The sequence below is a fragment of the Micromonospora sp. NPDC005324 genome (assembly GCF_040607155.1).
GTDB classification, from domain to species: Bacteria; Actinomycetota; Actinomycetes; order Mycobacteriales; family Micromonosporaceae; genus Micromonospora; species Micromonospora trifolii.
Genome location: NZ_JBEXGE010000010.1, coordinates 111,753 through 167,931, shown reverse-complemented (window position 1 = coordinate 167,931; position 56,179 = coordinate 111,753). Strand labels below are relative to the sequence as shown.

At 71.3% G+C, this 56,179-nt stretch carries 55 protein-coding genes and 1 pseudogene (2 of these 56 only partly in view); 27 read left to right on the top strand and 29 right to left on the bottom strand.

Translation table 11 applies throughout. The features are described 5' to 3' along the window. Both ABZS40_RS13635 and ABZS40_RS13630 read left to right on the top strand, forming a co-directional pair. Positions 1–278: the 3' portion of a hypothetical protein gene (locus ABZS40_RS13635; protein ID WP_354943591.1), read on the top strand. Its footprint begins 253 nt before the window's first position; 278 of the gene's 531 nt are visible here — the last part of the coding sequence; its start codon lies beyond the left edge, outside the window; the stop codon is at positions 276–278. Between the two features lie 129 nt (positions 279–407). Further along, positions 408–1,280, top strand: a complete 873-nt coding sequence (locus ABZS40_RS13630) for a DUF4231 domain-containing protein (RefSeq protein ID WP_354943590.1) — start codon at positions 408–410, stop codon at positions 1,278–1,280. Positions 1,281–1,340: 60 nt separating this feature from the next. Here the strand turns inward: ABZS40_RS13630 and ABZS40_RS13625 are convergent, their stop codons facing one another. Next, on the bottom strand, positions 1,341–1,880 hold the full coding sequence (locus ABZS40_RS13625) for a helix-turn-helix transcriptional regulator (RefSeq protein WP_354943589.1): 540 nt from the start codon (positions 1,878–1,880) through the stop codon (positions 1,341–1,343). A 76-nt stretch (positions 1,881–1,956) separates the two neighbouring features. Between ABZS40_RS13625 and ABZS40_RS13620 the strand changes: the two genes are divergently transcribed. Beyond that, positions 1,957–3,099 carry a serine hydrolase domain-containing protein gene (locus ABZS40_RS13620; protein ID WP_354943588.1) on the top strand — a complete coding sequence of 381 codons (1,143 nt, stop codon included), beginning with the start codon at positions 1,957–1,959 and terminating at the stop codon, positions 3,097–3,099. Between the two features lie 86 nt (positions 3,100–3,185). On the opposite strand, the gene ABZS40_RS13615 is transcribed toward ABZS40_RS13620, so the two are convergent. After that, positions 3,186–4,571 (bottom strand): cation:dicarboxylase symporter family transporter, encoded by a 1,386-nt coding sequence (locus ABZS40_RS13615; protein ID WP_354943587.1) that lies wholly within the window; start codon positions 4,569–4,571, stop codon positions 3,186–3,188. A 98-nt stretch (positions 4,572–4,669) separates the two neighbouring features. Between ABZS40_RS13615 and ABZS40_RS13610 the strand changes: the two genes are divergently transcribed. The 5 genes from ABZS40_RS13610 to abc-f all read left to right on the top strand — a co-directional run bounded on the left by ABZS40_RS13610 (position 4,670) and on the right by abc-f (position 9,568). Next, entirely contained in the window at positions 4,670–6,256 is a 1,587-nt protein-coding gene (locus ABZS40_RS13610; RefSeq protein WP_354943586.1) for a sensor histidine kinase, read from the top strand. Further along, positions 6,253–6,948: a response regulator gene (locus ABZS40_RS13605; RefSeq protein ID WP_354943585.1), complete on the top strand. Its 696-nt coding sequence runs from the start codon at positions 6,253–6,255 to the stop codon at positions 6,946–6,948. The genes ABZS40_RS13610 and ABZS40_RS13605 overlap by 4 nt, the downstream gene beginning before the upstream one ends. A 98-nt stretch (positions 6,949–7,046) precedes the next feature. After that, on the top strand, positions 7,047–7,247 hold the full coding sequence (locus ABZS40_RS13600) for a hypothetical protein (protein ID WP_354943584.1): 201 nt from the start codon (positions 7,047–7,049) through the stop codon (positions 7,245–7,247). Next, positions 7,244–7,648, top strand: a complete 405-nt coding sequence (locus tag ABZS40_RS13595; RefSeq protein WP_354943583.1) for a type II toxin-antitoxin system VapC family toxin — start codon at positions 7,244–7,246, stop codon at positions 7,646–7,648. Before ABZS40_RS13600 ends, ABZS40_RS13595 begins: the two co-directional genes overlap by 4 nt. Positions 7,649–7,930: 282 nt before the next feature. Continuing rightward, positions 7,931–9,568 (top strand): ribosomal protection-like ABC-F family protein, encoded by a 1,638-nt coding sequence (gene abc-f / locus ABZS40_RS13590; protein WP_354943582.1) that lies wholly within the window; start codon positions 7,931–7,933, stop codon positions 9,566–9,568. 44 nt (positions 9,569–9,612) lie between these two features. On the opposite strand, the gene dnaE is transcribed toward abc-f, so the two are convergent. Further along, a complete protein-coding gene (gene dnaE / locus ABZS40_RS13585; protein ID WP_354943581.1) occupies positions 9,613–13,143 on the bottom strand; it encodes a DNA polymerase III subunit alpha in 3,531 nt (1,176 codons plus the stop codon). 144 nt (positions 13,144–13,287) lie between these two features. On the opposite strand from dnaE, the gene ABZS40_RS13580 reads away from it, so the two are divergent. The 3 genes from ABZS40_RS13580 to ABZS40_RS13570 all read left to right on the top strand — a co-directional run bounded on the left by ABZS40_RS13580 (position 13,288) and on the right by ABZS40_RS13570 (position 15,154). Further along, positions 13,288–13,908: an L-threonylcarbamoyladenylate synthase gene (locus tag ABZS40_RS13580; protein WP_354943580.1), complete on the top strand. Its 621-nt coding sequence runs from the start codon at positions 13,288–13,290 to the stop codon at positions 13,906–13,908. Between the two features lie 99 nt (positions 13,909–14,007). Continuing rightward, positions 14,008–14,553 (top strand): RNA polymerase sigma factor, encoded by a 546-nt coding sequence (locus ABZS40_RS13575; protein ID WP_354943579.1) that lies wholly within the window; start codon positions 14,008–14,010, stop codon positions 14,551–14,553. A gap of 46 nt (positions 14,554–14,599) precedes the next feature. Beyond that, entirely contained in the window at positions 14,600–15,154 is a 555-nt protein-coding gene (locus tag ABZS40_RS13570; RefSeq protein WP_354943578.1) for a hypothetical protein, read from the top strand. Positions 15,155–15,300: 146 nt separating this feature from the next. Here the strand turns inward: ABZS40_RS13570 and ABZS40_RS13565 are convergent, their stop codons facing one another. From ABZS40_RS13565 to ABZS40_RS13545, 5 genes and pseudogenes are all read right to left on the bottom strand, one after another. After that, positions 15,301–15,987, bottom strand: coding sequence for an SDR family NAD(P)-dependent oxidoreductase (locus ABZS40_RS13565; RefSeq protein WP_354943577.1), 687 nt, complete (start codon positions 15,985–15,987; stop codon positions 15,301–15,303). A 350-nt stretch (positions 15,988–16,337) separates the two neighbouring features. Continuing rightward, positions 16,338–16,943 (bottom strand): TetR/AcrR family transcriptional regulator, encoded by a 606-nt coding sequence (locus tag ABZS40_RS13560; RefSeq protein ID WP_354943576.1) that lies wholly within the window; start codon positions 16,941–16,943, stop codon positions 16,338–16,340. Between the two features lie 65 nt (positions 16,944–17,008). Beyond that, on the bottom strand, positions 17,009–18,205 hold the full coding sequence (locus tag ABZS40_RS13555; protein ID WP_354943575.1) for an MFS transporter: 1,197 nt from the start codon (positions 18,203–18,205) through the stop codon (positions 17,009–17,011). A gap of 293 nt (positions 18,206–18,498) precedes the next feature. Beyond that, positions 18,499–19,391, bottom strand: a pseudogene (locus ABZS40_RS13550) (low temperature requirement protein A). A 93-nt stretch (positions 19,392–19,484) separates the two neighbouring features. Next, positions 19,485–20,903 (bottom strand): serine/threonine-protein kinase, encoded by a 1,419-nt coding sequence (locus ABZS40_RS13545; protein WP_354943574.1) that lies wholly within the window; start codon positions 20,901–20,903, stop codon positions 19,485–19,487. Between the two features lie 130 nt (positions 20,904–21,033). Here ABZS40_RS13545 and ABZS40_RS13540 point away from each other — a divergent pair, with 130 nt between their 5' ends. From ABZS40_RS13540 to ABZS40_RS13510, 7 genes are all read left to right on the top strand, one after another. After that, positions 21,034–21,633: a hypothetical protein gene (locus ABZS40_RS13540; protein ID WP_354943573.1), complete on the top strand. Its 600-nt coding sequence runs from the start codon at positions 21,034–21,036 to the stop codon at positions 21,631–21,633. Positions 21,634–21,763: 130 nt separating this feature from the next. Further along, positions 21,764–22,105 carry a PadR family transcriptional regulator gene (locus ABZS40_RS13535; protein ID WP_091401756.1) on the top strand — a complete coding sequence of 114 codons (342 nt, stop codon included), beginning with the start codon at positions 21,764–21,766 and terminating at the stop codon, positions 22,103–22,105. Then, a complete protein-coding gene (locus tag ABZS40_RS13530) occupies positions 22,102–23,049 on the top strand; it encodes a permease prefix domain 1-containing protein (RefSeq protein ID WP_354943572.1) in 948 nt (315 codons plus the stop codon). The genes ABZS40_RS13535 and ABZS40_RS13530 overlap by 4 nt, the downstream gene beginning before the upstream one ends. Positions 23,050–23,171: 122 nt before the next feature. Next, entirely contained in the window at positions 23,172–24,509 is a 1,338-nt protein-coding gene (locus ABZS40_RS13525; protein ID WP_354943639.1) for a sensor histidine kinase, read from the top strand. Beyond that, on the top strand, positions 24,506–25,222 hold the full coding sequence (locus ABZS40_RS13520; protein ID WP_354943571.1) for a response regulator transcription factor: 717 nt from the start codon (positions 24,506–24,508) through the stop codon (positions 25,220–25,222). Before ABZS40_RS13525 ends, ABZS40_RS13520 begins: the two co-directional genes overlap by 4 nt. 80 nt (positions 25,223–25,302) lie before the next feature. After that, positions 25,303–26,196 carry an ATP-binding cassette domain-containing protein gene (locus tag ABZS40_RS13515; protein ID WP_354943570.1) on the top strand — a complete coding sequence of 298 codons (894 nt, stop codon included), beginning with the start codon at positions 25,303–25,305 and terminating at the stop codon, positions 26,194–26,196. Beyond that, complete coding sequence (locus ABZS40_RS13510; RefSeq protein ID WP_354943569.1) at positions 26,193–27,254, top strand: ABC transporter permease; 1,062 nt, start codon at positions 26,193–26,195, stop codon at positions 27,252–27,254. The genes ABZS40_RS13515 and ABZS40_RS13510 overlap by 4 nt, the downstream gene beginning before the upstream one ends. Before the next feature lie 56 nt (positions 27,255–27,310). Here ABZS40_RS13510 and ABZS40_RS13505 read toward each other — a convergent pair whose 3' ends face one another. Further along, on the bottom strand, positions 27,311–28,498 hold the full coding sequence (locus ABZS40_RS13505; protein WP_354943568.1) for a peptidoglycan-binding protein: 1,188 nt from the start codon (positions 28,496–28,498) through the stop codon (positions 27,311–27,313). 264 nt (positions 28,499–28,762) lie between these two features. On the opposite strand from ABZS40_RS13505, the gene ABZS40_RS13500 reads away from it, so the two are divergent. Then, entirely contained in the window at positions 28,763–29,827 is a 1,065-nt protein-coding gene (locus tag ABZS40_RS13500; RefSeq protein ID WP_354943567.1) for a helix-turn-helix domain-containing protein, read from the top strand. Between the two features lie 36 nt (positions 29,828–29,863). On the opposite strand, the gene ABZS40_RS13495 is transcribed toward ABZS40_RS13500, so the two are convergent. The 8 genes from ABZS40_RS13495 to pgsA all read right to left on the bottom strand — a co-directional run bounded on the left by ABZS40_RS13495 (position 29,864) and on the right by pgsA (position 36,927). After that, positions 29,864–30,478 (bottom strand): DUF402 domain-containing protein, encoded by a 615-nt coding sequence (locus ABZS40_RS13495; RefSeq protein ID WP_354943566.1) that lies wholly within the window; start codon positions 30,476–30,478, stop codon positions 29,864–29,866. A 147-nt stretch (positions 30,479–30,625) separates the two neighbouring features. After that, complete coding sequence (locus ABZS40_RS13490) at positions 30,626–31,378, bottom strand: YebC/PmpR family DNA-binding transcriptional regulator (RefSeq protein ID WP_112583375.1); 753 nt, start codon at positions 31,376–31,378, stop codon at positions 30,626–30,628. Positions 31,379–31,661: 283 nt separating this feature from the next. Then, a complete protein-coding gene (gene pdxT / locus ABZS40_RS13485) occupies positions 31,662–32,267 on the bottom strand; it encodes a pyridoxal 5'-phosphate synthase glutaminase subunit PdxT (RefSeq protein ID WP_354943565.1) in 606 nt (201 codons plus the stop codon). A gap of 224 nt (positions 32,268–32,491) precedes the next feature. After that, entirely contained in the window at positions 32,492–33,409 is a 918-nt protein-coding gene (gene pdxS, locus ABZS40_RS13480) for a pyridoxal 5'-phosphate synthase lyase subunit PdxS (protein WP_354943564.1), read from the bottom strand. 147 nt (positions 33,410–33,556) lie between these two features. After that, positions 33,557–34,060 (bottom strand): hypothetical protein, encoded by a 504-nt coding sequence (locus ABZS40_RS13475; protein ID WP_354943563.1) that lies wholly within the window; start codon positions 34,058–34,060, stop codon positions 33,557–33,559. A gap of 81 nt (positions 34,061–34,141) precedes the next feature. Continuing rightward, positions 34,142–35,302: a glycosyltransferase family 4 protein gene (locus tag ABZS40_RS13470; protein WP_354943562.1), complete on the bottom strand. Its 1,161-nt coding sequence runs from the start codon at positions 35,300–35,302 to the stop codon at positions 34,142–34,144. 16 nt (positions 35,303–35,318) lie between these two features. After that, positions 35,319–36,251: a phosphatidylinositol mannoside acyltransferase gene (locus tag ABZS40_RS13465; protein ID WP_354943561.1), complete on the bottom strand. Its 933-nt coding sequence runs from the start codon at positions 36,249–36,251 to the stop codon at positions 35,319–35,321. 46 nt (positions 36,252–36,297) lie between these two features. Beyond that, complete coding sequence (gene pgsA / locus ABZS40_RS13460) at positions 36,298–36,927, bottom strand: phosphatidylinositol phosphate synthase (RefSeq protein ID WP_354943560.1); 630 nt, start codon at positions 36,925–36,927, stop codon at positions 36,298–36,300. Positions 36,928–37,176: 249 nt separating this feature from the next. Between pgsA and ABZS40_RS13455 the strand changes: the two genes are divergently transcribed. Beyond that, positions 37,177–39,333 carry an elongation factor G-like protein EF-G2 gene (locus tag ABZS40_RS13455; RefSeq protein WP_354943559.1) on the top strand — a complete coding sequence of 719 codons (2,157 nt, stop codon included), beginning with the start codon at positions 37,177–37,179 and terminating at the stop codon, positions 39,331–39,333. Between the two features lie 455 nt (positions 39,334–39,788). Here ABZS40_RS13455 and ABZS40_RS13450 read toward each other — a convergent pair whose 3' ends face one another. Next, positions 39,789–40,847: an aldo/keto reductase gene (locus tag ABZS40_RS13450; RefSeq protein WP_354943558.1), complete on the bottom strand. Its 1,059-nt coding sequence runs from the start codon at positions 40,845–40,847 to the stop codon at positions 39,789–39,791. Positions 40,848–40,933: 86 nt separating this feature from the next. On the opposite strand from ABZS40_RS13450, the gene ABZS40_RS13445 reads away from it, so the two are divergent. After that, complete coding sequence (locus tag ABZS40_RS13445; protein ID WP_354943557.1) at positions 40,934–41,428, top strand: hypothetical protein; 495 nt, start codon at positions 40,934–40,936, stop codon at positions 41,426–41,428. 45 nt (positions 41,429–41,473) lie between these two features. On the opposite strand, the gene ABZS40_RS13440 is transcribed toward ABZS40_RS13445, so the two are convergent. Beyond that, positions 41,474–41,986 (bottom strand): HIT domain-containing protein, encoded by a 513-nt coding sequence (locus ABZS40_RS13440; RefSeq protein WP_354943638.1) that lies wholly within the window; start codon positions 41,984–41,986, stop codon positions 41,474–41,476. 177 nt (positions 41,987–42,163) lie between these two features. Between ABZS40_RS13440 and ABZS40_RS13435 the strand changes: the two genes are divergently transcribed. Then, a complete protein-coding gene (locus tag ABZS40_RS13435; RefSeq protein WP_354943556.1) occupies positions 42,164–42,892 on the top strand; it encodes a D-Ala-D-Ala carboxypeptidase family metallohydrolase in 729 nt (242 codons plus the stop codon). Positions 42,893–42,939: 47 nt separating this feature from the next. Here ABZS40_RS13435 and thrS read toward each other — a convergent pair whose 3' ends face one another. Further along, a complete protein-coding gene (thrS, locus tag ABZS40_RS13430; RefSeq protein WP_354943555.1) occupies positions 42,940–44,949 on the bottom strand; it encodes a threonine--tRNA ligase in 2,010 nt (669 codons plus the stop codon). Positions 44,950–45,137: 188 nt separating this feature from the next. Between thrS and ABZS40_RS13425 the strand changes: the two genes are divergently transcribed. Continuing rightward, positions 45,138–46,103: a DUF1775 domain-containing protein gene (locus ABZS40_RS13425; protein WP_354943554.1), complete on the top strand. Its 966-nt coding sequence runs from the start codon at positions 45,138–45,140 to the stop codon at positions 46,101–46,103. Positions 46,104–46,281: 178 nt separating this feature from the next. Here the strand turns inward: ABZS40_RS13425 and ABZS40_RS13420 are convergent, their stop codons facing one another. Continuing rightward, on the bottom strand, positions 46,282–47,202 hold the full coding sequence (locus ABZS40_RS13420) for an ADP-ribosylglycohydrolase family protein (RefSeq protein ID WP_354943553.1): 921 nt from the start codon (positions 47,200–47,202) through the stop codon (positions 46,282–46,284). A gap of 73 nt (positions 47,203–47,275) precedes the next feature. On the opposite strand from ABZS40_RS13420, the gene ABZS40_RS13415 reads away from it, so the two are divergent. Together ABZS40_RS13415 and ABZS40_RS13410 are read left to right on the top strand one after the other, a co-directional pair. Further along, the gene (locus ABZS40_RS13415; RefSeq protein WP_091401712.1) at positions 47,276–47,965 is read left to right on the top strand and encodes a response regulator transcription factor; all 690 of its coding nucleotides are present in this window, start codon (positions 47,276–47,278) and stop codon (positions 47,963–47,965) included. Positions 47,966–47,994: 29 nt separating this feature from the next. Further along, a complete protein-coding gene (locus ABZS40_RS13410) occupies positions 47,995–49,398 on the top strand; it encodes a HAMP domain-containing sensor histidine kinase (RefSeq protein ID WP_181539338.1) in 1,404 nt (467 codons plus the stop codon). Between the two features lie 240 nt (positions 49,399–49,638). Here ABZS40_RS13410 and ABZS40_RS13405 read toward each other — a convergent pair whose 3' ends face one another. Then, positions 49,639–50,661 carry an adenosine deaminase gene (locus ABZS40_RS13405; protein ID WP_354943552.1) on the bottom strand — a complete coding sequence of 341 codons (1,023 nt, stop codon included), beginning with the start codon at positions 50,659–50,661 and terminating at the stop codon, positions 49,639–49,641. Then, the gene (locus tag ABZS40_RS13400; RefSeq protein WP_354943551.1) at positions 50,658–51,452 is read right to left on the bottom strand and encodes a trans-aconitate 2-methyltransferase; all 795 of its coding nucleotides are present in this window, start codon (positions 51,450–51,452) and stop codon (positions 50,658–50,660) included. Before ABZS40_RS13400 ends, ABZS40_RS13405 begins: the two co-directional genes overlap by 4 nt. Positions 51,453–51,535: 83 nt before the next feature. Between ABZS40_RS13400 and ABZS40_RS13395 the strand changes: the two genes are divergently transcribed. Then, complete coding sequence (locus ABZS40_RS13395) at positions 51,536–52,519, top strand: aldo/keto reductase (RefSeq protein WP_354943550.1); 984 nt, start codon at positions 51,536–51,538, stop codon at positions 52,517–52,519. Positions 52,520–52,607: 88 nt separating this feature from the next. Further along, positions 52,608–52,799 carry a hypothetical protein gene (locus ABZS40_RS13390; protein WP_124777641.1) on the top strand — a complete coding sequence of 64 codons (192 nt, stop codon included), beginning with the start codon at positions 52,608–52,610 and terminating at the stop codon, positions 52,797–52,799. 121 nt (positions 52,800–52,920) lie between these two features. Here the strand turns inward: ABZS40_RS13390 and ABZS40_RS13385 are convergent, their stop codons facing one another. From ABZS40_RS13385 to ABZS40_RS13360, 6 genes are all read right to left on the bottom strand, one after another. Further along, positions 52,921–53,124, bottom strand: coding sequence for a cold-shock protein (locus ABZS40_RS13385; RefSeq protein ID WP_088962828.1), 204 nt, complete (start codon positions 53,122–53,124; stop codon positions 52,921–52,923). A gap of 288 nt (positions 53,125–53,412) precedes the next feature. After that, positions 53,413–53,685, bottom strand: a complete 273-nt coding sequence (locus ABZS40_RS13380; RefSeq protein ID WP_091401703.1) for a DUF4235 domain-containing protein — start codon at positions 53,683–53,685, stop codon at positions 53,413–53,415. Then, a complete protein-coding gene (locus ABZS40_RS13375; protein ID WP_354943549.1) occupies positions 53,682–54,056 on the bottom strand; it encodes a DUF3618 domain-containing protein in 375 nt (124 codons plus the stop codon). The genes ABZS40_RS13380 and ABZS40_RS13375 overlap by 4 nt, the downstream gene beginning before the upstream one ends. Beyond that, positions 54,053–54,487: a phage holin family protein gene (locus tag ABZS40_RS13370; protein ID WP_354943548.1), complete on the bottom strand. Its 435-nt coding sequence runs from the start codon at positions 54,485–54,487 to the stop codon at positions 54,053–54,055. The genes ABZS40_RS13375 and ABZS40_RS13370 overlap by 4 nt, the downstream gene beginning before the upstream one ends. A gap of 287 nt (positions 54,488–54,774) precedes the next feature. Further along, the gene (locus ABZS40_RS13365; protein ID WP_354943547.1) at positions 54,775–55,962 is read right to left on the bottom strand and encodes a mechanosensitive ion channel domain-containing protein; all 1,188 of its coding nucleotides are present in this window, start codon (positions 55,960–55,962) and stop codon (positions 54,775–54,777) included. Between the two features lie 83 nt (positions 55,963–56,045). After that, positions 56,046–56,179 carry the final stretch of a DUF1206 domain-containing protein gene (locus ABZS40_RS13360; RefSeq protein ID WP_354943546.1) on the bottom strand. It continues 688 nt past the right edge of the window, so only the last 134 of its 822 coding nucleotides appear in the window; the start codon falls outside the window, past its right edge — the gene reads right to left on this strand; its stop codon occupies positions 56,046–56,048.

The window sequence follows — 56,179 nt, the reverse complement described above, 5'->3', positions numbered from 1 at the left end:
GGCTCGTCGTCCGCGCCGGCGCAGTCGTCGACCTGCGGGTGGCCCCGGGCTGGCAGGACAGGGCCCGGCTCGGCTGGGGCGGCACCGGCACGCCCGCGGCGACCGTCACGGTGCACGCCTGCGCGCCCGAGGGTGGGCAGGCCCAGTGGATGGCCTTCGTCGGCGGCACCTGGCTCGCGCAGGCTGCCTGCGTACCGCTCATCGTGACGTCGAACGGCCAGGACGACCCCGTAGACCTCGGCATCGGCGTCCCCTGCGACAAGACCACCACGCCCTAGCCCCGCGCGCTCAGGCCGGCCGGGTGGACGGCGGGGTCTACTGTCTACACAGCCTGCGTACCGACTGTTCGCCGGGATCGCTGTTCACCCCCGTCGACGCCCTGGACGTTCTGTCGAGAGGTCAACGACATGCTGAAGGCCGAGGATCTTCCCCCGTTTCAGCGTGCCGTCTCCTACGAGTCGCAGCGCGGCCAACGCGTGTACGCGACAGTGATCGCGCTGCGGCTGTCCCTGCTCCTGGTGGCCGCGATCGCGGGAGTCGCCACGTGGAAGCTCGATGATTTCGCAGTGGGTCCGGCGCTCGCGGCCGGCGCCTTCGCCGCCACCTCGATCGTCGAGGTCTTTCTCCTCACCAATCGCCCCAATGAACGCTGGTACGTCGGCAGAGCCCTCTCCGAATCGATCAAGTCGCTCACGTGGCGATTCACCATCGCGGCTGACCCTTTTCCCCGAGCGCAGAGCGACTCGGACAGCGCCGCGGAATTCACCAACCGACTGTTGGGCCTGACCCGAGACATGGCGGCCGCCGGGTTGGCGGCCCCAGCGGTGGCTGGGCAACAGATCACGGAAGGAATGCGGACACTGCGGGCCGCCTCCCTCGAGGAGCGCCGCGCCGCGTACCTGACCGGCCGTCTCGAGTCCCAACGAGCCTGGTACGCCGAACGATCACTGTCGAATCGGGCGCGGGCGACCCGCTGGTCGGTCAGCATGCTCGTGCTGGAGATAGCCGGCGTGACCCTGGCCGTGTCGCGGGCTGCCGGGCTGACCGACCTCGACCTGCTCGGCGTGGCCGCCGCGGCGGTCGCGGCCGGCGCGGCCTGGACGCAGACACGGCAACACGGCGCGGTGGCCACCGCCTATGCCCTGGCCAGTCAGGAGCTTGCCGCCATCGGGTCCCTCGCTACCCGGATCGGCTCGGAGGCCGAACTGTCGCGGTTCGTGAACGACACGGAGACGGCGATCTCCCGGGAGCACACGATGTGGCGAGCGCGCCGACGCTGAAGCACGCCGCGCACCTGACCGCACGGCTCCGACCGGCCAGAGCCGATCGTCGGTGTGGCGTTACTGGCTCGGCGGCTCGTGCTGAGCGATGCGACCACGGAACCAGTCCAGGGTGAAGCGGTGTGCGGCGATGCCGTAGTCGAGTGTCGCGCGCTGGTGGATGGCAAGATCGCGGTGCTCCTCAGGGACCTCCAGGGCCCCGAGGTGCCGGTCGAGGGCCGAGAGCCGGGCGAGGTCGGTCTCGACGCGGGTCGTGATGCGGCGCAGCACCGGTACGCGTTCGGCCGGCGGCAGCAGCCCGAGGAAGTAGTGCCTGGACAGCGCTGCCGTCTCCAGATCGGGCCCGGTCAGCTCGGCTGTCATCCACGCGTGGAACTCCTGCCGACCGGCTTCGGTGACGCGGTACACCTTCCGTCCTCGACCGCCGGCTTCGGCGCTGGCGACCTCGATGGACCCGCGGGCGAGGAGGGTGTCCAGCGCGCGTTTGATGCTGCCGGAGCTGGCGCTGTAGAAGAGCGCGACGCCGGCCTCGAACCCTCTGATGAGGTCGTAGAAGCTCTGCGGGGTGATCAGGAGCAGACCGAGGATCACGTGGGCCATCAGCCGAGTCTAGACCGTTGTCTCTCATAGACATGTCTAGTAGACATATGGAGTCGCCACCGCGAGGAGCATCCCTGTGACACCGCCGCTCAGCACCACCCCCGCCCAGGACAACAACGTTCCCGCCGACGTCGACGCGCGGCTGACGAGCCTGTTAAAGAAGCTGGTCGCGCGACGCGGGATGCATCACGCCAATCTCGTCGTCACCAACGGCGTCGGGGACCGGCGTTGGTCCGCGGCCTGCGGCCCGACCGGCGCCGACGTCCAGCCGTGGCGCCCCGACACCCCGTTCTTCATCGCCAGCGTCACCAAGCGGTTCATCATCACCCTGGTGCTACAGGCGCAGGAACGCGGCGAGCTCGACCTGGCCGCGCCGATCAACAGTTACCTACCAGCGGAGACGACCGATGCGCTGCACGTCCTGAAGGGAGTCGACCGGACGTCAGCGATCACCGTGCGCCACCTCGCGAGTCACACGTCCGGGTTGCCGGACCAGTTCGAGAAGCGTGCTGGCGGCCCCAGCCTGTACGAGCACCTCGCCGCCGGCCGGGACGTCGCGTGGACCTTCGAGGACACGATGCGCACCACGCGCGAGCAGCAGCGTCCGCACTTCGCGCCGCAGGATCTCACCGCCCGCCGGCAGCAGGCCCGCTACTCCGACACCGGCTTCCAACTGCTCATCCGCATCCTGGAGACGGTGACCGATCGATCGATCGCCGACCTGCTGACCGAGCGGATCCTCGGCCCGCTCGGCCTGACGCGGACCTGGCTCCCCGGGCATCGTCCGCCGGAGCCGGCGACCGCGGCGCCCTCGCCGCTCTACGCGAAGCAGCGTCGCGTGGAGGTGACGGCGCTGGTCGAGTCCTGCAACGACCTGTTCAGCACCACCGACGACCTGCTCACCTTTCAGCGAGCGCTGCTCGCCGGTGAACTCTTCCGTGACGCCCGCTCAGTGGAGCTTCTGACCGAACGGCGCAACCGGCTGCGCAACATCCCCATCCTCCGGTACGGACTGGGCACCATGGTCTTCACGGCCGGTCGGCTCGTCTCGCCGGGGCGCCGCCCTGTCACGCTCGTCGGCCACTCGGGCGCCACCGGGACGTGGCTCTTCCACTGCCCGGAGCTCGACCTGCACCTGGCCGGCACCGTCGACCAGACGGAGGGGCAGGCCATTCCCTTCCGGGTGATGGCGCGGTGCCTGAACGCCTGGCGAGCCTGACGGGCGGTGGCTCGGGATTGTTGTCCCACTGCCGGGCCGGGGTCGCGGCGGCGCCGCGCCGCCGCGACCCCGGTCCACGCCGTGACTCAGGCCGGGGCTCCGGCCGGCGCGGCCTGCTTCTCGTCGGGGCGGGACTCCGCCTCGTCATCGTCGTGCTCGTCGACCATGGTGGCCTCGTCGAACGGGTCGTTGCCGCTCAGCACCGCGGTCGCCCGCTCCCGGTCGAACTCGCCGGTCCAGGTTCCCACCAGCACTGTCGCCACCGCGTTGCCGGCGAAGTTGGTCAGCGCCCGAGCCTCGGACATGAAGCGGTCGATGCCGACGATCAGCCCGACCCCGTCGACGAGGTCCGGCCGGTGTGACTGGAGGCCGCCGGCCAGCGTGGCCAGTCCGGCGCCGGTGACCCCGGCGGCGCCCTTCGACGCGATGATCATGAATAGCAGCAGCGAGATCTGCTCGCCGATGGCCAGCGGCTTGCCCAGCGCGTCGGCGATGAACAGCGACGCCATGGTGAGGTAGATCGCCGTACCGTCCAGGTTGAACGAGTAGCCGGTCGGCACCGTGATGCCGACGACCGGCTTGCTCACGCCGAAGTGCTCCATCTTGGCGATCAGCCGCGGCAGCGCCGACTCCGACGACGAGGTCGACAGGATCAGCAGGAACTCCCGGCCGAGGTAACGCAGCAGCGAGAAGATCGAGATCCGGGCCACGAACCACAGCAGCGCGCCCAGGAAGACCAGCACGAAGATCAGACAGGTGGCGTAGAAGCCCACCATGATCTGGGCGAGGCTCTTGAGGGCGTCCACGCCGGTCGCGCCGACGACGGCGGCCATCGCGCCGAACGCGCCGATCGGCGCCAGCCACATGATCATGGCGAGGACCTTGAAGACGACCCGCTGGATGACGGTGATGGCGCTGAGCACCGGCTCACCCCGCCGGCCCATGGCCTGGACGGCGAAGCCGACCAGCAGGGCGACCAGCAGCGTCTGGAGCACCTTGCCCTCGGTGAGCGAGGAGAGCAGCGTCGTCGGGATGATCCCGAGCAGGAAGTCGGCGGTACCGGCGGCCTCGTCACCGGCGGCGGCCTTGCCGGAGCCGACAAGGTCCGGGCCGAGGTTCAGGCCGGAGCCAGGGTGGATGAGGTTGCCGACGACCAGGCCGATGGCGAGCGCGACTGTCGACATGGTCAGGAAGTAGCCGAGGGCCAGGCCGCCGACCTTGCCGACCTTCGCGGCCTGCCGTACGGAGCCGACGCCGAGCACGATGGTGCAGAAGATGACCGGGCTGATCATCATCTTGATGAGGTTGACGAAGCCGGTGCCGATCGGCTTGAGTTCCTTGCCGAAATCGGGGGCGACCAGGCCGACCACGATGCCGGCGACCACGGCCACGATGACGGCCAGATACAGGTAACGGGTACGGTCCCGGCGGACCGCCGGTGCCGGGGTGGTGGCGGATGCGGTGGTGTCCATGTCGACAATGTGAAGCGCGTCTCACCCGTTGACAGCCTTGCGGTCATTCTGTTCACCGCGATGGCCGAAAACGGTGGCGCGACGAGGAGGTGGTGGAGGTGGCCCGACGCCAGTGGAGCATCGCGGGGCAACTCTTCGCCCTCCAGGCGATGGTGGTGACGCTGCTCGTGCTGGCCGGCGCGGCGGGCGCCGTCTGGCTGGCCCGCAGCGACTCCCGCCAGGCCGCGCAGGATGAGGTGCTCGCTGTGGCGCAGACCGTGGCCGGCTCCCCCGACGTCCGCGCGGCCCTCATGACCGCCGACCCCGCGAAGGTCCTCCAGCCGTACGCCGAATCGACCCGGCAGGCCACGGGCACCGACTTCGTGGTGGTGATGGCCCCCGACCGCACCCGTTTCTCGCACCCGACCCAGGACCGGATCGGCGAGCCGTTCGTCGGTGAGATCGGGCCCGCCCTGGCGGGCCGCGCGTTCACCACCACCAACGTCGGGACGCTCGGCGAGTCGGTGCGCGCTGTCGTTCCGGTGTACGACGAGCAGCGACGCCTCATCGGTCTGGTCTCGGTGGGCATCACCACCCGCGAGATCGACAAGAAGCTGCTCGGCCAGTTGCCGGTGCTGTTCGGTGTGGTCGCGCCGGCTCTGGCGCTCGCCGCGACGGGCTCCTGGCTGCTCAGCCGCCGGCTCCGCCGCCAGACCCACGGTCTGGGACCGGCGCAGATGACCCGGATGTACGAGTACTACGACGCCGTTCTGCACTCGGTGCGCGAAGGTCTCGTCGTGCTGACCACCGATCGTCGGGTGGCTCTCGTGAACGACGAGGGCCGCCGGCTGTTGGGGCTCGACGCGGACGCGCCGGTGATCGACCAGCCGGTGGCCGGGATCGACCTGCCGCCCGCGGCGGCCGAGCTGCTCGATTCCGGGCGCGACGCCCGTGACGAGCCGATCGTCGCCGGCGACCGGGTGCTCGTCGCCAACCAGCGGACCACCCGCTTCGAGGGCGCGGTGCTCGGCACCGTACTGACCCTGCGCGACCAGACCGAGCTGCGCACCCTGGCCAGCGAGCTGGATTCGGTGCGCGCGCTGACCGAGGCGTTGCAGGCGCAGACCCACGAGTCGGCCAACCGGCTGCACACAGTGCTGACCCTGGTCGAGCTGGGTCGCGCCGACGAGGCCGTCCGGCTCGGCACCCGGGACCTGGCCCTCGCCCAGCAGCTGACCGACCGGGTGGTCGGCGCGGTGACCGAGCCGGCGTTGGCCGCCCTGCTGCTCGGCAAGTCCGCTCAGGCCGGCGAACGCGGGGTGGATCTGGTCATCGAGCCGGACTGCCGCCTCGACGACAGTCCGCTGCCGACCGGTGACCTGCTGACAGTGGTCGGCAATCTGGTCGACAACGCCCTGGAGGCGGTGGCCGGTACGCCGACGCCGCGCCGGGTGCGGGTCTTCGTCGGCGCGGCCGACGACGAGCTGGTGGTCCGGGTCGCCGACAGCGGCCCCGGGCTGGCACCGGAGCGGGTCGCCGACGCGTTCCGGCGCGGCTGGTCCACCAAGAGCACCGGCCGGGGCCTCGGCCTGGCGCTGGTCGGGCAGGTGGTGCGCCGGCACGGCGGTAGCGCCGAGGTCTGTCGCTCCGACGACGGCGGCAGCCTGTTCACCGTCCGGCTGCCGAGCAGGATCGAGCGGTCGTGACCGCCATCCGGGTGCTGGTCGTCGAGGACGAACCGCTGCTGGCCGAGGCGCACAGCGCGTACGCCGAACGGGTTCCCGGTTTCGTGGTGGTCGGAGTGGCGCACACCGCGCGGGCGGCGATGGCGGCCCTGCGCGCCAACGGTGGCGGCGACGTGGACCTCGTACTCCTTGATTTTCGGCTGCCCGACCTGCACGGCCTGGACGTCTGCCGGGCGCTGCGCGCGGCCGGCAGCAGCGTCGACGTGCTCGCTGTGACGTCCGCGCGGGACCTGGCGGTGGTGCGCACCGCGGTGTCCCTCGGCGTGACCCACTACCTGCTCAAGCCGTTCACGTTCGCCGCGTTCCGCGACAAGCTGGAGCGGTACGCCGACTACCGCGCCCAGGCGCTCGCCGACGGCGAGGTCGCCGCCCAGCACGAGGTGGACCAGATGTTCGCCACCCTGCGCGGCACCGCCGGGCACAGCCTGCCCAAGGGGCTCGACGCGCAGACCCTCGACCGGGTACGCGCCGCGCTCACCGACGGCACCCGCGCGGAGGCCGGGCTGTCCGCGACCGAGGTGAGCGCGTTGACCGGCATCTCCCGGGTGACCGCCCGCCGTTACCTGGAGTACCTGGTGACCGTCGACCGGGCCGCCCGCACCCCCCGCTACGGCACCCCCGGCCGCCCCGAGGTCGAGTACCGATCCCGCTGAGCGGGGCGCAACTCCGCCCCGACACCGGCCGCGAGGTGCCGCTCGTCGATGCAGGAAGTGGGAGAATCGGGGGCGACCCGATACGCAGGAGGTGAGCCGTGACGTCGAGCAATGCCGAACAGATGCCCGAGTGGCCGACGGCTGAGCATGTGCCGGCCGAGGAGTTGGCCCGTCGTCAGGGCATCCGACCCGTCGACTCCGTGAACGACCTGGCCCGGCCGGGCCTGTTCGAGTCGGACGAGGAATTGGACGAGTTCCTCGCCGACCTGTACACCTCTCGGCGGGCTGGCGCCGCATGAGCCTTGTCGTTCTGGACACCGACGTCGCGTCGGCAATCCTTCGGGGGCGGCTACCTGAACGTCTCCGTGCCCGCCTGGCCGGTAAGACCCTCTGCATCACCTTCGTGACTCTCGGTGAGCTGACCAAGTGGACAGCGCTGCGAAGTTGGGGGCCGCGCAAGCTGGCAGACCTGGCGCAGTGGCGCTCGGGGATCGTGCTGCTCCCCTTCGACGAGGCGGTGGCGGTGACCTGGGGGCACCTCCAGGCGCGGGCTCAGCACCGGGGACGCCCCCGACCGACCAACGACTCCTGGATCGCGGCTTGCTGCCTGGTCGACCGGCTGCCGCTGGCGACTTTCAACGGCAAGGATTTCGCCGACTTCGCCGAGTACGACGGGCTACGTCTCTTCGACGTCTCCTAGCTTTGACAGCTCCGAGTGTGGCTGCCCGATACAAAGCGGTGGCGGGCCGGAACGCGGTGGCGGGGCGGAGATCCGTTGTTAGACTCGGCGAGTTGGGTTGGCGTACGACCAGGGAGACCAGACATGGCGGGTGACGACGACATCTCCGGGTGAGACCGGATGTGTTCGGCCATCGGTTCGGCGCGCCTCCTGCGCAGCCGCCGTGGCCGGTTGTCGTTCCACCGGTTCCCGTTGTCGTCGGGCGGCTGAGGCGCGCCCACCCCACCCTTTGAGGTCACTCGCATGTCTGATGCGTTCGTTGTCTGCTCGAACCTGTCCTTCTCCTGGCCGGACGACACCCCGGTCTTCTCGGAGCTGTCCTTCACCGTTCCCGGCGGTCGTACCGGCCTGGTCGCGCCCAACGGCGCCGGCAAGAGCACCCTGCTGCGGCTGATCGCCGGGGAACTGCGGCCCAGCAGTGGCAGCGTCACCGTCGACGGTGTGCTCGGCTACCTCCCGCAGACGCTGCCGCTGGTCGGCGACCTGAGCGTGGCGCAGGTGCTGGGCGTGGCCGAGCGGATCGCGGCGCTGCACGCCATCGAGGCTGGCGACGCCAGCGAGGAGCGCTTCGCCACCATCGGCGACGACTGGGACATCGAGGAGCGCACCCGCTCGGAGTTGGACCGGCTCGGCCTCGGTGAGCTGTCGCTCGACCGCCGGCTGCACACCCTCAGCGGCGGCCAGGTGATCTCGCTCGGTCTGGCGGCGCAACTGCTGCGCCGCCCGGACGTGTTGCTGCTCGACGAGCCGACGAACAACCTGGACCTGGAGGCGCGGCACAAGCTCTACGACGTGTTGACCGACTGGTCCGGGTGCCTGCTGCTGGTCAGCCACGACCGGGAGCTGCTGGACCGGATGGACCGCATCGCCGAACTGGACCAGGGCGAGATCCGCTGGTACGGGGGCAACTTCACCGCGTACACCGAGGCGGTGCAGGCGGCGCGGGAGGTGGCCGAGAGCAACCTGCGCAACGCCGAGCAGGAGGTCAAGCGGGAGAAGCGGGAGATGCAGCAGGCCCGGGAACGCGCCGACCGGCGGGCCAGCAACGCCTCGAAGAACCTGAAGAACGCGGGCCTGGCCCGGATCGTCGCCGGTGGGCTCAAGCGCAGCGCGCAGGAGTCGGCGGGCAGGGCGCAGGAGACGCACTCGTCCCGGCTCGGTCAGGCCAAGGCCCGACTCGACGAGGCGGGGCGGGCGGTACGCGACGAGGACCGGATCGTCGTGGACCTACCGGACACCACAGTCCCGGCTGGGCGCACTGTCTTCTCCGGCCAGGGGATGCGGGCCTGCTTCGACGACCGGGACCTGTTCGGCGGCGACGGCGCGGACCTGGTGATCCGGGGTCCGGAACGGATCGCGCTCACCGGGGCGAACGGCGTCGGCAAGTCGACAGTGCTGCGCCTGGTCAACGGCGACCTGCAGCCGTCCGGCGGCGAGCTGAAGCGCGGCGAGGGACGGATCGCGTACCTGTCGCAGCGGCTGGACCTGCTGGACCTCGACCGCACGGTGGCGGAGAACTTCGCCGCGTACGCGCCGAACCTGCCGGACGCCAGGCGGATGAACCTGCTCGCCCGGTTCCTGTTCCGGGGCGCCCGGGTGAACCTGCCGGTCGGGGTGCTCTCCGGCGGTGAACGGCTGCGCGCCACCCTCGCCTGTGTGCTCTGCGCCGAACCGGCGCCGCAACTGCTGCTGCTCGACGAGCCGACGAACAACCTGGACCTGGTCAGCGTGGGTCAGTTGGAGAGCGCGCTGTCGGCGTACCAGGGGGCGTTCGTGGTGGTCAGCCACGACGAACGGTTCCTCGCCGAGATCGGCGTGCAGCGGTGGTTGCGGTTGGCCGACGGCCAGCTGCGGGAGATCAGCGCCTCCGACCGCGGCTGAGCCCGGCGGTCCGGCCGGCGCACGCCGGCCGGACCGAGGCCCGGTCAGCTCACGTTGGCCGGGCCGAGGACGCTCTTCAGGTCACCCATCAGCGCGGTCGTCGCCGCCACCCGGAACGGACCCAGCCGCAGGGTGGTGGTGCGCCCGCCGTTCTGGAGTTTGACGTGCACCTCGGTGTCGCCGGGGTGCAGCACCAGGGTTTCCTTGAGTTTCTCGACCAGCGGTGGTGTGCAGCGGTGCACCGGGATGGTGAGGGTGACCGGCTTGTTGGTGGCGCTGGTGCTGACGTCCGGCATGGACATGTCCATCGCCATGATCCGCGGGGTGTCGTCGCGGCGGTCCACCCGACCCTTGACCACCACGATGGCGTCCTCGGCGATGTACTGCCCGATCACCTCGTAGGTGTTGGGGAAGAACAGCGTCTCCACCCCACCGGCCAGGTCCTCCAGGGTGGCCGACGCCCAGGCGCGGCCCTGCTTGGTGACCCGGCGTTGCACCCCGGAGAGGATGCCGGCGAGGGTGACGACCGCCCCGTCGGGCACCGCGCCCTCCTCGGCCAGGGAGGCGATGGTGGTGTCGGCTGCCGCGTTGAGGATGTGCTCCAGGCCGAACAGCGGGTGGTCGGAGACGTACAGGCCGAGCATCTCCCGCTCGAAGGCCAGCTTGTCGCGCTTGTCCCACTCGCTGTCGCCGATGGTCGGCATCACAGTGGTGCTGCCGGTGTCGGCGTCACCGAAGCCGGCGCCGAACAGGTCGTACTGGCCGACGGCCTCCTTGCGCTTGACGTCGGCGTACGCGTCGATCGCGTCGGCGTGCACCGCGAGCAGGCCCTTGCGGGGGTGGTCGAGGGAGTCGAACGCCCCCGCCTTGATCAGCGATTCGATGGTCTTCTTGTTGCAGACCACAGCGTCCACCTTGGACAGGAAGTCGTAGAAGTCGGCGTACTCGCCCTTCTCCTCCCGGCACCGCATGATCGAGGCGACCACGTTCGCCCCGACGTTGCGCACGGCGGCGAGGCCGAAGCGGATGTCCTTGCCGACCGGGGTGAACGGCCCGGCCGAGGTGTTCACGTCCGGTGGCAGCACCTGGATGCGCATCCGGCGACACTCGGCCAGGTAGAGCGCCATCTTGTCCTTGTCGTCACCGACGGACGTCAGCAACCCGGCCATGTACTCGGCCGGGTAGTGCGCCTTCAGGTACGCGGTCCAGTAGGAGACCAGGCCGTACGCGGCGGAGTGCGCCTTGTTGAAGGCGTACCCGGCGAACGGCACCAGGACGTCCCACACCGCCTGGATCGCCTCGTCGGAGTAGCCACGCTCGCGGCAGCCGTCCCGGAACGGGATGAACTCCTTGTCGAGGATCTCCTTCTTCTTCTTACCCATGGCCCGGCGCAGCAGGTCCGCCTGACCGAGGGTGTAGCCGGCGAGGATCTGCGCGGCGCGCTGCACCTGCTCCTGGTAGACGATCAGGCCGTGGGTGGGCGCCAGGATCTCCCGCAGCGGCTCCTCCAGCTCCCTGTGGATCGGCGTGATCTCCTGGAGGCCGTTCTTGCGTAGCGCGTAGTTGGTGTGCGAGTCGACGCCCATCGGGCCGGGCCGGTACAGGGCCAGGACGGCGGAGATGTCCTCGAAGTTGTCCGGCTTCATCAACCGCAGCAGTGAACGCATCGGCCCACCGTCGAGCTGGAACACGCCCAGGGTGTCACCGCGGGCCAGCAGCTCGTACGCGGCCTTGTCGTCCAGCGGCAGGCCCAGCAGGTCGAGCTTCCGGTTGTGGTTCAGCTCGATGTTCTTGACCGCGTCGTCGATGATCGTCAGGTTGCGCAGGCCGAGGAAGTCCATCTTCAGCAGCCCGAGCGACTCGCAGGTCGGGTAGTCGAACTGCGTGATGATCGCCCCGTCGGCGTCACGGCGCGTCAACGGGATGTGCTCGATGATCGGCTCGGCGGACATGATGACGCCGGCGGCGTGCACACCGGTCTGCCGGATCAGCCCCTCGATGCCCTTGGCCGTGTCGATCACCTTGCGGACGTCCGGGTCGGAGTCGTACAGGCCACGGATCTCGCCGGCCTCGGCGTAGCGGGGGTGCTTGTTGTCGAAGATGCCGGTGAGCGGGATGTCCTTGCCCATCACCGCCGGCGGCATCGCCTTGGTGATCCGGTCACCGACCGCGTACGGGAAACCGAGGACCCGGGCCGAGTCCTTGATCGCGGCCTTCGCCTTGATCGTGCCGAAGGTGGCGATCTGGGCGACCTTGTCCTCGCCCCACTTGTCGGTGACGTACTTGATCACCTCGCCGCGCCGACGCTCGTCGAAGTCGATGTCGACATCGGGCATCGAGACCCGCTCGGGGTTGAGGAACCGCTCGAAGATCAGCCCGTGCAGGATCGGGTCCAGGTCGGTGATGCCCAGCGCGTACGCGACGAGCGACCCGGCGGCCGAACCACGGCCCGGACCCACAGCGATGCCCTGGTTCTTCGCCCACTGGATGAAGTCGGCGACCACCAGGAAGTAGGACGGGAAGCCCATCTGGTTGATGACGCCCAGCTCGTACTCGGCCTGGACGACGTGCCCCTCCGGGATGCCGCTCGGATAGCGGCGGGCCAGGCCGGCGAAGGTCTCCTTGCGGAACCAGGACTCCTCGGTCTCCCCCTCGGGCACCGGGAAGCGCGGCATCAGGTTGTGGAACTCGAACATGCCCTTCGGGTCGACCTTCTCGGCGACCAGCAGGGTGTTGCGGCAGCCCTCCTGCCACAGCTCGGACGAGTCCACAGCGCGCATCTGGTCGGCGCTCTTGATGAAGTAGCCGCCGCCCTCGAACCGGAACCGGTTGGGGTCGTCGATGTTGCTGCCGGTCTGCACGCAGAGCAGCACGTCGTGGGCAGTGGCCTGCGCCTCGTGGGTGTAGTGGGAGTCGTTGGTGACCACCGGCGGGATGTCCAGCTTGCGGGCGATCTCGGTGAGCCCCTCGCGGACCCGGCTCTCGATGGAGAGGCCGTGATCCATGATCTCCAGGAAGTAGTTGTCCTTGCCGAAGATGTCCTGGTAGCTGGCGGCGACCTTGAGGGCCTCGTCGAACTGGCCCAGCCGCAGCCGGGTCTGCACCGCGCCGGACGGGCAGCCGGTGGTGGCCATGATCCCCTCGGCGTGCTCGGCGATCAGCTCCATGTCCATCCGGGGCCACTTGACGTAGTGCCCCTCCATGGAGGCGCGCGAGTTGAGGGTGAAGAGGTTCTTCAGGCCCTGCGCGTTCTTCGCCCACATGGTCTTGTGGGTGATCGCGCCGTTACCGGAGATGTCGTCGCTCTTCTGCTCCGGGCGACCCCACTTGACCCGCGCCTTGTGATAGCGCGACTCCGGCGCCACGTACGCCTCGACGCCCAGGATCGGGGTGATCCCGGCGGCCATCGCCTGGTTGTAGAAGTCGTTCGCGCCGTGCATGTTGCCGTGGTCGGTGATCGCCACCGCGGACATGCCCAGCCGCTTGGCCTCGGCGAACAGGTCCTTCAGTCGGGCCGCTCCGTCGAGCATCGAGTACTCGGTGTGCACGTGCAGATGCGCGAACGAATCAGCCATGCGTGGCGCCCCCCGGCGGTGTGGATCTTGTTGGTCGGAGCCGACCGGGACCTACCCTACCGAGGTGATCTCGGCGGCTCCACCGTCCGCGCCGAGGGTGGCCCTCGTCTCCTGATCGCCCCGGGGTGCGCCTAGTCTCGGGGGATGGCGAGGTACTACGACGTACACCCGGAGAACCCACAGCCCCGGGTCATCGGGCAGGTCGCCGACCTGATCCGCAGCGGTGGGCTGGTCGCCTACCCGACGGACTCCTGCTACGCGCTCGGCATCCAACTGGGCAACCAGGACGGGCTGGACCGGATCCGGCAGATCCGACATCTCGATGATCGGCACCACTTCACGCTGGTCTGCCACGACTTCGCGCAGCTCGGTCAGTTCGTGCAGATCAGCAATTCGGTCTTTCGCCTGGTGAAGGCGTCCACCCCGGGCAGCTACACGTTCATCCTGCCGGCCACCCGCGAGGTGCCCCGCCGGATGCTGCACCCGAAGAAGCGGACCGTCGGCGTGCGGGTGCCCCGGCACACAGTCACCCAGGCGCTGCTGGCCGAGCTGGGCGAGCCGCTGGTGTCCAGCACGCTGGTCCTGCCCGGCGACGAGGAGCCGATGACCCAGGGCTGGGAGATCAAGGAGCGGCTCGACCACCAGCTCGACGCGGTGCTCGACGCCGGCGACTGCGGTAAGGAGCCGACGACCGTGATCGACCTGTCCGGGCCCGAGCCGGAGAGCCTGCGCCGGGGCGCCGGGGACGTGTCCCGCTTCGAGTAGCGCGCCGGATTCGCGTCGGGTGCCGGACGGTACGGGGCCGCTGCGGCGGCACCGGTCGTACGCTCAGGGATCGGCACCGGCGAGCATTGGACATCCGGCATGCCCGACGCGGACGACATCGACGCGCTGGCCCGGTCCGCCGCGCACGGCGACCCGGCCGCGCTGAACGCCCTGCTGGTCGCGGTGCGCCCGGAGGTGCTGCGACTGTGCGCCCGCTTCCTGCCCAGCCGGGAGGACGCAGAAGAGGCCTGCCAGGACACGTTGCTGGCGCTGGCCGGCGACATCACCCGGTTCGAGGGGCGTTCCTCGTTCCGCACCTGGCTGCACCGGCTGACCGCCAACCGGGCCCGCTCCACGTACCGCACGCTGCGCCGCCGCTGCCGGCTGGAGGCCGGCGGCGTGCCGGTGCCCGACCAGGCCGACCCTCGACGGACCAGCGTGGTCGCCGGCACCCGCCTCGACCTGCTCGACGCCTTCGACTCGGTCCACCCCGACCTCGCCGAGGTGGTCGCCCTGCGCGACGTCCTCGGGCTGAGCTACCCGGAGATCGCCGCCCTGCTCGACGTGCCGCTGGGCACCGTGAAGTCCCGGTTGCACCTGGCCCGGCGGCAGGTCCGGCAACGGCTCGGCACCGACTCGGGCTGAGTCAGCAAGACCGGCTGTGGCATCGACGATCAGGTAAGGAGGGTGGGTGGTTCCGCTCCGCCGGATCGTCGGCCGCGTCGTCACCGCTGTCGCGGGCATCGTGGCGGTCGCCGCCTGCGGCAGCGAGGCGGTCTCGCCGCTGCCCGTACAGCCGCGCGGGCCGTCGCCGTCGACGTCCGCGGTGGCGTCTCCGCCCACGCCGTCGGTCACGCCCAGCACCAGCCGGTCGCCGTCGCGGGCGCCGTCGACCATCGGGCCGCCCGCACACGTGCCGCCCCCGCCGGTGCGAACCCGGGGTACGCCACAGCGCCCGACCTCGCCACCGACGACGCCGACCAGCAGTTGTCAGGGCGCGGTCCGCTATGACCTGCCGGTGGCGGACACCGAACTGGAGCTGCTGCGCTCGCTCTGCTTCGCCAGCGGCGCGGTGCTGCGGATCCAGGGCATCGGGCCCGGTCTGGTCACCGTTGACCGGCCGGAGCTGGTCTCGCAGCACTACGAGGCCGGGGTGGTGGACATCAGATTCGTCAGACCCGGCACCGTCGCCGTCACGATTCCCAAGGACGACAGCGCGCACACCATCACCGTGGTCGTCCGCTAGCCGCAACGCCGTTCAGTTAGGGCTGGGCGGTGGGTGTCACGGGTCGGTGCTGATGATGTCGATGTTGGTGTCGGTGATGACGCCTGATCAATCTATACGGGACGCCTTCCGGCCGTCAGCCACGACGGCCGGAAGGCACACGGCGCCTACCAGCTCAGGTGGCCGGACTCGTCCGTGAAGGTACCCGTCGGGCCGTCCGCGTCGAGCGTGGCCAGGCGTACGACAGTCTTGGCGCTTTCCGTAACCGGCCGCCCGATCCCGAACGCGGCGGTCATGTCGGTGGCGGTGGTGCCGGGTTCGAGGGCGTTGAACTTGATGCCCGGGTGGACCTTGGCGTACTGGACGGTGAGCATCGTGGCCGCCGCCTTGGACGCCGAGTACAGCGGGAGCGACATACCGTACTCCGGCCGGTCAGGGTTGGTCACCACCCAGAAGGACCCCATGCTGCTCGATAGCGTGACGACCCTGGGGTTCGCGGACTTGCGCAGCAGCGGCAGTGCGGCCTCCGTGACCCGGACGATCCCGACCGCGTTGGTGTCGAACACGCGCAGGGCTGTCGGTCCGTCGACGGCACCGGCGCCAAGGACGCCCGCGTTGTTCACCAGGACGTCGAGCCGGCCCTCGGCCGCGTCGATGATCGCGAGCGCCGTGTGCACCGAGTCATCGTCGGTGACGTCGAGTTGCACGAATCGGGCGCCTAGCGCCGCCGCAGCCCGCTCCCCCCGCTCGACGTCTCGGGCGCCGACGTACACGGTGTGGCCGAGGTCGAGAAGCTGCTTGGCGGTCTCGTGGCCGATGCCCTTGTTCGCGCCGGTGATCAGCGTGATGGTCATGTCTCTCCTTCGAGGGGCACTTTCGTACCGGTCGGTTGCACCTTCTAAGGTAGCAAGATTCGTACCGATCGGTCCGTTAGTCGCGTCACGTTCTGTACCGTTCGGTAGGTTGGCGGCCGTGAGCGCTCCAGCCATCGAACGACCGCGGGCCTTCGACGGAACAGACGGTCCCCGAGTGGCGGAGGAAGGCCGCGCTTCGCCGGACCGGGTCTACAGGCGGGCCCACCGGTACATGGCTCGCGTCATGACCCGGTCGCTCTCGGCGCGCAGCAGCTTCTCGCGTACCGATTTCTCGTAGGCTGAGGATGGTCGTCGGGCGGGTCGGCCAGGGCGAGCAGGTCAGAAGGAGCTCACGGCCGCCAGAAGAGCATCGTCTGGTCGACGATCTCGTCGAGCTCGGCGTGGTCGAGACCGTTGACGGCCTGCACCGTGAGACCGAACGCGATCGTCGTGATGTATCGGCTGAGTCGCGTCGCGTCGGCGTCGCCCGGCAGGTCGCCCTCGTCGACGGCGCGCCGGAAGCGCTCCTCGACCAGCGCCCCGCTGGCGTTGCGCCACTGGACCAACACGTCGTGCACGACCCGACTCTCGTCGCACGACGGCAGCGCGCCCTGCACCGTCAGACATCCCCCGAAGCCTTCCGGAAGGGTCGAGGTGCGGGCCGCGCCGCGCAGGATCGCTTCGGCGGCAGCTCGCGCGGTCGGCTCGGCCAGCGCCCTGTCGAGGTAGTTGCCCGGACCCTCGACGTAGCGCTGCAACGCCTTGCGGAATAGCTGCTCCTTGTTGCCGAAGGCCGCGTACATGCTGGGCTTGGTGATGCCCATGGCACGAGTCAGGTCGATCAGGCTCGCGCCCTCATAGCCCTGCCTCCAGAACACCTGCATGGCGCGTTCCAGCGCCTCGTCAGTGTCGAAGCCGCGGGGACGGCCGATGACTGTGCTGCGCGTACCACCCATAAACGCATCGTACTCCTCGGTACAGAAGTTGCCGATCCTTTCCATTCCGATCGGTATCCATCGTTCTAGGCGCCACCTCGCGGGCGCGCGCCGGCGAGCAGCACCCCGCCGCTGATCGCCACGATGCCACCGGCGATCAGCGGGGCGGAGGCCCGGACGCCGTCCACGAGCAGACCGCCACCGATCGCGCCCAAGGCGATCGCAAGCTGGAAGACGGTCACCATCAGCCCGCCCACCTGTTCGAGCCGCGCGGGTTCGGCCCGGACACCCCACGTCTGTGCGGTGGTCGGAACTCCGCCGAAGCCGAAGCCCCACAACGCGGCAGCGACGAACAACCCCACCGTCGAACCCCCGGTGGCGACGAGGGCCAGCATGCCGACGCCGGCCACCCCGGGAAAGACCAGGGCGGCGATCCGCAGCGAACGGTCGACCAGAGAGCCACTTGCCGCAGTGCCGAGAACGTTCGCGATCCCGTAGACGAGCAACAGCACGGTGAGCCCACCGGCGTCGATCCCGGACACGTCCTCGGCTGCGGGCCGGATGTAAGTGAACCCGGTGAACTGGCCGGCCGCGATCAGCAGGATCGCCGACAGTCCGGCCACGAGAACCCCCGAGCGCAGGGTGGAACCGAGAACTCGGAGCCCGCTCGACGACGCCGACGCGACGCGCGGCAGCACGAAGCCCTGAGCCAGAAGAGCGAGCGCCGCGGCAGCGGCGGCGAGCAGGAACACCTCCCGCCATCCCCACAGCTCACCGAGCCCGGCGCCCAGGGGGACGGCCACGATGGTCGCCACCGCCGGACCCGCGTTGACGACGGTCATGGCGCGACCGAGGTGATGACTCCGCACAAGCCGCGCCGTCATCGCGATCGCCAGCGCCCAGAACCCGCCCACCGCCATGCCGGCCAGCAAACGGCCGACGAGCAGGACGGGAAAATTGGGTGCCACGACGACGACCAGGTTGGCGAGCACGGCGATGGCCATGAGGCCGAGGATCACATAGCGCCGATCCGCTCGCCGCAGGGCGACCGGCAGGAACAGTCCCGCGAACCCGGCGCCGATGGCGGTTACCGTCACGGATTGCCCTGCGGTGCCCTCGGTCACGCCGAGGTCCTCGGCGATGCGCGGCAACAGGCTGGCCGGCAGGAATTCCGCCATCACGAGCGCGAACAATCCGAGGCTCAGCGAGACGACTCCGGCCCACGAGGAGGGCGGAGCTGGTCGGTGGGAATCGGGGGCGTCGAGCGCCTTTGTGTCAGACATCGCGACCTTCCTAGCTGCGGTACCCGGCTTTGCCTGCTGACAGCTGTTCCGACAGCAGCCGGCGCAGGAGGACAACCGCGCCGCCACGAGTTCCATTCCGTTCGGTACAGAAGTTTAACCAGGCCAGACTTTTCAGTGGCCAACGACACCGTCATCTGCGGCCAGGACGGTGAACCTCGTCCTCGCGAACGTGGGCGCCAGCAGAAGCAGGGGATCGGCGATGGCCACGCCGCCATCCCAGGCGTTGACGACTAGATCGCCGCCAGCCGTCGGCTCGTTGGTGGAGGGCGGCGTCAGGGTGCCACCGACGCCGGGGCGGATCGGTGCCGCATACGAAGCAGTTCGCCGAGCGCCACCCCGGACAGCACCAGGGCGGCGGCGACGCCCAGCGCCAGACCGGGCAGGTACGCCGCGAGCGGCGCGAGGACGACAGTGGCAGCCACGCCAAGGACGTGGGACAGCGGCACCCGCCCGTAGACCTCGTGCTCCAGGACCGCCCGGCCGCAGAGGAACAGCCCGGTGCCACCCAGGATGAGCGCCGTCATGACACTGCCGGGGCGTACCCCGGGCTCCGCGATGATCCGCTCGACGCCGGCAGCCGTGCCCACCACACCACAGCCGTCAGGAACGCGGTGCCGAAGGCGGCTATCCGGTCCAGAGTGAAGGGCGTATGGCTGAGGCTGAGAACACTGACCAGGATCAGTTCGCCCAAAGTGAGGGTGTAGATCTGCTGGTACCGCTCGGCGAGGTGCTCGCCGGCCACCCACAGGGTCCCCGCGCTGAGGAACCAGACCAGGGCACGGACAGAGCGCTCCTGCCTCAGTCGACCGCGTTGTGACCGGATGAGCACCAACCCCCGGCCCAGGTTGATCGCGGCCCAGGCCCCACCGAAGACCAGTCCGTGGTCACGGAAGGCCGTCGGCAGCGCGGCGGACATCAGCATGACGCCGAACATGATGCCGAGGATCAGGTACGGAATCGGCCGCTTCCGAGGGTTGCAGGTGTCGATGATCAGCGTTGTGGTCACCCACACCGCCCACAGCGTCGACAGGGTGAGCAGCGCCTGACCGAGGCCCGTCCAGCTCTGCTCGGCAGCCATCTTCCGGGAGACGAGAGTCAGGCTCGCAATGAAGGCGAGGTCGAAGAACAGCTCCAGCAGGTCCGCACGCTGCGGCCCGCTCTTCACCCGGGTCAGCGGCCGACGCGGGTCCTCCGTCACGCTGACAGCCTCACACCGAGAGACACACCACCGGGGCCTCTTGCCACAGCGGGCGGCCCGTCACCGCACCCGCACTCCGTCGAGCAGAGTGTCGACGAACTCGGTGGCGGTGTCCGGCGGTGGCGTGATCTGCACGTACACCAGCGCGGGCCGGCCGGGGTGCAGGGCGGCCGACTCGATGATCTGCTGTCGACCCCTGTCGCAGTGGTACGCCACCACGGTCCACTCGACGCCGGCCTGCCGGGTGGTGCGAGTCGGGGCTGGCGTGCAGTCGCCGTGCGTGCGCTCGGCCAGGAACCCGGCCGGCGTGGCGCGTGCCGCCGTGCTGGCGGAGAGGCCCACGAACGCGCCGGGAAGGCGGGGGTCGGCGGCCCAGCGGCGGGGTTGCGGCGACATCACCAGCGCTGGTTCGGGTTCGCCGTCGGCACCGTACTGACCGGCCCAGGTGGCACCCGTGGCGGACCAGCCGGGCGGCAACGCCACGGTCAGCGCCCCGGCCGTGTACGTGCCGCCGACCGGCCGAGCCGACCCGGCGCCACCCGGCTCGGCGCCCACCGCACCCACCGCGGCGACGGCCACCACCGCGGCCCCGGCCCGCCGCAACCAGTGCCGGCGACGCGGCCGAGGTTGGTGCCGCACCGGACCGGCCGCCGTAGCCAGCCCCGCCGGGGCGCTCGCGCGGATCAACGCGGCGTGCAGGGTCGCGGCGTCGGGGTAGCGCTCAGCCGGGCGGTGGGCGGTGGCCCGGACGAGCACCGCCGCCACGGCCGGAGGCACGTCTTCTCGAAGTCGGAGGTCCGGGGGGTGCCGACGCGGATCGGGCCTGGTCGGGTTCGCGCCCGACGGGTCGGCGGCCAGCAGTCGGATGCCGAGCCGGCCGAGCCCGTACACGTCGGCGCGGGTGTCGACCACAGCGCCCGGATCGTCCTGCTCGGGGGCCATGTAGCCCGGGGTGCCGGCCCGGGCGGTCAGCCCGGAGGCGGCGGCGAGCGCCTTGGCGAGGCCGAGGTCGGCGATCAGCACCTGTTCCGGCCCGTCGGGGCCGGCGGAGCGGAACAGGATGTTGCCCGGGGTGAGGTCGCGGTGCACGACGCCGTGGCGGTGCAGCACGGCGACCCCGGCGCAGACCTCGCCGAGCAGCCGCAACGCCGTCGGCGCGGGCATCTCGTCAGCGGCCAACCGGTCGCGCAGGCTGCCCCCGTCCGCCCAGGCCAGGACCGCGTACGGGCGGCCGTCGGGCAGCTCACCGACGGCGTGCACCCGGATCAGCCGCTCGTGCTCCAACCGGCGCAGCAGCCGAGCCTCGTCGAGGAAGCGTTCCCGCACCCGCAGGTCGTGGCTCCAGTTCTCGGCCAGCACCTTGATCGCCACGTGCGCGTCGAGCGCCCGGTCGTAGCCCAGCCAGACCATCGCGAACGAACCGACGCCGAGCAGTCGCTCGATCGCGTAGGGCCCGATCCGCAGTGGAGCCGTCACCATGTCACCCCCGGCCAGCACGGTCGGTCGGCGTTTCCCTGCACAGTAGACCGGGCGGGTCGGGATCCCGACGAACCGTTGGCCCCGGCGCGGTGACTAAGAGGGCAGGAGACCCATCACCGAAGGAGCCACCATGAACCGTCCCGCGATCCTCCTCACCACCGCCGCGTTGGCGCTCGGCACGCTCGTCCCGGCGACCGTCGCCGGCCCGGCGGCGGCAGCACCAGTGGCCGGCGGAACCGCGCCCGCCTCGGCGCGCGGTCCACTCGCCGCCGCCGCCGGGCACAGCCACCCGCAGGTGCTCAGCGTTCGTGGCGTCGGTGTGTACCGCATCGGCGCCAGCCTGGCGTCGCTCACCACCAACGGGCACATCGACTGGACCGTGCCGACCTGCGGCGGGGTGGTGCACGCCGGCGCTACCGGATCCTGGGCGGGCGTGATCCTGCTGGCCTTCCGCGACGGGCGACTGGTGGAGGTCGGTACGGCCACCGCGCCGCCGCGGTCCCCCGCCGGCGCCACGGTCGGCATGTCGTTCGACGAGTTGGAGGCGATCTACGGCCGGCGGGGTTCGCTGATCCGCAACGACGCGGGGGACGCCGAGGCGTACCTGGTCCGGGTCGGGTCGCGGGTGGAGCTGTTCATCGGCCACCCGATCCGGCCGGGGGCGGGCTACTTCCAGGTCGGCCCGGCCAGCTTCGTCGAGTGGAACTTCCGGCAGGGCCCGACCTGCTGACTTCTCCCACGTACGGGGCGTCCGGTGTCGACCGGGCGCCCCGTCCGTCGTATCGGCCCGAACGGAGGTTGGGCGGACACGATGATATCGGCGTAGACAATACTGTGTGCCACACAGTATGGTGTGACACATGGTTAGCGAGGACGTTCTACGGACGCACCTGCAGGAGTTGCGTCGAGGCACCGTCGTGGTGGCCAGCCTGGTCGCGCTGCGCCGACCGGACTACGGCTACGCACTGCTGCAACGGCTCAGCGACCACGGCTTCCCGGTCGACGCCAACACCCTCTACCCGCTGCTGCGCCGCCTGGAGGACCAGGGGCTGCTGACCAGCGAGTGGAACACCGAAGAGAGCCGACCGCGCAAGTTCTACCGGACCAGCGACGAGGGCGAGTCGATGCTGAACCGGCTCCTCGACGACCTCGCCGCCGTGCAGACCTCCATCACCGGGCTGATCCAAGGAGTGGACCGATGAACACCCTGACCGACCGCTACCTCGCCGCCACCCTGCGATCGGTGCCCACCCAGCGCCGCGACGAGATCGCCACCGAGCTGCGGGCCTCCATCGGCGACATGATCGACGACCGCACCGGCGGCGGCGCGGACCCGACAGTGGCCGAGCGGGAGGTGCTCACCGAGCTGGGCAACCCCGACGTGCTGGCCGCCCGGTACGCCGACCGCCGACTGCAGCTCATCGGCCCGACCTACTACCTGCTCTGGCTGCGACTGCTGAAGCTGCTGCTCAGCTTCATCCCGGCGCTCGTCGGCACGATCGTCACAGTGGTCGAGGCGGCCGAGGGAAAGGGCTTCGGGGCCATCGGGCCGGGCATCGTCGCGGCCATGCAGGTGGCCGTGCAGATCACCTTCTGGCTCACCCTGACCTTCGCCATCATCGAGCGCACCCAGACCGCCGTTGACATCCCGGAGTGGACGGTCGACCAGCTGCCCGACGCACCGGTGCGACGAGGCATCCCCCTCGCCGACACCATCGCATCCGTGATCATGCTGGTGCTGACCATCGCGTACCTGCCGCTTCAGCACTACCACTCCTGGGTGCGCGGCACCGACGGCGAGAACATCCCGATCCTCGACCCGGCTCTGTGGTCGTTCTGGCTGCCGGCGCTGATCGGGGTGCTGGCGCTGAGCGTGATCTTCGAAATCGTCAAGTACCGGATCGACCGCTGGACCTGGGCCCTGTTCGGCACGAAGGCCCTGCTCAACCTGGCGTTCGCGGTGCCGCTGGCATGGCTGGCGCTCTCCGACCGACTGCTCAACCCGGCCCTTGGCGAGCGCCTGAGCTGGGTGGCGGAGGTAGACAACCGGGAGTCCCTCGGCCTGGCCATCGCGGTGGGCGCAGCCGCGATCGTGGTCTGGGACCTGGTCGACACAGCTCGGAAGACCCGCCAGCAGACGGCGTGAGCGACATTCCAGACGGCGGCCCGGCGCGTACCCCGCGCCGGGCCGCCGCCCGTCGACGGGACCGGGCCGGAATGGGCGCGCCCGGTCGGCGGGCCAGGCGGGCGGCGTGGCATCGTTCCTGGATGACCGTGGCATCGCGACCGGAATGGCGTCGTCGGGGTCCAACGGCGGAGCAGCGCCGAAACGACCTCTGGATCGGCCTGGGGATGACCGGGCTGGCGTTGGTCAGCCTGACCCTGGCCCGCAGCACCGGCGCGTTCCTGCTGGGCCCACCGCCGTCCGGGCCGGAGCAGCTGTTCTGGACCGTCGCGGTGACCCTCCCGCTGATCTGGCGACGACGCCGGCCGACCGCGACAGTGCTGGTCGTCGCGGTGGCCTTCATCGCCGCGCAGGCGCGCTCGGCCCCGGAGAGCCAGTTCTCCTCCTGGGCCCTGTTCTGCGCCCTCTACACCGTCGGCGCCTGGGGGCAGGACCGCCAGCTCTCCCGCCGGCTGCGGATCGGCGTGATCGCCACGATGTTCGCCTGGCTCGGGCTCTACTACGCGGTGATGATCGACCACATTCCGGCGGGCACCTTCGCCGACGCGGTCGGGCCGGTGCCACCGGTGCTCGCCGCGATGGTCAACGGTGTGCTGCTCAACGTGCTGGTCTTCGGTTTCGCGTACTTCTTCGGCGAGACCGCGTGGGTGGCCGCGCGCCGCGAGCACGAGCTGCGCGCCCAGGCCGAGGACCTGCGCCGGTCGCAGGCCGAGGCCCGGGAACGGGCGGTGCTCGGTGAACGGGTCCGGATCGCCCGCGAACTGCACGACGTGGTCGCCCACCACGTGTCGGTGATGGGCGTACAGGCCTCCGCCTGCCGCCGCGTGTTCGACCGCGACCCGGGCTTGGCCCGTACGGCGCTGACCGCCATCGAACAGAGCGCCCGCACCGCCGTCGACGAGCTGCGTCGGATGCTCGGCGTGCTGCGGACCTCCGCCGGCACCGACGCCGCGCCGCCGACGGCCGGTGGCGTCGAACGGATCGACGAGCTGGTCGAGCGGGCTCGGGCCGCCGGGCTGACGGCCACCCTCGGGGTGTACGGCGACCCGGTCGCGTTGCCCGAATCGGTCTCCCAGACGGCCTACCGGGTGACGCAGGAGGCGGTGACCAACACCCTGAAGCACGCCGAGGCGGCCCTGCTCGACGTCCGGGTCCGGTACCTGGCGCGTGAGGTGGAGGTCGACGTGACCGACGACGGGCGGGGCGGCGGCCCGACCGACACCGTCGGATTGGGCCTGATCGGCATGCGCGAACGGGTCACCGCCCACGACGGTGACCTGGAGGCCGGGCCGCGGGCCGGCGGCGGCTGGCGGGTACGCGCCCGCTTTCCCCTCGCGGCGTCGACGGACCGGCCGGTGGGTCCACAGCGGGAGCCGAACGACAGGCAGCAGGCGGCAGCCGGAGCGGAGCCGTCGGCATGAGCGCGGCAACCCCGCACACACCCGACACCGGGCCGACGGTCCGGGTGCTGCTCGCCGACGACCAGCACCTCGTTCGTACCGGCTTCCGGGTCATCCTGGAGGTGGAGGACGACATCGTGGTGGTCGGTGAGGCCGCCGACGGCGAACGGGCGGTCGCCATGACCCGAGCCACCCGCCCCGACGTCGTACTCATGGATGTGGAGATGCCCGGGATGGACGGCCTGGAGGCCACCCGGCAGATCGTCGCCGACGGCTCCGGGGCGCCCGCGGTGCTGATCCTCACCACCTTCGATCGCGACGACTACCTGTTCGCCGCGCTGCGGGCCGGGGCCAGCGGCTTCCTGCTCAAGAACGGCACGCCGGAGGAGCTGATCGAGGCGATCCGGGTGCTGGCCAGGGGCGACGGTCTGCTCGCCCCAGAGATCACCCGGCGGGTGATCTCCACCTTCGCCCGACCCGGCGACCCGGCCGGCACCGCCCACCGGGGCCCGGACGCCGAGGCCACGCTGGCCGAGCTGACCCCGCGCGAGCGGGAGGTGCTCATGCTGCTCGCCGCCGGATCGAGCAACGCGGAGATCGCCACGGCCATCCACCTGGGCGAGGCGACGGTGAAGACACACGTCAGTCGGGTACTGGCCAAGCTCGGCCTGCGCGACCGGGTGCAGGCAGTGGTGTTCGCGTACGAGAACGGGGTGGTCCGGCCCGGCGGGTGACGGCGTCCGTCGCGAGGTGGACCCGCCCGCTCACCCGCCGGGCGGACGGCGCAGCGGCGTGATCGATCTAGCGTGGGTGCGTGACCAGAACGCTTCGCCTCGACGGCGTCGACCGCAGCTTCGGCGACCGTCAGGTGCTCAGGAACGTGTCCTTCGAGGTGTCCGCCGGCCGGATGACCGGTTTCGTGGGCGCCAACGGCGCCGGCAAGACCACCACCATGCGGATCATCCTGGGTGTCCTCGCCCCCGACGCCGGCGAGGTGACCTGGGGCGGCGCCGCGCTGACCCGGCAGGACCGTCGGCGCTTCGGCTACATGCCGGAGGAGCGGGGCCTCTACCCCAAGATGACCACCCGCGAGCAGGTGACCTACCTGGGCCGGCTGCACGGGCTGGACGCCGCCGCGGCACGACGTTCCACCGACGCGCTGCTGGACCGGGTCGGGCTCGGTGAGCGCGGCGACGACCTGCTGGAGACGCTGTCGCTGGGCAACCAGCAGCGCGCCCAGATCGCCGCCGCGCTGGTGCACGACCCCGAGGTGCTGGTGCTCGACGAACCGTTCTCCGGCCTCGACCCGCTGGCCGTGGAGACCGTCGTGGCCGTGCTGCGGGAACGGGCCTCGGCCGGCGCGCCGGTGCTCTTCTCCAGTCACCAGCTCGACGTCGTGGAGCGCCTCTGCGACGACCTGGTGATCATCGGGGACGGGGTGATCCGGGCCGCCGGCAGCCGGCAGCAGCTGCGCGACTCGTACACGGTGCCCCGCTTCGAGCTGGTCGTGGAGCACGACGCCGGCTGGGTACGCGATCACCCCGGGGTGACAGTGGTCGAGTTGGACGGCGCCCGGGTGGTCTTCGACCTTCCGGCCGGCACCGACGAACAGCCAGTGCTGCGGGCTGCCCTCGCGCGCGGCCCGGTCCGCGCCTTCCGCCCGGTCAGTCCCTCGCTCACCGAGATCTTCCGAGAGGTCACCCAGTGAACGTCACCCAGGCCACCCGGCTGATCGCCGAGCGCGAGATCCGGGTCAAGCTGCGCGACCGCACCTTCCTGTTCGGCACGCTCTTCTTCCTGTTGATCGCCGCGGCGGGCACCATCCTGCCGCCGCTGTTCTCCGGCGGGCCGTCCACAGTGGCCGTGACCGAGAGAATGGCCGCGCCGCTGCGCGCCGCCGGGCTGGAGGTCAGGGTCGTCCCTGACGACCGGGCCGCCGAGCAGGCCGTCCGCGACGACGACGTGGACGCGGCGGTGGTCAGCGGACCGGCCGTCCTGGCCATGGACGACGCTCCGGACGACGTGGTGAAGGCCCTGAGCACCCAGCCGACCGTCCGCCTGCTCGACCCGGACGCTGTCGACCCGGTCGTGGCGTTCCTGGTGCCGTTCGTCTTCGCGTTCGTCTTCTTCCTCACCTCACAGACGTTCGGCGTGCAGATCGCGCAGAGCGTCATCGAGGAGAAGCAGACCCGGATCGTGGAGATCCTGGTCGCCGCCGTGCCGGTCCGGGCCCTGCTGGCCGGGAAGGTGGTGGCCGGGGCCATCCTGGCGTTCGCGCAGATCGCCCTGATCGCGGTGGTGGCGGTGATCGGGTTGCAGATCGGCGACAGCGGAGGTCTGCTCAGCCTGCTCGCCCCGGCGATCGGCTGGTTCGTGCCGTTCTTCCTGATCGGTTTCGTGCTGCTCGCGGCCATGTGGGCGGCGGCTGGCGCGCTGGCCAACCGGCAGGAGGACATCGCCGCCGTGTCGACGCCGGTGCAGTTCGCCGTCATGCTGCCGTTCTTCGCGGTGATCTTCCTGAACGACAACGCCACAGCGATGCGGGTGCTGTCCTACCTGCCGTTCTCGTCGCCCACGGCCATGCCGCTGCGGCTGTTCACCGGCGACGCGGCCGGCTGGGAGCCGATCGTCTCGCTGGTCGTCCTGGTGCTCGCCGCCGGCGCGTTCCTGCTCGCCGGCGCCCGGGTGTACGAGGGGTCGCTCCTGCGCACCAACGGCCGGACCTCGCTGCGTACCGCCTGGCGGGAGCGGGAGACGATCGGCTGAGCCGACAGGGCCGCCCACGCGGGCGTCGGTGTCCTGATGACCGCACCGAACAGCTGTCACATCGACGGTGACGGTGCACACTGCCAGTGGCCGAAACCGCCGGTGAGCGACCAGACGTTGCGTGCCGTCCGAATGTTCCAGTACGGGTCCAGTGCCGTCCGGGGGTCGACACCGAACCGGGACAACTCCGTGTCGGTGAACTGGAACAGCCCCCAGCGCCGCGACCCGTCCGCGACGACCACCACCCGGTACGAGTCCAACTCGGACAGACACCGCGCCATCTCCACCGCCGCGCTCGGGTCCTCCGGGAAGGCCCGCCGCAGGTACTTGCCGATGCGGTCCTCCGGCCAGGGCGCCGGCACCGTCGGCTGGCTCGCCAACTCGTCGAGCACCTGCCCGTCCGCGGTGCCGCTGACCGGCAGGCTTCCCAGCGCCTGGAAGGCGATCAGCCCGCTGGTGGTGCCGGGGCCGAACCAGCCGTCCACCGGCACGTCCAGTCCACGGGCCACCAACCGCTCCTGGAGGTCCAGCACACACGGGCCGTACATGCCCTGGCGCAGGACCAGCGGGCAACCTTCGGTCGTCGAGGGTTTCGCCGCGGCGGTGAGGTTCGGCAGCAGCGTACCGGCGCCACCGATCGTCAGCGCGCCGAGCACCGCGAGCACCGCCAGCCGCAGGCGGCGACGGGCCGACCGGGGCGCTGCGGGCCGCGACCGCTCCGGCAGGACCGGCCGGACCGTCGGTGTCGACTCGTCGGACGGACCGGGGCCGCCGGACGGCACCACGTCGGCCGACAGGGCCGAGCCAGCGGAGAGGGTCGGGCCAGCGGCCGGATCAGCGGGCGAGGTCGGCTCGGCCGACGGGCTCGGGCCAACGGGCGGGACCGGCTCAGTCGGCGAGAGCCGGCTGGCGGCGGGTGCCACAGTCGTTTGCGGCGCCGTCGTCTCCCATCGGTCCCGCTCGCTGAGGCGGGCCTCGACGTCCCGCCGCATCTCCACCCACCGCTCAACGTCGGGCACTCCGCAGGCCGCCAACATCGCCACGACGGTGCGCTCCCGCGGCAGGGTGATCCGCCCCAGCATTGTGGCGAGAGTGCTGGGCGGCAGCCAGTGTCCGGCTGCCGAGGCCCGCCGGGAGATCTCCCGGTAGGTCAGGCCGGAGCAGCGCCGCACGTCCCGCAGCAACGCGACGTACTCCCCCGCCGTTGCCGCCTGCGGCACCGCATCCCGGGCACCGTCATCCATTGATTTTCCCCGTTTCGTCGATCTGGTCGGGCCTGGACCGGTGCCGGCACGAGCCCGTCGGCCGTACCCCGGTCAACGGCGCGACCATCGAGCATCGACGCTAGATAAGCCGGCGGACGAGGACAATGGCCTGGTCGCCGGGGAGCGTTGTCCGCGCAGCTCACGGCGGCATGTCCGGATCCTGTCCGGATCCTGTCCGACCATCTCGGACAGTCACTGGGACCCGATTTGCCCCCGCGTCGGCGGTGTCTGGAGAATCGTGCGATGACCACGGGGGAGCTACGCCCGGACGACGCGTCCGACCCGGCCGAGTTCGTCGAGATGCTGCGCCAGCTCAAGGACCGGTCAGGGCTGACCTACCGGCAGCTGGAGCAGCGCGCCGCTTCGACGGGTGACGTGCTGGCCCGTAGCACAGCGGCCGACATCCTGCGTCGGTCCACACTGCCGCGACCCGAGGTGGTGGCGGCGTTCGTTCGGGCCTGCGGCGCCGAGGACCAGGTCGAGACGTGGCTACGGGCGCGACACCATCTCGCCGTGAACGCGTACGCGCCGAGGTCGCCCGCGTCGGACCAGCCGAGCGACGGCAGCACAGCGGACCGTTCGCCTGCCGACGCGGCACCGGCCGTGGTGCAACGCCCGGGGCGGGCGTGGTGGTTCGCACGGCGCACACCGCTGACGATTCTCGCTGTCGTGGTGCTGCTGGCAGTGGTCGGCGTGGTCGCCTGGATTCAACGACCCGACGACACACAGCAGACGGGTCAGCGCGGCGGCCCGACCCCGGGGGTTTCCGACGTCCCCTCGGCGAACAGCGCCAGCCCGGACGACGAGGCCAGCCCCGAGGCCGACGCCAGCCGGACGATCGCGCCGGACGCGCGCCTGAGCCGGATCCACCCCGTCCGCAGCCCGCAGCTGTGCCTCAGCGAGGGGCGCGACCGCACCGGGCAGTACCGGAGCGAGGTGTTGGTCCAGCGTCCCTGCGTGGACGCCACCCCGCCGGACACCTACCTGGAGCCGGCGGCCGACGGGCTGTACTTCATCAAGTGGAACCACCCGGCGCACGGGCCGGGCTGCCTCACCGTCCGCGCCGAGGATCCCGGTCGGAACATGCTCGAACCCTGGCAGAAATGCAGCGACACCAACTCGTCGCAGCTGTTCCGCTTCGAGCCGACCGCATCCGCGCCGACCTCGTACCGCATCAGGCCGAGCGGCACGAATCTGTGCGTCGGGCTCCGCGACGACGACACCGAGGTGTCGGCCGAGGCGCTGGTCGAGCGGTGCACCAACGGCGCGGACCAGGCGTTCCTGGTCGATCCCCGACCGGAAGGCTGACGGGCCGGGCCGAGCGGCCGGGTGGAGCGCCGCCGGTCACCGCGCGGTCGGCACCTGATCCCAGCCGGCGGGCAGCGGGGGCACCGTCCAGGCGGGGTCGGGCTGCCAGGCGGCCCACGCCCGGTCCCACCAGCGCTCACCCCCGTCGAGCAGGGCGGCGATCCGGTCACCCTCGGCCTGGATGGCGTCCGCCATGCCCGGGTAGCGCCCCTCGACGAGGCGCTGGGCGAACATCTCCACGTCCTTCCAGACGTACCGGTCGGCGTCCGCCGCCCACCACAGGTCCAGTTCGTGGTCCAGGGTGTCCACCCCGATCGGCGTACGCCGGACCGGGTCCTGGAGGTTGAAGTACCAGCCGGCGAAGTCGCGCGCCGGCCCGGCCCAGAACACGTCGATCGAGTGCGCCTCACCGGGGCGTTGCAGCATCAGCTTGCCGTGCCCGGACCAGGAGCGGTGTCCGGCGGCCTCCCACGGGTGCCGTCCGCAGGGGAAGACGCCGGTGTCCGGGAAGCCGAACTCGGCCCCCGGTGGGAGGTAGAGCGCGAGCAGGTCGGGCGAATCCTCGACGCAGATCGTCGGGCAGCCGAACCAGACCTCACCCCGCAGCACCTCACGCCGCACCACAGTGTCGCCAGGCGCGAACCGCTCCATTACCGCAACACCTCCTCGCTCAACGCCACCCCACCCCCAACCCAGCCGCGACCTTGCAGTTTCGGGTGACGATATGCCGTGAGTGGACCGGTCTGTCGGGTCAGAAAGTGCAAGATCGCGGCGGGGTGGGGCGGGGGTGTGGCGGGGTCAGGCGTCGACCGCCGCCATCACGTCGTCGCTGACGTCGAAGTTGGCGTAGACGTTCTGCACGTCGTCGCAGTCCTCCAGGACGTCGATCAGCTTGAAGATCTTGCGTGCGCCCTCTTCGTCCAGCGGCACGTTGACGCTGGGGATCAGTGAGGACTCGGCCGACTCGTACTCGATGCCGGCGTCCTGCAACGCCGTGCGCACCGGGATCAGGTCGGTCGGCTCGGAGACCACCTCGTACGCCTCGCCGAGGTCGTTGACCTCTTCGGCGCCGGCGTCGAGGACGGCCAGCATCACGTCGTCCTCGCTGGTGCCCTCCTTGGGGACGATCACCACGCCCTTGCGGGAGAACATGTACGACACCGAGCCGGCGTCGGCGAGCGAGCCGCCGTTGCGGGTCAGCGCGGTCCGTACCTCGGTCGCCGCGCGGTTGCGGTTGTCGGTGAGGCACTCGATGAGCATGGCCACGCCGCTCGGGCCGTACCCCTCATACATGATCGTCTGCCAGTCGGCGCCGCCAGCCTCCAGGCCGGAGCCGCGCTTGACGGCGCGATCGATGTTGTCGTTCGGCACCGAACTCTTCTTCGCCTTCTGAATCGCGTCGAAGAGCGTCGGATTGCCGGTCGGGTCACCGCCGCCGATCCGCGCGGCCACCTCGACATTCTTGATCAGCTTGGCGAACATCTTGCCGCGCTTGGCGTCGATGACGGCCTTCTTGTGCTTGGTCGTCGCCCACTTTGAGTGGCCGGACATCTTCTACCTCCGTTGCTACCCGCCGTCTGCATCGACCGCACCGCTCACGCCCCGCTCCCGCCGGCGCACGCGGAGGTGCCGGTCAGCTCTGGTGGAAGCCGTGGCGGGCAGATGGCCCTGCCGAATCTCCGCAATCCTACCGACGTCCCCCGGGTCCCTGTCATGCACCGCGCGCGGCACTACCGCCCGGCCCCCATCGACCAGGGCAGACGGGACAAAAACCCCTGGACGACGTCACGACCGCGGCGAGCATCATGGACAGCCCGGCGCGGTCGCCCGCCGTTCAGCGGACGGCGCGGACCAGGTCCACGAAGTACGCGTGCACCCGCAGGTCACCGGTGAGCTCCGGGTGGAACGAGGTGGCCACCAGATTGCCCTGTCGGACCGCCACGATCCGGTCGGCGGCGGGGCCGTCGGACACCACCCCGATGACCTGCACGCCGGCACCGACCCGCTCGACCCACGGCGCGCGGATGAACACCGCGTGGAACGGCTCGCCCGGCACCCCGGCCACTGTCACCGGCGCCTCGAACGAGTCGACCTGCCGGCCGAACGCGTTGCGCCGGACGGTCATGTCGATGCCGGAGAAGCCGCGCTGATCGGGTCGGCCATCGAGCACCTCGGTCGCCAACATGATCATTCCGGCGCAGGAGCCGTAGACCGGCATGCCGTCGGCGATCCGCTTGTCGATCGGCTCGCGCATCTCGAAGATGTCGGCGAGCTTGCTCATTGTGGTCGACTCGCCGCCCGGGATGACCAGGCCGTCGACCGCGTCCAGCTCCGCCGGACGGCGGACCGGGCGGGCGTCCGCGCCCGCCGCGGCCAGCGCCGCCACGTGCTCGCGGACGTCGCCCTGGAGCGCGAGCACACCGATCACGGGTGCCGTCATGTTCGCACCGTTCCCCTCCGCGTCACCCCGCCCGGAACGAGCGCTCACCAACCCGTCCTTCCCTCGCGACTGCGGGGCTCGCAAGAACGGCTCACTCCTCGCGCTCACCAACCCGTCCTTCCCTCGCGACTGCGGGGCTCGCAAGAACGGCTCACTCCTCGCGCTCACCAACCCGTCCTTTCCTCGCGACTGCGGGGCTCGCAAGAACGGCTCACTCCTCGCGCTCACCAACCGCGCTCGGCCAGGCGGTGCGGCTGCGGAATCTCGTCGACGTTGATGCCGACCATCGCCTCGCCGAGACCCCGGGAGACCTTGGCCAGCACGTCCGGGTCGTCGTGGAAGGTGGTCGCCTTGACGATCGCCGCGGCCCGCTGCGCCGGGTTGCCCGCCTTGAAGATGCCGGAACCGACGAAGACACCCTCCGCGCCTAGCTGCATCATCATCGCCGCGTCGGCCGGAGTGGCGATCCCGCCCGCGGTGAACAGCACCACCGGCAGCTTGCCGCTCTGGGCGACCTCCTTGACCAGCTCGTACGGGGCCTGCAGCTCCTTGGCCGCGACGTACAGCTCGTCGGTTGGCAGCGAGGCCAGCCGACGGATCTCCTGTCGGATCTTCCGCATGTGGGTGGTGGCGTTGGAGACGTCACCGGTGCCGGCCTCGCCCTTGGAGCGGATCATCGCCGCGCCCTCGGTGATCCGGCGCAGCGCCTCGCCCAGGTTGGTCGCGCCACAGACGAAGGGCACCGTGAACGCCCACTTGTCGATGTGGTTCGCGTAGTCGGCCGGGGTCAGCACCTCGGACTCGTCGACGTAGTCCACGCCGAGCGACTGAAGGATCTGCGCCTCCACGAAGTGGCCGATGCGGGCCTTGGCCATCACCGGGATGGAGACCGCCTCGATGATCCCGTCGATCATGTCGGGGTCGCTCATCCGGGACACCCCGCCCTGCGCGCGGATGTCGGCGGGCACCCGCTCCAGGGCCATCACCGCGACGGCACCGGCGTCCTCAGCGATCTTGGCCTGCTCGGCGTTGACGACGTCCATGATCACGCCGCCCTTGAGCATCTCGGCCATGCCACGCTTCACGCGGGCGGTGCCGACGACGGGGGCGGTACCGGTGTTCGAGGCGGTGTTTTCGGGCACGGGTCATCGCTCCTTGGACATGCTCTGGGGGTGGCAGCGAAAATGTTACGCGCGGTTCAACGCCGTACCGACAGCCAATCAGACCCCCGGTGGCCTGCTGTGTGGCAGTGGTCACCAGCCCGCCCCCGCCCGTCTGGGAGCAGAGGGTCAGGCGGCGGGGACGTCCGCCGGCACGACGAGGGTCGGGTCGTCGATGTCGAAGTAGCGCGGCCACTCCCGGCCCCGCCCCATCCGCAACAGGCGCACCAGCGGCCGGCTGCGCGCCGAGCGGGCGTCCCGGACCAGGTCGGTGTGCACCTGCCGGGACAACGCGAGCCGACGACTCGCGGCGATGACCGCCCCACAGTCCGGGTCGCCCGGATCCAACTGAACGGAACGCAGGTGCCGGGTGAGGTCGTTCTCCGCCGCCTCCCGCTCGTCCGGGCTGGCGTCCAGGGCGATCCGGGCCGCCGCGTACAGCTCGACGCCGAAACGCCGCTCAGCCAGGACCGCGGCTGCCGCCGCGCGGCGCAGCAGGTGGGCGTCGAGGGCCCGGGCCGCCAGCTCCGCGCGGCCCTGTAGCCGCTCGACCCGGCCGGCGGTCCAGATGAGGTACGCCGCGACCAGCCCCACGACCACGCTCGCGGCCACCACCCACCACATGTGCGGCATCGTAGTGCTGCTCCGTTTCGTCCGATTGGGCGCGGCCGGACCGGTCCCGCCGGTCACCACCGCACCATCCGTCACACCGGCTCAGCTCAGCCCCACCCATTCCTGGTCGATGACCCGCCCGTCGGTTGCCTCGATCGCCGCTGCGTATACCTCCAGAACGCGGCGAGCAACCACCGGCCAGTCGAAATTCGCGACCACCTGATCGCCGCAGGCACTCAGGGTGGCCCGCGCGGCCGGGTCGTCCAGCAGCTCGCCCAGCACGTCACGCAGCCCCACCGGGTCGCCCGTCGGGAAGAGCCGACCGGCCCGCCCACCGTCGAGCACCCGCCGGAACGCGTCCAGGTCACTGGCGACGACAGTCGTACCGGCCGCCATCGCCTCGGTGAGGATCATGCCGAACGACTCACCGCCGGTGTTCGGTGCGACGTAGAGGTGGACACTGCGCAGCATGCGCGCCTTGTCCGCTTCGCTGACCAGGCCGAGGAACGTGATCCGCTCGTGCAGCTCGGCCGGGAACTGGTCGTACAGGGCGTCGGGGTCACCCGGGCCGGCGACGAGCAACCGCAGACCGGGCCGGGTGGCGGCCAGCGCCACGAACGCGTCGCGCAGGACCGGGAAGCCCTTGCGTGCCTCGGTGAACCGGCCCAGGAAGCCGAGCGTGCCACCGGTGCCGGCCGCGCACTCCCCCGGCCAGCCCGGCAACGGCTCGGCGTCGGCGAACTTGGCCACGGCCACCCCGTTGGGGATCTCCACAGCACCGCCGTCCATGTGCTCGACCTGCACCTTGCGGGCCAGCGCGCTCACCGCTATCCGGGCCGTGATCCGCTCCAACACGATCTGGAGCACACCCTGCGCGGCGGCGAGGACCCGCGAACGGGTCATCGCGGTGTGGAACGTGGCCACCACCGGGCCACGGGCGGAGAGCACCGCCAGCAGCGACAGACTCAGCGTGAGCGGCTCGTGCACGTGCAGCACGTCGAAGTCACCGTTGGTGATCCACCGCCGTACCCGGGCGGTCGACACCGGGCCGAACGCGATCCGGGCCACCGACCCGTTGTACGGCAGCGGAACGGCCCGGCCGGCGGACACCACGTACTCCGGCAGCGGCGAATCCTCGTCGGCCGGCGCGAGCACACTGACCTCGTGGCCCAGCGTGATCAGCGCCTCGGCGAGGTCCATGACGTGGTTCTGCACCCCACCGGGCACGTCGAAGGAGTACGGGCACACGATGCCGATCCGCATCCGTCAGCCCACCTCCTCAGGCCTGGCCGGAGGCCGACGAGGGCAGCGCCGCGCCCTCCCCCGACCTCGCCTGGTCCAGCCACATCCGCTGCAACATGTGCCAGTCTTCCGGATGCTGGGCGATACCCGCCGCCAGACGGTCGGCGATCAGCTGGGTCAGCGACCGGACCCGCTGGTCCAGCGGCCCCACCTCGGGCCCCGGCACCGGCAACGGACCAGCCAGCGACGCGCAGGCGGCATCCGGTTCGTACCACAGCGAGGCCACGTAGAGCGGCGCACCGGTGTGCAACGCGAGCAACGCCGGCCCGGCGGGCATCCGCGTCTTCCCACCGAAGAAGTCCACCTCCACCCCCCGGGCGGAGAGGTCCCGGTCGGCCAGCAACGGCACCACCGCACCGGCCCGCAGGCGGTCCAGCAACACGTCGAACGCCGGACGCGACCCTCCGTGGGTCGGCAGGATCTCCATCCCCAGACTCGCCCGGAAGGCCAGGAAACGCTTGTACACGCCCTCCGGCTTGAGCCGCTCCATGACGGTGGTGATCGGCCAACCGGTGGCCGCCACCCAGGCGCCCGCCGCATCCCAGTTACCGGCGTGCGGCAGGGCCACCACCGCGCCCCGACCGGCGGCCACGTCGGCGGCGAGCAGCTCGGCGCCGTCGAGCCGGAAACCGGACAGGATCTGCGACCGGCTCAGGGCTGGCAGGCGGAACGCCTCCATCCAGTACCGGGCGTACGAGCGCAACCCGCGCTTGACGAGATCGTCCAACTCGGCGTCGGGCAGCTCCGGGCCGACGACCCGGCGCAGGTTCGCGCGCAGTCGGGCCGTACCCCCGCCGCCGGCGCGGTGGGCGCGGTCCGCGCCCACCTGGAACGCCGCCGCCACCAACGGCCGGGGTAGCGCGCGGACCACCCGCCACCCGGCGATGTAGCCCAGCTCGGTGAGGTTCACGCGACTCGGCCGCCGGTCGTCCGACGCCGGGTCGCCGGCACCCCACTCACGCCTGGCCGTCCGGCTGGAGCTGCTGGGCCTGGCGGTAGACGTGCGTCATCCGCTGCCCCACCGTGAAGATCGACACGGCGGCGAGCAGCCACAGCGCGATCTCCAGGGCCGGATCGACACCGACACCGGTGAGGATCCCGCCGACCCCGACGATGAGCAGTCGCTCGGTGCGTTCGGCGATGCCCACGTTGCAGGTCATGCCGAGCCCCTCGGCGCGGGCCTTGACGTAGGAGACGAGGCCTCCGACGGCCAGGCAGACCAACGCGGCGGCCACCCCGGAGTGGTCGCCCTGCGTGGCCAGCCAGTACGCGACCGCGCCGAAGACGGCGCTGTCGGCGACCCGGTCCATGCTTGAGTCGAGGAACGCGCCGAACCTGGTGGAGCCGCCGCTCATCCGGGCCATCGTCCCGTCGAGCAGGTCGGTGAGCGCGAACAGAGTGACAATCAACGCGCCCGCGACCAGATGGCCGCGGGCACCGAAGCCGAGCGCGCCGACGAGCACACCAACGGTGCCCGCGACGGTGACGGCATTGGGGGTGACGCCCGCGCGCAGCAGGGCGCGGGCAATCGGCTCGACGACGCGGGTCATCCCCGCGCGGGCCGACACTTGGAAGATCTTCGCCATGGCGGTCCCCACGATAACGGTCCGCCCAGCTCCGGCGATACGGACGGTACCGCCGACCCGCCCGGGGGAGGCTTGTGCCTACCCGGCAACGGGTGTGAGATCGAGCCGGGAGGTGAGCCAGCTCACCCGTCCGCCCGTCCCGTTCCCGCTGTGCAGCAGACCACCGGAGGATATCGCCGCGCACTCGCCCCGGGCCGCTTTCCGTCGCGCGGCGGTCGCCACCACCACCGGCTGAGGGAGGTGCGCCCCATGGCGCAGAAGAGTCACGAGAAGGGTTCCACCGGCGGCACGCCGGTGGTCACCGAGCCCGAGCGGGTTCGCAACGTGGTGCTCGTCGGGCACTCCGGGGCGGGCAAGACCACACTGGTCGAGGCCCTGCTCGCGGCGACCGGCACGATCGGCCGCGCCGGCACCGTGGCCGACGGCACCACTGTCGGCGACCACGACCCCGCCGCCGTGCGCCAGCAGCGCTCGGTCAGCCTGTCGTGCGCGCCGCTGCTGCACAACGGCATCAAGGTCAACCTGCTGGACACTCCCGGGTACGCCGACTTCGTCGGAGAGCTGCGCGCCGGGCTGCGGGCCGCCGACGCCGCGCTCTTCGTGGTGTCCACCGCGGGCGGCATGGACGCGGCCACCGTGGCGCTCTGGGAGGAGTGCGCCGCTGTCGACATGCCCCGCGCGGTCGCGGTGGCCCGACTGGACCAGCCCCGCGCCGACGTCGACGAGACGGTGGCGCTCTGCCAGCGCCTCTTCGGTGACAACGTGATGCCCCTCTACCTGCCGATGCTCGGCGACGACGGGGTGTCCACCGAGGGTCTGCTCGGCCTGATCACCCGTCGGGTCTTCGACTACAGCGCCGGGCTGCCCGCCGACGTCCGCAACCCGGACCCGGAGCACCAGCGGGCCATCGACGAGTCCCGCGACGAGCTGATCGAGGGGATCATCGCCGAGAGCGAGGACGAGACCCTCATGGACCGCTACCTCGACGGCGAGGAGATCGGCGACGAGGTGCTCATCGACGACCTGGAGAAGGCTGTCGCCCGCGGCCACTTCTACCCGGTGGTGCCGGTCTGCGCCCAGACCGGTGTCGGGCTGGACGTGCTGCTGGAGGTCCTGACCGCCGCGTTCCCGTCGCCGCTGGAGCACGAGCTGCCGGCGGTGACCGGCGTGGACGGCTCGCCGCGTCCGCCGCTGAGCTGCGACCCGGCCGGGCCGCTGGTCGCCGAGGTCGTCAAGACCACCGTCGACCGCCACGTCGGTCGGGTCTCGCTGGTCCGGGTCTTCTCCGGCACGCTGCGCCCCGAGGCGACCGTGCACGTCTCCGGGCACGGCATGGTCGAACGTGGGCACCCCGACCACGACGCCGACGAGCGGGTCGGGCACATCTACACCCCGCTGGGCGCAACCCTGCGGGAGGTGTCGCTCTGCGTCGCCGGCGACATCTGCGCGATCACCAAGTCGGGCAGCGCCGAGACCGGTGACACCATCTCGACCACTGACGACCCGCTGCTGGTCGCCCCCTGGGAGATGCCGGAGCCGCTGCTGCCGGTGGCGATCGCCGCCCGCAGCCGCGCCGACGAGGACGCCCTGGCCCGTAACCTCGCCCGCCTGGTCGCCGGCGACCCCACGCTGCGGCTGGAGCGCAACCCGGAGACCCACCAGCTGGTGCTCTGGTGCATGGGCGAGGCACACGCCGACGTCGTGCTGGACCGGCTACGCGCCGGCGGCGTCGAGCTGGACACCGAGCCGGTCACGGTGTCGCTGCGCGAGACGCTGACAGTGCCCGCGAAGGGGCACGGCCGCCACGTCAAGCAGTCCGGCGGCCACGGCCAGTACGCGGTCTGCGACATCGAGGTCGAGCCGCTGCCCCGAGGCAGTGGCTTCGAGTTCGTCGACCGGGTGGTCGGCGGCGCGGTGCCGCACAACTACATCCCGTCAGTGGAGAAGGGCGTCCGCGCCCAACTGGAGCGCGGGCTGGTCGCCGGGCACCCAGTGGTGGACCTGCGGGTGACACTGGTCGACGGCAAGTCGCACAGCGTCGACTCCTCCGACGCGGCCTTCCAGACCGCCGGCGCGCTGGCGCTGCGCGACGCCGCCGAGCGTGGCCAGCCGGCCCTGCTGGAGCCGATCGACGAGGTCACCATCCGGGTCCCGGACGGCTCGGTGGGCACGGTGATGGGCGACCTGTCCGGCCGACGCGGCCGGGTGCTCGGCACCGAACCGGACCCGGACACCGAGGGCCGCACCCTCGTCCGCGCCGAAGTGCCGGCCACCGAACTGCTTCGGTACGCCGTCGAGCTGCGCTCGATGACGGCCGGCACCGGCACCTTCCGCCGTCACTTCGTCCGCCACGACCCCATGCCCGCCCACCTGGCCGACCAGACCCGCAAGGAACAAACCCCGTAACCGCACGCCGCGCCCCGCTCAACGTCCCGGGCCCCGGGCCTGCGCCCCGAGCCCGGTGACTGCTTCACGTCCTTTGCTCTGCTTCAACGGGCGCAACAGCAGCAGCGTCATGCTGTTGCGCCCGTTGAAGCAGAGCAAAGGACGCCCAACTGCGCCGCCAGTCCGAGTCCCCAGCACACGTGGTCGACGACGCCCAGCCCGGCGATCTTGCACTTGCTGTCGTCGTTTTGCCGCTATTTGCGCCGCAAGTCCCGGCAGTAAGTGCAAGATCGGCGAGGGTGAGGGTGACTCGCGGTCGATCATGGAGTTGCGGTGGGCAGAAGGTCAAGCTATGACCGATTTGTGGAGCACCACAACTCCATGATCGACCGGACAGATCGGCGCGCGACGCGGCGCGGCGGGGCGCCAGCGGGGGACGACGCGAGCGCGGAGCCGCGCGGGGATGGGGGGTTTGGTCAGGGGTGGACTGTGGGGTGGGCGGGGCGGGGCCAGTGGGGACGGTCGGCGTCGCGTAGGGCCGCGGTGCGGACGGCGGCGAGCTGACGCTCCACCTCGACGAACTGGTCCGCCGGCAGTGGGCCCCGGTGCAGCGCTGCGGCGTTCTCCTCAACCTGGGCGACAGTACGGCAGCCCGGGATCGGGATGGTGCGACCGCTGCGCGCCCAGATCCAGCCCAACGCGCCCTGGGCGAGTGTGCGCCCGTCGGCGGTGAGCGCGGAACGGACCGCCCCGACCCGGCGCAGCCACTCCGGTGCCGGCCGGCCACCCCGGAACCACTCCAACCAGCCCGGAGCGAGCCCGCGTACGTCGTCGCGGGGCAGCGTCGACGCGGCCGTGTACTTGCCGGTGAGCAGTCCCATCCCGAGTGGACCCCGATTGACGCTGGCCAGGTCGTACTTGTCGCAGACGGCGAGCAGCTCGGGGGCGTCGCGCAGCACCGACAGGCTGTGTTGCACGGCGGTGGCACCGGCGGCGGCGTGCCCGAACGCGGCGGCCCGGTCGGGGCGGTCGGTGCTCCACCCGTACGCGCGGATCAGGCCCTCGGCCACCAGGTCCTCGCAGGTCCCGATCAGCGCCTGCGCCCTCGGCACCGACAGGTCGGCCAGGTGCAGCTGATAGAGGTCGATCCGGTCGGTGTGCAACCGGCGCAGCGAGGCGGCCACGGCACCGCGCAGGTACGCGGGCGACGCGTCCTCGCCGGTGGCCTGCCGGCCGGCCTCGTCGAAGGTGTAACCCCACTTGGTGGCGATCACGGCGTCGTCGCGGCGACCGGCGAGCGCGCGACCGAGGACCCGCTCACCGTGCCCGGCCCCGTACGTGTCGGCGGTGTCGAAGAGGGTGATGCCCAGATCGAGCGCCCGGCGTACCGCCCGCACCGACTCGTCGTCGTCGACAGCGCCCCAGCCCAGCGGTTGGGTGCCCTCCGACCAGGGCCCGCCGATCGCCCAGCACCCCATGCCGAGGGCGCTGACCTCGATGCCGCTGCGCCCCAACAACCGTGTCGTGACTGCCATCGGCCGATCGTGCCACCTTCGGCGGGCCGGGGCGTAGCAGATCCGCGGGCGGACACGCGAGGGCACGGAGACGGTCACGGTGCGGCATGATCAACGCCATGCGACGGCTCGGGGTGGACATCGGCGGAGTGATCATCGAGCCGGCCGACGACGACGCGGACACTTCGTTCTTCGGCGCGCACTACCTGCGTACGCCGGCCGTCGTCGGGGTGTTCGACGCGCTGGCTGCGCTCGGTCCGGCGTTCGACGAGGTGCACCTGGTGTCCAAGTGCGGGGAGGCCACCGAGCGGCGTACCCGGGAGTGGCTGGCCCACCACGACTTTCCGGCGCGTACCGGCGTCCCGGTCGAGCGGGTGCACTTCTGCCGCACCCGAGCGGACAAGGCGCCGATCGCCAGACGCCTCGGCCTGACCCACTTCGTGGACGACAAGCTGGAGGTGCTCGGCTATCTCGACTCGGTGCCGCACCGCTTCCTGTTCCGGCCCCGCAAGGCCGAGGTCGCCGCACACGCCGCGCTGCTGCCCCGCGTACACCGTGTGGAGAGCTGGTCGGAGCTGACCCCGCTGTTGCGCGCCGACTAGCCGGACCGGCGAAAAGGCCGCGCGGCCGGCGCGGGCCGGCGGCGGTCAGGACGGCCAGGCGCGGGCGAGCAGGTCGCGGGTGTCGCCGAGCAGCTGCGGCAGGACCTTGGTGCGGCCGATCACCGGCATGAAGTTCGCGTCGCCACCCCACCGCGGCACCACGTGCTGGTGCAGGTGTGCGGCGATGCCGGCGCCGGCCACCCCGCCCTGGTTCATGCCCAGGTTGAAGCCGTGGGCGTTGCTGACCTTGCGGATCACCCGCATGGCGGCCTGGGTGTACGACGCCAGCTCGGTGGTCTCCGGCACGTCCAGGTCGGTGTAGTCGGCCACGTGCCGGTAGGGGCAGACCAGCAGGTGCCCCGGGTTGTAAGGGTAGAGGTTGAGCACCACGAAGACGTGCTCGCCCCGGGCCACCACCAGGCTCTCCTCCGGTGGCAGCTTCGGCCCCCGACAGAAGGGGCAGCCGGTCGGCTTCTCGTAGCCCTCGGCCGGGCGGTCCTCGCCGGAGATGTAGGTCATCCGGTGCGGCGTCCAGAGCCGCTCCAGGCCGTCCGCCATGCCGTCACTGTCCGTGTGCCGTTCCGCCCCTGTCACGAGCCGATCCTACGGAGCCTCACGGGCACGCCGCGACACCCGCCGTCGGGGAAACCCGGTGCTGCAAGTTCTTGACGAATCAAAGCGGAAGCCTGAAGCTTCCATGCATCCACGTACTTCCATGCATTGATGGAGGTTTACATGTTCCGACGGCTCGGCAGGTTCCTCGCGGCACTGGCGTTGACAGCCGCCACCACAGTGGCCGGCGTCACCCTCACTGCCGGCGCGGCCCAGGCGGACGGCTGCTACACCTGGGGACGCGCCCTGTCCCAGGGGGCGTCCGGCGAGGACGTCCGGCAACTCCAGATCCGGGTCGCCGGCTACCCCGGCTACGGCGCGGTGCTCACCCTCGACGGCGCGTACGGCCCGGCCACCCGATCGGCGGTGATCCGCTTCCAGCAGGCGTACGGGCTGCCCGCGGACGGCATCGCCGGCCCACAGACGTTCAACCGGCTCTACGCCCTCCAGGACGACGACTGCACCCCGGCCAACTTCAGCTACCCCGAGCTGAACAAGTGCAACAGCGACTGGTCCGGCGGCGCGGTCTCGGCGAGCACCGCCCGGTTCAACGCGCTCGTCTCGATGTGGAAGCTCCAGGCCATGCGGCACGCCCTCGGCGACGTGTCCATCGCGATCAGCAGCAGCTTCCGCAGCTACGCCTGCAACAGCGCGGTCGGCGGAGCGTCGAACAGCCGACACCTGTACGGCGACGGGGTGGACCTGGTCGGCTCACCGTCGTTCTGCCGGCTGGCGCAGCAGGCCCGCAACCACGGCTTCGGGCAGATCCTCGGCCCCGGCTACCCCGACCACAACGACCACACCCACGTGGCGGCGGTCGGAGGCTGGTCAGCGCCGAACTGCGGCATCTGACAGCCCCGCGTGCCCGGCCGGCGCGGCCGGCCGGGCATGCGTCGCTACTACTCCGCGGCGGCCGAAGGGCCGATGTTGGTCCGGGAGCTGACCACGTCCAGCACGTGGGTCACCGCCTCGGCGATCGGTACCCCGTTGCGCTGGGAGCCGTCACGGTAGCGGAACGAGACCGTGCCGGCGGCCACGTCGTCGTCACCGGCGATCACCATGAACGGGATCTTCTGCTGCTGCGCCGTACGGATCTTCTTCTGCATCCGGTCGTCGCCCGCGTCCACCTGGGCCCGGATGCCCTCGGCGCGCAGCGCCGCGACGAAGCCGTGCAGGTAGTCGGTGTGGTCCTCGCGGATCGGGATGCCCACCACCTGCACCGGCGCCAGCCAGGCCGGGAACGCGCCCGCGTAGTGCTCGGTGAGCACCCCGAAGAACCGCTCGATGGACCCGAACAGCGCCCGGTGGATCATCACGGGCCGTTGGCGGGTGCCGTCGGCGGCCTGGTACTCCAACCCGAACCGCTCCGGCTGGTTGAAGTCGACCTGGATGGTGGACATCTGCCACGTCCGGCCGATCGCGTCCCGCGCCTGCACCGAGATCTTTGGCCCGTAGAACGCCGCGCCGCCCGGGTCGGGCACCAGGTCCAGACCGGAGGTCGCGGCGGCGGTCCGCAGCGCCTCGGTCGCCTCGGCCCAGTCCTCCTCGGCCCCGATGAACTTGGGCGAGTCGTCCCGGGTCGACAACTCCAGGTAGAAGTCGTCCAGGCCGTAGTCCCGCAGCAGGTCCAGCACGAAGCTGAGCAGCGCGGACAGCTCGCCGGCCATCTGCTCGCGGGTGCAGTAGATGTGCGAGTCGTCCTGGGTCAGGCCACGGACCCGGGTCAGGCCGTGCACGACGCCGGACTTCTCGTACCGGTAGACAGTGCCGAACTCGAACATCCGCAGCGGCAGCTCCCGGTACGACCGCCCGCGCCCACTGAAGATCAGGTTGTGCATCGGGCAGTTCATCGCCTTGAGGTAGTAGTCAGCACCCTCCAACTGCATGGGCGGGAACATGGTGTCCGCGTAGTACGGCAGGTGACCGGAGGTCTGGAACAGCTGCGCCTTGCTGATGTGCGGGGTGTTGACGAACTCGTACCCCGCCTCCTCGTGCCGCCGCCGCGAGTAGTGCTCCATCTCGCGGCGGATGATGCCGCCCTTGGGGTGGAAGACCGCCAGGCCGGAGCCGATCTCGTCGGGAAAGCTGAACAGGTCGAGGTCCGCGCCGAGCTTGCGGTGGTCGCGCCGGGCGGCCTCCTCCAACAGCTTGAGGTACGCCTTGAGCTCGTCACGGGTCGGCCACGCGGTGCCGTACACCCGCTGAAGTTGGGGGTTCTTCTCCGACCCCCGCCAGTACGCGGCGGCGGAGCGCATCAGCTTGAACGCGCCGATCAGTCGGGTGGTCGGCAGGTGCGGGCCCCGGCACAGGTCCGACCAGCAGACCTTGTCCTCCTTGGCGTCGAGGTTGTCGTAGATGGTCAGCTCGCCGCCGCCCACCTCCATCACCTCGTCGGTGTCCAGGCCCTCGCCCTTGACCTCGATCAACTCCAGCTTGAACGGCTCTTCGGCCAGCTCGGAGCGCGCCTCGTCCAGGCTGCCGAAGCGGCGGCGACGGAACCGCTGCCCGGACTTGATGATTTCCTGCATGCGCTTCTCGAGCTTGCTGAGGTCGTCGGGCTGGAACGGCTTGTCGACGTCGAAGTCGTAGTAGAAGCCGTTTTCGATGGGAGGGCCGATGCCCAGCTTGGCCTCGGGGAAGATGTCCTGCACGGCCTGGGCGAGGACGTGCGCGGTGGAGTGGCGCAGCACGGTGAGCCCGTCGGGCGAGTCCAGGCTGACCGGCTCGACGACCGTCTCCTCGGCCGGCGTCCAGTCCAGGTCGCGCAGCTGGCCCTGCGGGTCGCGAACCACGACGATCGCCTTGGGGCCGTTCGCGGGCAGTCCGGCCGCGGCCACCGCGTCGGCCGCCGTGGTCCCGGCGGCGACGACGACGGGGTCGGCCACGGCGGGGGTACGGGGTGCGGACACGGTGACTCCTCCAACTGGTACGAAATGGTGCCGATCCTCGGCTCCTGCCGATGCTAGCGGTCGCCCCGCCCCCGACCGGGAACGGCACCTCCTTACCGCTGACGTTGAACCTTTCGCGTCTCGCAGCCGAACTAGAAGGTGTGGCCGGAAACCGGTGCCGGCCGCGTCGACACGGATGGGGGCACGAGATGGCGAGCACGTACGGCGGTGGCCGTCGGCGGCGGATCGTGGCGGCGACCGCGGTGACCGCCGCTGGGCTGCTGCTCTGGCCTGGCACGGCGTACGCGGCGGACGTGACGACCACCCCGACCGAGGCCCGGCAGGGCGACGCGGTGCGGCTGGAGTTCAGCGTTCCGGAGGAGCGGGCTGGCACGAAGACCAACCAGATCGAGGTCCGGCTGCCGGCCGACGCGCCGATCGCCGAGGTCTACCCCATGTCGGTCAACGGCTGGGCGCCCCGGATCAGCTCCCGCACCCTGGACAAGCCGGTGGCCGGTATCCACTCCTCCGGGGTGAGCACTGTGACGACCGCGGTGACCTGGGTCCGGGTCGGTGCGAGTGACCCCGGGCCGGCTCGGCTGGCGCTCTCCATGGGCCCGATGCCACAGGCCGAGCGGCTCACCTTCGAGGTCGTCCAGACGTACGCCGACGGCACTGTGGTCCGGTGGGCGGACGCCACCGGCCCGCACCGGGCCCCGGCGCTCACCCTGCTGCCGGCGGCGCCCGGCGCGGCGGGTCCGGCCGCACACGGCGGGCACGCCGGCCCGGCGGCCGGGGCGCCACCCGCCGCGGACAACGGTGTGGACGCCGCACCTCCGGGCCGATCGGGCGGTGCCGACGAGGGCAGCGCCGACAGGATGCTGGCCGCCGGCCTGCTGGCAGGGCTCGGCGGTGGAGCGGCGATCGGCTGGCTGGTCAGCCGGTGGCGCCGACGCGACCCGGGCGAGGCTGCCGCGCTCGCCGAGGTGACCGGCGACCCGGACGAGGCCGAGAAGCGCGACGAGGCCGCGACCCTGGCCGAGATCACCGGCCGCGCGGACAAGACCGCAACGCCCGCCGAACCGCAGCCCGCCGAGCCGCAGCCCGCCGAACCGACGCCCGCCGAGCCGCAGCCCGCCGAACCGACGCCCGCCGTCTCCGCGGCGTCGCGGTGATCCACTCGGCTTCCAGGAAACCGCGGCATCCCCGCCGCCCGAAGAGCCCGATTCAGCGGTGATCCACCCGGCTCTCAGGAAAACCGCGGCATCCGCGCCGCCCGAACGACCCGACCTACAGGAAGCCGAGTTGATCGTGAGCAGGGCAGCCCGCGCAGGCCGGGACAGCCCTCCGGGGTCAGGGGAGCCAGGTAGGCAGCGGCTCGCGGGCGGCCAGCCACTGCTCGGGCACCCCGCCCGGGGTGCCGACGCCGGTGTGCGCCGCCACCACCGCTCCGGCGATGGCGGCCGTGGTGTCCACGTCCCCACCGGCCCGTACGCACGTCCCGACGGCCGCCGGGTAGTCGTCGAGGTGGGTGGCGGCCACCCAGAGGGTGAACCCGACGGTGTCCTGGGCGGTCACCCGGGAGCCGTTGCCGAGCGCCGCGACCACCTGGGGCAGCGGCCGGCCGAGCAGCCCACCGGCCCGGTGTACGCCCCGGTGCACCTCGGTGCCGGGGTCGAGCGCGGCGGCGATCCCGGCGAGCAGACGCTCCGGGGCCGGCCGGTGCCCGTCGAGGCGGGCCCGGGTGGCCAGCGCGGCGGCGACGGCAACGGCGACCGCCCCGGCGATCCCCTCCGGGTGCGCGTGCGTCACCTCGGCGGACGCGCGGGCCTGCGCCGCGGCGCGCGCCGTCGAGTCGGCGAAGTACGCGCCCAGCGGGCCGACCCGCATCGCCGCGCCGTTGCCGCAGGAGCCCTGCCCGTCGAAGGCGGAGGCGGCGGCCAGCGGCCACGGGGTGCCGTCACGGATCAGCCCCAGGATCAGCGTCGCGCCCGCGCCGTAGCCTCGGCGCTCAGTGCACCGCTCGGCGAAGGAGAGGGCCAGCCGGTCCCGGTCGATGCCGCCGGAGTCGGCCAACTGGGCGAGGACCGAGCAGGCCATCTCGGTGTCGTCGGTCCACTCCCAGGGCCCTGGCGGCAGCGCGTCGGCGGCGAGATCCACGGGCGCCGGGCCCGACAGGAAGTACTGCGCGCCGAGCGCGTCGCCGGTGGAGAGACCGGCGAGGCTGTCCCGGGCGAGCGCCAGGCGGGCATCGGCGAACAGGGTGAACGACATCGTCGTACCAGCTTGCCCGGTCGCCAGGCACGCCGCAACGCGATCAACTTGCCAGGCCAAGTACGGTCTTGTCGTGGCCTCCGTGCTCCTGGTCGAAGACGATCACGTCGTACGCGGCGCGATGCTGCGGTCCCTCACCGACCGGGGGCATGCCGTGCACGCCGTGGGTACGGCGTTGGACGCCCTGCGCCGGGTCGCCGCGGAGACACCCGACCTTGTGGTGCTCGACCTCGGCCTACCGGACCTGGACGGCTCGGACGCGCTGCGGATGCTGCGCGGCATCACCGACGTTCCGATCATCATCGCCACCGCCCGCGACGACGAGCAGTCGGTGGTCAAGCTGCTGCGCGCCGGCGCCGACGACTACATGGTCAAGCCGTTCACCGGCGCGCACCTGGACGCCCGGATCACCACAGTGCTGCGCCGGGCCGGCCGGGCCAGTCGGTCCGTGCAGCCCGCTGTGCACAGCGTCGGCGGGCTGCGGGTGGACGTGGGTGAACGCAGCGCCCAGCTCGACGGGGAGCCGTTGGCGCTGACCCGCAAGGAATTCGACCTGTTGGCGTATCTCGCCGCACGACCGGGGCGGGTAGTGTCCCGCCGGGAACTCTTGGAGGAGGTATGGCGGCAGCCATCGGTCGGCGAGGATCAGACCATCGACGTTCACCTGTACTGGCTCCGCAGAAAGATGGGCGAGTCCGCGGCGAAGCCGCGCTACCTGCGCACCGTGCGGGGGGTCGGATTCCGGCTGGTGGCACCGGACTGAGGACGGCGCTGGCTCTGCTCACGGCCGGCATGTGCAGTCTCGTGGCGCTCGCGTTCCTGATCCCGCTCGGGCTCAGCCTGCGGGAGCAGAGCCGGGACGAGGCGATCGCCGACGCGGCGCGGCGTAGCGCGCTGGTGACCGGCGCGCTGGCGGTGAGCACCGACCCGGCGGTCGTCGAGCGTGCCGTGGTGGCCAGCGCCGAGGGCGCCCCCACCCGGCCCGTGGTGCACGGGTTGGGGTTGGACGAGTCCGCCGGTCGGGCCAGCGGCAGCGATCTGGACCGGGCCCGCTCCGAGCGCCAGTCGTTGGTCGTCGACGTCGACGGGGGTGTGGCCCGGCTCGATCCGGTCGTCCTCGGTGACCGGACGGCCGTGGTCGAGGTGTTCCTTCCGGAGTCGACGCTGGGCGAGGGCGCCGGCGGCACCTGGCTGCTGCTGTTCGCGGTCGGCGCGGCGATGGCCGGCGCGGCGGTGCTGGTGGTCGACCGGGTCGCTGCCCGCGCCGTGGACTCGACCCGGGGTCTGGTCAAGGCCGCGCTCTCCGTCGGCGACGGCGACCTCGGCGTACGCGTCGAGCCGACCGGTCCGCGCGAGTTGGCCGAGGCCGGGTACGCCTTCAACCGGATGGCGGACCGGCTGGACGCCGCCCGCACCGACGAGCGGGAGTTGGTGGCCGACCTGTCGCATCGTCTGCGTACCCCGTTGACGGTGCTGCGCCTGGACGCTGAGGCGTTGGAGTCCGACGACACCAGCGTGGGTTCGTTCAGCCCGGCGGAGTTGGACCGGCTGCGCGGGATCCGGCGGATCCGGCAGGCGATCGTCACCCTGGAGGGTGAGATCGACGTGCTGATCAAGACCACCCGTAAGACGGTGGCGCTCGAGGCCGGGCCGGCGATGTGCGACGTCAGCGAGGTGGTCCGCGACCGGATGGTGTTCTGGGCGGCGTTGGCCGGCGACCAGAACCGCCCGCACCGGGTCAACGGCGCCCAGCTGCGCATCCCGGCGCCGGTGCCCCGTGCCGAACTCGCCGCCGCGCTGGACGCGGTGATCGGCAACGTCTTCCGCTACACCCCGCAGGGCACCGCGTTCGAGGTGGCGGTGTCCCGGCGCGACGGTTACGTGGCGATCCGGATCGACGACGCCGGCCCCGGCATCGCCAACCCGGACCGGGCACTTCGCCGGGGCGCCAGCGACCAGGGCTCGACCGGGCTCGGGCTGGACATCGCCAAGCGGGTCGCGTTGCAGGCCAACGGCTCGGTGAGCATCGACCGCGCCCGGCTGGGCGGGGCCAGCGTGGTGATGCTGCTCGCCGACCCGGAGGCGACGCCCCGGCAGGTCAGCCGCTTCGGTCTGGTCGGTCGGATGGCCCGCGACGCCCGGGACACGAAGGCCACCGGACGTCGCTGGCCCCGCCAGCGCCCGACCGACGACTGACCCTGCCAAACCCCGGGGCTGTGCGCCGGCGCAAGTCTTCCTTAGATCGCGGTTAACGACCGCGTTGGATCGGCTCCGGGCTGACAGGATCAGAGCACGAACCCACCAGTTCCACCGGCCGAGCGCACCACGCACCCACGGCCGGTGGAGCCGCGCGCGCGGCGGGAGTCACAGGTCCCCCCACACCCACGCTCCCGCCGCGCGCCCTGCTCCACCGACCTGCTCAGCCGACCGACCAGCTCAGCCGGCCGTGGCGAGGTACGCGTCGATCTCGGCGAGGATCCGCTGCTGGCCGACGGCGTCCAGGAAGGACGCGGTCACCGCGTTGCGGGCCAGCCCGGCCAGCCCCTCGGCGCCGACGCCGAGCAGGCGGGCGGCCACCGCGTACTCGTCGTTGAGGGTGGTGCCGAACATCGGCGGGTCGTCGGAGTTGATGGTGACCAGCAGCCCGGCCTCGACCAGCTGGGGCAGCGGGTGCTCGTCGAGGGTGGCCACCGCCCGGGTACGCACGTTGGAGGTCGGGCAGATCTCCATCCCGATCTGTCGCTCGGCCAGGTACGCGAGCAGCTGCGGGTCCTGCGCGGCGGAGATGCCGTGCCCGATCCGCTCGGCGCCCAACTCGTTCAGGGCGTCCCAGACGGTCTGCGGGCCGGTGGTCTCCCCGGCGTGCGGCACCGAGCGCAGCCCGGCGGCGCGGGCCTGGTCGAAGTACTGCCGGAACTGCGGTCGGGGGACGCCGATCTCCGGGCCACCCAGACCGAAACTGACCAGCCCGTCCGGGCGCTCGTCCAGCGCGATGCGCAGCGTCTCCTCGGCTGCCGGCAGGCCGGCCTCGCCGGGGATGTCGAAGCACCAGCGCAGCTCGATGCCGAAGTCGGCTAGGGCGCGCCTGCGGGCGTCCTCGATGGCCTCGCAGAACGCCGGCGCGGGAATGCCCCGTCGGACGTGCGAGTACGGGGTGATGGTCAGCTCCGCGTACCGGACCTGTTGGCGGGCCAGCTCGCGGGCCACCTCGTGCGTGAGGATCCAGACGTCCTCCGGGTCGCGGATGAGGTCCACGACGCTCAGGTAGACCTCGATGAAGTGCGCGAAGTCGCGGAACTCGAAGTAGCTGGCGAGCGCGTCCGGGTCGGCCGGCACGGGGGTGCGCCCCTCGTGGCGGGCGGCCAACTCGGCGACGATCCGGGGCGAGGCGGAGCCGACGTGGTGCACGTGCAGCTCCACCTTGGGCAGGCCGGCGATGAAGGTGGGAAGGTCGGTCACGGGTTCTCCTGGGCATGGTCGCCGGTGCGGGCGACGACGAAGACGCGGCGGAACGGGAAGTACACCTGACCCTGCCGCACCGGGTACGCCGCGGTGAGCCGTACTCCCAGCTCGGCCCGGAAGGCGGACCAGCCGGCGGCGTCCAGTGCGGCCCGGACCGGGCGCAGCGCGGTGCCCTCCATCCAGGCCAGCACCGGGTGCTCGGCGGCGGGTCGAGCCGGCAGCAGGTGCACGTAGGTAGTCTCCCAGGCGTCCACCGCGCAGCCGGCGGCGGTCAGCAGCGCCGCGTAGTCGGCCGGATCGTCGACCGGGTCCGCGCGCAGCAGCGGGGCGACCTCGGCCCGCCAGGTCGGCCGGCTGGCGACCTCCCGCAGGGCGCGGTGCGAGTCGGCGGCGAAGTTGCCGGGGACCTGCACGGCGAGCCAGGCGCCGGCGGGCAGCTCGGCTGCCCAGCGGCGCAGCAGCTCCTGGTGGCCGGGGACCCACTGCAACGCCGCGTTGCTGACCACCACGTCCTCGTCGCCGGCCGGAGCCCAGTCGCGCAGGTCGGCGACCGCGAAGTCGACCGGCGCACCGAGGGCCTCGGCCCGCTCGATCATGTCGGGTGAGGAGTCGAGGCCACACACCCGGCTGGTCGGCCAGCGCTCGGCGAGGACGGCGGTGAGCTGGCCGGGGCCGCAGCCGAGGTCGACCACCGCCCGGGGTCGCTCGGCCGGGATCCGGGCGAGAAGGTCGTGAAACGGCCGGGATCGCTCGTCGCCGAAGCGCAGATAGGTCGTCGGGTCCCACATGGTCGCCTCCCAAACCGTACGTCCGTACTGCTGAAGGTACGGCTCGCATGGCAGGGTGGCAACCCGATCACTAGGCTCGGGGCATGGAACAGCGCAGCTTCAACCGGCTCGGCCGGACCGTTGGCGCGGTCGGCCTGGGCGCGTGGCAACTCGGCGCCGACTGGGGCACCGTCAGCGAGGACGACGCGATGGCGGTGCTCGCCGCCGCCGTGGACGCCGGGGTCACCTTCCTCGACACCGCCGACGTGTACGGCGACGGCCGCAGCGAGCAGCTGATCGGCCGCTTCCTGCGCACCCGACCCGACGCCGGGCTGACCGTCGCCACGAAGATGGGCCGCCGCGTCGAGCAGCGGCCGGAGGCGTACACCCTGGCCAACTTCCGGCAGTGGACCGACCGCTCCCGGGCCAACCTGGGCATGGACACCCTGGACCTGGTCCAGTTGCACTGCCCGCCCACCGAGGTCTTCTCCTCCGACGAGGTCTTCGACGGCCTGGACACCCTCGTCGCCGAGAAGGTGATCGCCGGGTACGGAGTCAGCATCGAGACCTGCGACCAGGCCCTCACCGCGATCGCCCGACCGGGGGTGGCGAGCGTCCAGATCATCCTCAACGCGGTCCGCCACAAGCCCCTCGAACGGGTGCTGCCGGCCGCGGCGGCAGCCGGCGTCGGCATCATCGCCCGCGTGCCGCTCGCCAGTGGCCTGCTCTCCGGCCGCTACGACGAGCACACCGAGTTCCCCGCCGACGACCACCGCAACTACAACCGGCACGGCGCGGCCTTCGACGTCGGCGAGACGTTCTCCGGAGTCGACTTCGATCGAGGCCTGGCCGCCGTACGCCGGCTGGCCCCGCTCGTCGACGCCGACCGCACGATGGCGCAGTTCGCGCTGCGCTGGGTGTTGGACCAGGCTGGCGTCACAGTGGTCATCCCCGGTGCCCGCGACGCAGACCAGGCCCGACGCAACGCCGCCGCCGCGGCTCTGTCCCCGCTCACCGACGAGCAGTTGGCAGCCGTCCGCGAGACCTACGACGAGCTGATCCGCCCGCAGGTGCACGACCGGTGGTGACCCGCGCGCCCGAGGTGCTCGCGTCGCGCCGCCCGGCCGGCGATGCTGGACGGCGGCGCGCCGACCCGGGCGGCGGAGAGGGGAAACGATGAGGGGCTGGCTTCCGCTCACCCTCGGCCTGCTGGCCGTGGTGATCGGTGCGGTGTGGACGGTCCAGGGCCTCGGCTACGTCAGCGGCAGCGTGATGACCGACGAGAAGATCTGGGCGGTCATCGGCCCGCTCGTGGCGCTCGCCGGGCTGGTGGTGCTCTGGCTCGGCCTGCGCTCGCGTCGACGCTGACCGGTCGCTGCACCAGGGAGCCCGAGCAGGCGAAAGCCCCGCATCCCAACCGGGATGCGGGGCTCTGCCGTGACCCTTGAGCCGGATCGTCCCACTGGCCGGCGGGGGCCGGCCGTCCTACTCAGATGGGGCGGACCTGCTCAGCCTGCGGGCCCTTCTGACCCTGAGCAATCTCGAACTCCACCCGCTGGTTCTCCTCCAGCGAGCGGTAGCCGCTGGACTGGATGGCCGAGAAGTGGACGAACACGTCAGCACCCCCACCATCGACGGTGATGAAGCCGAAGCCCTTGTCAGCGTTGAACCACTTCACGGTTCCCTGAGCCATGTGAATCTCCCTCTAAAAACTGGCGGCCGTGCACGCCGTCCGGCCGATTGGCCGTTTTTGAGCAGCGGCGCCTGAGGCGGCCCCACGAAGGAGACTTCTCTCAACCCACGCCATCTCGCAACAGCGGGGATCAGCAAATCACGGAGGTAAAAAGTCTGTCACGACCTCTCCGACGAATTTCTCCGACATGTGACCTGACGGATGCCTCAGGCGCGCTGGGCGGCGTCCGATGCCATGCGAAAGCCCCCTTCCCATCGATGCGGGAAGGGGGCTGAAGTCGCTGCCTGGTCAGTCCGGCCAGCTGCCGGTCATCCGGCGTACGCCGACCGCGCCGCCCCGGTCCACGGCGGCCCGGACGACAGCGAAGATGGCGCCCTGCAACGCCGCGGCGGCCAGGACCTCGCCCCAGCCGCGATCCTCGTCGGTCGCGTTGGGCGCCTCACCGTCGCCCGCGGTGACCTTCCAGACCTGCCGGAAGATCGCCCCGGCCACCGTGCCTGCGGCGATGCCCAACAACACGCCGACCGGCCGGTACGCGACCCTGCCGATGCTCTTACTCACCTACGCCTCCCCCGAACGATCATCAGCACCACCACGGTGGCCACCGCACCGGCCGCGATGGCCGCCCATGGCACCGGGTTGCGGCGCACCAACTCGCCCTTGTCGTACGCCTGTGCGCGTACCATCTCGCCCTTTTCGTACGCCTGCGCCCGCGCCATACCGGCGCCACGCGCGGCCTGCCCGCGGACCCGAGCGACGGTCTGCGCCGCCTGCTCGCGCATCCGCTCCTTGGCCTGCTCGGCGGACTCCTTGAGACGCGCCTTGACGTCGGCCTTGGCGGCCAACGCCTCCATCGTCTCGCCCAACTCGACCCGGGTGCGACGGATCTCCTCGCGGAGGGCCTCCGGATCGCCGGTCCCGTTACCGGTCATTGCCGCCCCCTGTCCTTCACCGCGGCGGTGACGGTCTCCATGTCTGCCCGGAGGCTACGGACCGTGGCCGCCGGCATCGGTGGGACGGCACGGCTGACCTGCTTCTTGCCCACCAAAGCCAGGATGCCGGCCACCAGGAAGCAGGCCACCGCCACGATCAGCGCCGCGGCCCAGGCGGGCAACACCAGGTCGAGCAGCAGGATCGCCGTGACGACCAGCGCACCCAGACCGAAGAACGCCAGCGCGCCGCCGCCGCCGAACAGGCCGATCCCGATGCCCGCGTGCTTACCCTTCTGAGTCAACTCCGCTCGGGCCAGCGTCAGTTCGTCCCGCACGAGGCGAGAGATCTGCTCGGTGGCCCGCTGCACCAACTCGGCAGTGGAGGGCTCGCTCCCGTTCTGGGATGTGCGGGCTTTCGCCACGTCAGCCATGCTGTCCTCCTTTCCTCATCACCGCGCTGTATGCCCGAAGTCGCCGCTCGTCAATCCTAAAGCGCGCCAACCAGCTCACCGTCCCGTTGTCCGGACGCCGCGCCGCCAACGCACGGCCAACCGCCGCGATCACGCCAGAGACGTCCGGCAGCACATCCCCAACCCAAGCCCGACCAAACCTCCCGCAACGGACCACGAATTCCGCTGATCATGAAGTTATTGCCCTCCCGCCCCGCGTGTCGTGGCAATACTTCATGATCAACCGGGACTTGAGGGGTGGGGTGGGGTTAGGGGCGGGTTTCTTCGGGGCCTACGAAGGCTTCGCTGCGCGCGTCGCCGTCGTCGCTGCCGCCGAAGACACGGGCGTCGTCGGGCGCCTCGGTGTCGGACAGGCGGCGGGCCGGCCGCCTCGGCTGCACCCACTGCCAGGACAGGTTGCTGTTGGAGTCGCCCAGCTCGGTGCGCAGCCGGGGCATCGCGGTCGGGCGGTTGTCCCGGATCCAGGCGACCAGGTGTTCCCGGACGAGGCAGCGCAGGTCCCACAGGCTGCCCGCGTCGGCGGCGCTGACCAGCGCGCGCAACCGGACCATCCCGCCGGTGGCATCGGTGACCTGGAGGACGCAGACCCGACCGTCCCACAGCTCGGTGCCCTCGACGAGGCGGCGCAGCTCCTCGCGCATGGTCTGCACCGGCACCGCCCAGTCGACGTCGAACTCGGCGGTGCCAAGCACCGCCGCCTCCGTCCGGGTCCAGTTCTGGAACGGCTTGCTGGTGAAGTACGAGGTGGGCAGGATCAACCGGCGGTCGTCCCAGATCTGCACCACGACGTAGCTGAGGGTCAGCTCCTCGATGCGACCCCACTCCCCTTCGACGACGACCACGTCGTCGAGCCGGACGGCGTCGCTGAAGGCGAGTTGAACGCCGGCGAAGACGTTCCCGAGCAGGCTCTGCGCGGCGAGCGCGGCCACCACACCGACCACACCGGCCGAGGTCAGCACACCGGCGCCGATGCCCCGCACGCTGGGGAACGTCATCAGCATCACGCCGACGGCCAGGATGACGATCACCGCGATGGTCAGTCGGCGCAGCATCACCACCTGGGTTCGGACCCGCCGGGCGTGCCGGTTGTCCGGTACGTCGACCCGGAACCGGGCCAGCGCGGTGTCCTCCACGACGATCAGCAGGCAGGCGACCAGCCAGGCCATGGTGGCGATGACGCCGAGGATGAGCAGGTGCAGCAGCAGCCGCCGCCAGCTCACGCCGACCGCGTACCCGGTGGTGAAGCGGACGGCGAACTGCACGGCCAGGACCGTTGCGGCGACCTGGAACGGGCGGTGCGCGTGGTCGGTCAACTCGGTCAACAGCAGTGACCGGCGGCCGAACCGCCGGGTCACCCGGTGGACGACCTCGACCAGGAACAGGGCGACCGCCGCCGCGACGAGCGCGGCGACGGCCGTTTCGAGATAGTTCTGCACAGCTTCGGGGCTCCCCTTGGATCAGACGACGGGCACTCCGGGCAAAAGCCCAAGAGTGCCCGTCGTCTTGAAAATCGACCAGCTCAGACCTTGCGGTACCGGGACTGGAGGAAGCAGTAGACGCCGAAGGCGGCGATGCCCAGGGCGACGAGGGCCAGCAGGAACGTGCCGTAGGACTGCTCACGCAGTGTGTGCAGTGCGGCGTCCAGACCACGGG

Coding starts and splice junctions, on each gene's coding strand:
- ABZS40_RS13630 (WP_354943590.1), top strand. CDS start 408: ATGCTGAAGGCCGAGGATCTTCCCCCGTTTCAGCGTGCCGTCTCCTAC.
- ABZS40_RS13625 (WP_354943589.1), bottom strand. CDS start 1,880: ATGGCCCACGTGATCCTCGGTCTGCTCCTGATCACCCCGCAGAGCTTC.
- ABZS40_RS13615 (WP_354943587.1), bottom strand. CDS start 4,571: ATGGACACCACCGCATCCGCCACCACCCCGGCACCGGCGGTCCGCCGG.
- ABZS40_RS13595 (WP_354943583.1), top strand. CDS start 7,244: ATGAGCCTTGTCGTTCTGGACACCGACGTCGCGTCGGCAATCCTTCGG.
- abc-f (WP_354943582.1), top strand. CDS start 7,931: ATGTCTGATGCGTTCGTTGTCTGCTCGAACCTGTCCTTCTCCTGGCCG.
- dnaE (WP_354943581.1), bottom strand. CDS start 13,143: ATGGCTGATTCGTTCGCGCATCTGCACGTGCACACCGAGTACTCGATG.
- ABZS40_RS13580 (WP_354943580.1), top strand. CDS start 13,288: ATGGCGAGGTACTACGACGTACACCCGGAGAACCCACAGCCCCGGGTC.
- ABZS40_RS13575 (WP_354943579.1), top strand. CDS start 14,008: ATGCCCGACGCGGACGACATCGACGCGCTGGCCCGGTCCGCCGCGCAC.
- ABZS40_RS13565 (WP_354943577.1), bottom strand. CDS start 15,987: ATGACCATCACGCTGATCACCGGCGCGAACAAGGGCATCGGCCACGAG.
- ABZS40_RS13560 (WP_354943576.1), bottom strand. CDS start 16,943: ATGGGTGGTACGCGCAGCACAGTCATCGGCCGTCCCCGCGGCTTCGAC.
- ABZS40_RS13555 (WP_354943575.1), bottom strand. CDS start 18,205: ATGTCTGACACAAAGGCGCTCGACGCCCCCGATTCCCACCGACCAGCT.
- ABZS40_RS13545 (WP_354943574.1), bottom strand. CDS start 20,903: ATGGTGACGGCTCCACTGCGGATCGGGCCCTACGCGATCGAGCGACTG.
- ABZS40_RS13540 (WP_354943573.1), top strand. CDS start 21,034: ATGAACCGTCCCGCGATCCTCCTCACCACCGCCGCGTTGGCGCTCGGC.
- ABZS40_RS13535 (WP_091401756.1), top strand. CDS start 21,764: ATGGTTAGCGAGGACGTTCTACGGACGCACCTGCAGGAGTTGCGTCGA.
- ABZS40_RS13530 (WP_354943572.1), top strand. CDS start 22,102: ATGAACACCCTGACCGACCGCTACCTCGCCGCCACCCTGCGATCGGTG.
- ABZS40_RS13525 (WP_354943639.1), top strand. CDS start 23,172: ATGACCGTGGCATCGCGACCGGAATGGCGTCGTCGGGGTCCAACGGCG.
- ABZS40_RS13520 (WP_354943571.1), top strand. CDS start 24,506: ATGAGCGCGGCAACCCCGCACACACCCGACACCGGGCCGACGGTCCGG.
- ABZS40_RS13505 (WP_354943568.1), bottom strand. CDS start 28,498: ATGGATGACGGTGCCCGGGATGCGGTGCCGCAGGCGGCAACGGCGGGG.
- ABZS40_RS13500 (WP_354943567.1), top strand. CDS start 28,763: ATGACCACGGGGGAGCTACGCCCGGACGACGCGTCCGACCCGGCCGAG.
- ABZS40_RS13495 (WP_354943566.1), bottom strand. CDS start 30,478: ATGGAGCGGTTCGCGCCTGGCGACACTGTGGTGCGGCGTGAGGTGCTG.
- ABZS40_RS13490 (WP_112583375.1), bottom strand. CDS start 31,378: ATGTCCGGCCACTCAAAGTGGGCGACGACCAAGCACAAGAAGGCCGTC.
- pdxT (WP_354943565.1), bottom strand. CDS start 32,267: ATGACGGCACCCGTGATCGGTGTGCTCGCGCTCCAGGGCGACGTCCGC.
- ABZS40_RS13475 (WP_354943563.1), bottom strand. CDS start 34,060: ATGCCGCACATGTGGTGGGTGGTGGCCGCGAGCGTGGTCGTGGGGCTG.
- ABZS40_RS13470 (WP_354943562.1), bottom strand. CDS start 35,302: ATGCGGATCGGCATCGTGTGCCCGTACTCCTTCGACGTGCCCGGTGGG.
- pgsA (WP_354943560.1), bottom strand. CDS start 36,927: ATGGCGAAGATCTTCCAAGTGTCGGCCCGCGCGGGGATGACCCGCGTC.
- ABZS40_RS13455 (WP_354943559.1), top strand. CDS start 37,177: ATGGCGCAGAAGAGTCACGAGAAGGGTTCCACCGGCGGCACGCCGGTG.
- ABZS40_RS13450 (WP_354943558.1), bottom strand. CDS start 40,847: ATGGCAGTCACGACACGGTTGTTGGGGCGCAGCGGCATCGAGGTCAGC.
- ABZS40_RS13445 (WP_354943557.1), top strand. CDS start 40,934: ATGATCAACGCCATGCGACGGCTCGGGGTGGACATCGGCGGAGTGATC.
- ABZS40_RS13440 (WP_354943638.1), bottom strand. CDS start 41,986: ATGGCGGACGGCCTGGAGCGGCTCTGGACGCCGCACCGGATGACCTAC.
- ABZS40_RS13435 (WP_354943556.1), top strand. CDS start 42,164: ATGTTCCGACGGCTCGGCAGGTTCCTCGCGGCACTGGCGTTGACAGCC.
- ABZS40_RS13425 (WP_354943554.1), top strand. CDS start 45,138: ATGGCGAGCACGTACGGCGGTGGCCGTCGGCGGCGGATCGTGGCGGCG.
- ABZS40_RS13420 (WP_354943553.1), bottom strand. CDS start 47,202: ATGTCGTTCACCCTGTTCGCCGATGCCCGCCTGGCGCTCGCCCGGGAC.
- ABZS40_RS13410 (WP_181539338.1), top strand. CDS start 47,995: ATGTGCAGTCTCGTGGCGCTCGCGTTCCTGATCCCGCTCGGGCTCAGC.
- ABZS40_RS13400 (WP_354943551.1), bottom strand. CDS start 51,452: ATGTGGGACCCGACGACCTATCTGCGCTTCGGCGACGAGCGATCCCGG.
- ABZS40_RS13395 (WP_354943550.1), top strand. CDS start 51,536: ATGGAACAGCGCAGCTTCAACCGGCTCGGCCGGACCGTTGGCGCGGTC.
- ABZS40_RS13390 (WP_124777641.1), top strand. CDS start 52,608: ATGAGGGGCTGGCTTCCGCTCACCCTCGGCCTGCTGGCCGTGGTGATC.
- ABZS40_RS13385 (WP_088962828.1), bottom strand. CDS start 53,124: ATGGCTCAGGGAACCGTGAAGTGGTTCAACGCTGACAAGGGCTTCGGC.
- ABZS40_RS13375 (WP_354943549.1), bottom strand. CDS start 54,056: ATGACCGGTAACGGGACCGGCGATCCGGAGGCCCTCCGCGAGGAGATC.
- ABZS40_RS13370 (WP_354943548.1), bottom strand. CDS start 54,487: ATGGCTGACGTGGCGAAAGCCCGCACATCCCAGAACGGGAGCGAGCCC.